This window comes from Hyphobacterium sp. (assembly GCF_965229905.1).
In the GTDB taxonomy this organism is placed as follows: domain Bacteria; phylum Pseudomonadota; class Alphaproteobacteria; order Caulobacterales; family Maricaulaceae; genus Hyphobacterium.
Window position 1 is genome coordinate 2,470,076 of sequence record NZ_OZ245930.1, and the last position, 54,975, is coordinate 2,525,050.

Consider the following 54,975-nt stretch of genomic DNA (forward strand, 5'->3'; position numbering starts at 1 on the left):
ATCGGGCAAGGTGGTGCTGAAGCTGGCGTTACAGCGGCTCGCGCGGTTTTACGGCCTGCCGGCTTAGGCGGCGATCCCGGCTTCGGTGCGGATGCGGGCGATCATTGCGTTGAGCCCGTTTGAACGCTGTGGCGAGAGATGCTCCGACAATCCGATCCGCGACAGGACTTCGCGCGCATCGATATCGCCGATCTCGTCAGGATGACGTCCGGAAAAGAGGCGGACGAGGAGGGCGGCGAGGCCCTTCACGATATGGGCGTCAGAATCCGCGCGGAAGCGGAAGGTGTCGCTGCCGGATTCGTCAATGACGAGCCAGACGCGGCTGGCGCAGCCCTTGACGCGATTGTCCTCGGTTTTCTCACCCTCTAGCAAGGCTGGCATTTCGCGACCGAGATCGATCAGATAGCGGTAGCGCGACTCCCAGTCGTCGAGGAATTCGAATTCCTCGACCAGAGCATCAATATCGGCTTCGGTTTCCGGCTGCATAGGCGGCAAATATAATGCCGCTGCGGCGGGAACAAGGGATCAGGAGGTTTCGGCTGCAGTCGTTTCGCGTTCGTCGAGCCAGTTTTCGACGCGTGACAGGGTCTCGTCGGTGGCAATCGAAACGAGACCACCGGCCTCGCCGGCCATGTCGCAGAGTGCGGGGAGATCGGCGCAGACCTGCTGGAGCCGTTGTCCCTGCGCGATCACCTGGCTGATCTCGTCCGGTGTTTCCATCCCGTCGCTGGAGACCAGGCCGACAGGCGCAAAGGCCGCCACTACGGCGATCCAGAATGCAGCGCGGAATAGAAATCCAATCGGCACGGCCACTCGTCTCCTTCGATGCACAGTTCTCCCAGTGCAAGAAAGAGGCTAGCCAAAGCCTCGCCGGTTTTCCAATAATTCCCGATTTGATGACCAATAAAGCCAAAAACGGATCCGACGAATTCTAATAAATAAAATGCCGGGATGTTTTTTTACTGTGTGTTTACCCTGTTCCGGATCGGGACTGCCAGCCCGCGACCGGTCAGTCCCGCCGCGCCTGCGCCGCTTCGAGACACTGTGAAACGTCCAGCAGGGCGTGTTGGGCGATGCAGAAAGAGTCCTCGTATTCGAAATGGGCGGCGGCCACGCACTGCGCGAGATTGACCCGTGCCCATTCGATACAGCGCTGGGCGAGCGGGTCGGCCAGCAGGGTCTGCAGCGAATCTTCGGTAAAGCGGTTGTCGTCGCCGATCGCCCGCAGCGCGGCGATTGACAGGATGCGGCCGACGCGCACGCGGTCGGGCTCGTAAGGCACGTCGGGATCCAGACTTAGATTGGGGGTCGAGGGCGGCAGGCTCGGCATCGGGCGCGATGCGAACATGCTGGACGCCGAGCCGATATCCGTTTCGCTGACGAACTGGGTAGAGAACAGGTCGGTGGCCAGAGGCGCCGCGATGCTGTCCGCATCGCGCAGAGCGGCGAGGCGGTTCTGGCGGTCGCGCGCCACAGCGTTGGCCCAGCGCTCGCTTTGCAAATCATAGGCGGCGAGGCGGAATTGCTGGCCGATCTCGGCGATTTCTGCGGAGTCTTCCTCGATTGCATCGATCACCGAGTCGCTGGCCTGGTCGGCATAGCGGAAAGCGCCGGCATAGGCCGGATCGTTGGCGAGAGCGGCCACCGCGGCATCGCGGCCGTAATAGTCGGCGACATCGCGCACATCGTCGAGGAATTGCGGATGCTGTTCGGCGATCAGCGAGGAATAGGCCAGCCAGGCACGGACCAGACGTTCTCGGGCGAGATAGACGGCAAGCTCGTCCATCGATTGGTCGAGCACGGCCCCGGACGTGATTTCGCGCTGGCGGATCTCGCCGAGCGTGCGGTGAAATCCGGCATATTGGCTGGCGGATCGCAGGACAATATCGTCTTCGTTTGTGCGCGCGGGGGTCTCGGCGGCGTCGAGCCGCAAGACCGGCTGATCCTGGGGCGTTGTGGCGGGCCCGCTATCTTGGGTGGCGGCCAAAAGGGCGAGCGCTGACAACACGGCGTTAAACACGATCTAATTCTCCTTTGCCCCGCAGGCGGCGAATGCCGTATTCTGACCCGACTGACACGAGAGCGCCAGCCGCCAGTTCAACTTCTTTCATCGGGCTTGACGAATGGTTGCGTTAACGAAATCGCGGCGCGGATTAACTTCTTGTTAAACGGTGGCGGAAAGGCTCGTGATGTGGCTCCTTGCCGAGTCGCCCCTCATGGAGACGAGCGCGGATCATGCGGCTGATCAAGAGCATTCTCGACCAAGGCGGACGGATCACGCATCTGGCGTGGGTCGGCACTCTCGCGGCCGTATCCCCCCTCGTGATCACAGCATCGCCGGCGGGATCTGTCCTGACCGCCACAGCGCTCGGAGCGGCGGCCTTGCCTGGAATCGCCGGCGTGATCTTTGCGCACCGGAAGACGTCAGCGTTCGGCACGCTTGTCCTGACATTGCTCTGGGTGTCGCTGGCGGCATCGGCGGCTGTGGCCAGTGGCGGCATGGCCGGACCGGGTGCGATGATCTTTCTGCTGCCGGTTGCGGCGATGGCCTCTTTCGCCAACCGGCGTGGCGTCATTGAAAGCGCTGCCTTGTCCGGCATGACGGCAGTGCTGATCGGCGGGCTTCAACTGGCCGGATTGCTGCCGGTTTCGACCGCGGCGATTGGCGTTCTGGCGCCGGGTTTTGTCGCCTGCCTGGCGGTGTATTCCCTCGGATTTTTGTTCCCGGCGATCCGGTTGCTGCGGCGGCGCGCCATCCTGAACGCGGTGGCACACCGGCATAACCAGCGCAGCCGGGCGTTCCGGCGGGCACCGGTCGCGCTGATTGCCGACAAGCGCGGCGACATTGTCGCGGCTTCGGATGTCACCCACAGAATGATGCCCGGGCTGCCGAAGGACATTGCCGGATTGCCGCTAACCGACCTTGCCTACGATATGGCTGACAAGACGGCTTTTGCCGGGGCTGGCGAGCGCCTCGTGACCTTGCGCATCAGAGGGGCCGACGGCGTTCCGGAAACCGTGGCAATATTCCGCTCGGCATCCGGGGTTACCGCGATCATGCCGCAAAATCGCGGCATGGCCGCGGACATGGAGCTGGATCTGCGCCGTGAACGCGATAACGCGATCGCGGAAAACCAGGCCAAGTCCGAATTCCTGGCCTCGGTCAGCCATGAAATCCGGACCCCGCTGAACGCAATTATCGGTTTTTCAGACGCGATGAAGTCGCGCCTGTTCGGGCCGATCCCGGCGAAATATGCCGAATACGCCGATCTGATCCATGAGAGCGGGCGGCATCTGCTTGAGCTGATCGGCGATGTGCTCGACCTTTCGAAGATCGAGGCCGACAGCTATTCGCTGGTCAAGGAAGACTTCAATGCCGCAGACGTGATCGATCTGTGCGTGCGCATGCTGTCGCAGCGGGCCGTTGATGCGGGCATCGAGATCGAAACGGATATGCCGGCTGATCTGCCGGTGTATGCCGACCGGCGTGCCTTCCGGCAGATCCTGCTGAATCTCCTATCAAATGCCGTGAAGTTCACACCGGCGGGCGGTGCGGTGGTCGTCCTCGCCAAGGCCGAAAACGGACAGTTGACCGTTGCGGTGGGCGACAGCGGTCCAGGCATTGCGGCGGACGAGCTGGATCGGCTCGGCGAGCGCTATCAGCAGGCGTCTACCGCCCATACCTCCGCAGAGCGCGGGTCGGGCCTCGGCCTGTCGCTGGTCAAGGCGCTGGCGCAAATGCATGGCGGTGAGATGGCGATCGACAGCGCGCTGGGCGAAGGGACCACGGTCTCGGTCAGTCTGCCGGTGGTGGCGGAACGCGAAGACGCCCCGGCTGACATGCAGCCGCTGGAAGTGCATACGCGCATCCAGCGCGCGCAGACGGCAGGCGAAACCCTGATCTCATCGGCCGGCTGACAGGTCCCGCGACGAGCGGATAAAGGCCAAAGCCGCGGCGAAATCGCCGACACCGAGATAAGCCTCGAATACCGGTTCGCCTAGCGCGCTGAACGCCTCAATGCGGATGGCTTCGCGGGGATCGAGCGCGGTCAGCGCTTCAAGTGTTTGATCTGTAAAACGGAACAGTTCCGCTTCGCCGGAGCGGTGCCGGGAAGCCGGCAGATGCCGGGCGACTGCGTCCGGCGGGGGCACGAAATTTGTCCAGCCCGGAAGGCCTTCCGGGCTCAGCAAGCCGCCCAAGGTCGAATCGTGGAGGCCGGGCATTTCCGCCGGATCGCGCATGATCAGCGCCAGCGACGCGATATCCGCATTGGCCGGTGTCGCGACGGTCAGCGCGGCGTCGCCGTCCAGCTGGTAAAGACCGGCCTGGACCGGCGGTGTGCTCGACACAATACTGGTGATCAGCCAGCTGTCATAGGCATACGGGCGGGAGGCTTGCCAGGGCGAGGGCGCGCCGGTGAAGGTTTGAGCGCGCTCAAGTTGCCAGGCGGCAAAAGCGGACCGGATATCCGCCGCGAGCGCACTGACGCCTTCATCGTCGCACGGTCGATTTCCGGCATTCCGCGTGACGCGGTCATAGCTGTGGTCGATCTCATGCGGCGTGTAGCCTTCACGCAGAAGATCGCCGCGGACCTGAAGATAGGCACCGTCCAGTGCCATCCTTTCACTGCCGGAAAAGAGCGCGCAGCGGTCGTCCAGCGCGCGGGCCAATGCCCTTTGCGCAAATGAGTCGCGAGCGGTCTGCGCGTCGGCGCCTGCGCTCATGAGCGCAAGGCTTGCCAGTAGAAGGCGCATGCTTTCCTCCGGTTGTTAGGCCGGAAGCTAGCGCCAACCCCTTGATTTGTCGTTTACGCGGCGGCTGCGCCAGACACCGCGCAGAACAAACAACATGGTCAGCAAGAAGAGAAAGAAGGCGACCTCGCGCATGCTGAAATCCGGCAGGCCGAGCCGCTGCGCCACGGTGGGCGTGCCTTCGACGCTGTAGTCATACCCGGTCACGCCATCTTCATCCCAAAGCGCGGCCCGTCCGGTCAGGGCTCCCCAGTGTGCGGAGCGCGAAAGTATTTCAGAGGCGCGATTGAAGCTCGACGCCTGTGGTGCCGTAAATCCGGCAATCCAGCGGCTGGGATTGGACGGGTCGGTGAATACGGTTGCAACCCCGGCCGGATGGCTGTCGCCATGAGCATAGGCCGCTGACGACAGGCGGAGGCCGCTACGGTGGCCGGCCTGTGTCGCGGCCTCCCGCAAGGCGGTGCGAAACTCGACCGGCGCTCCCAACAGCAAGTTCCGATCGGAAAGGGCGCCGGCGCCGATAAAGACGACGTGCCGGTTTTCGGGTGCCGCATTGCTGTCATCGCCATACCAGGCATAGATCCAGGCGGTCTGATGGGCGATTGCCGTGCGCGCCATGATCGACAGCGCGCCGAGGCGTTGTTCGCCATCCCCTTCGGTGATCACGATCGCGGTCTGAGCGCCGCGCCCGTCGCCGAACGGGGCGCGCGCCTCGGCAAATTCCCGAAGTGTGGTTCCGCGCGGTGCCAAGCGCGTATTTTCGCGTCCGATAGCAGCGGCAGACAGGGCATCGGCGACGGAAAAGCGCGTGTCCGCCTGGCGAAGAGAGCGGCTGGCAAACAGCCGGGCCGCGGTTTCAAGATCCTGCTGGTGTCGGCCGGCCAGGATAATTTCGGGCACGTCAGTATGGGCGAAACGTATTTCGGCGCCGCCATTGTCTGGACCGATATCGTAACGGATCCGCAGGTCGGCGGCTTCGGCGGTTGCGACAAAGGCCGGCACGCGCCCCATGCGAAGGGCTGTGCCCTGGGCAACGATCGCTTCGACCGTTACATCGCGGCCGATATCCTCGATATGAATATCTCCCGGTGGCGGAATGTCGGCGGCCAGCGCCGCTTCGACGTCTGACAGCGAGCCCAGCGCACCGTCGATCCGATAAGCGAGGCGCAGCCGGGAGTGCGCTGCATCAAGGCGCCAGCCCGTGGTCTCGTCATCTTCCAGGGCGAGGGTGATAATGTTAGTGCCCGGCGACAAGACATGCGGTGGCAATTCGATTTCGGCCGTCATCGCGGCCGGGCTCGGAGCGATACGGACGGCACGGCTGTCATTGACCACCACGATCAGTCCGGGTGCGTCATCGCCCAACGGCTCCAGGCCAAGGAATAGCCGGCCATCAAGCGGGCTGGCCTGGGGTGAAATGGCGAACTGCACCCTGCCGTCACCCGATTCAGGATCAATGATCAGATCGGTGACAGAATGGGACAGATTCGTAAGCGGTGTTTCGATCGTGGACGTTTCTTCGGAGCTTTGCGCAGACGCGCTTGCGGCCATCAGGCCAGCGATAGCCCAAAGAATACAACGCACAACACGATCTGACATGATACGCTCCCCACCCATTTACATATTATTAAGCAATTGACCGGCCATCAATGAAAATGAGTCAAATTAAGGCAGAAATCTGGGTGCAGGCGCTGCTAAGACGCGCACAGGTTGAAGGTGTCATGGGCGGCGTGCTGACACGTGGCGACCCTGATGCCGGCGCGGTATTGTTGCGCGTGGCGCGTCTCGACGGCACGGCGGAACTCTATGCGCCGGCGCGCGATCTGGACGGCAACCGCATCTGGATGCGTCCGCTGGGAAACGAGGCGGTGCCGGAAGCCGATATCGACGATTATTGCCGCCGCCGGCTTAACGATGATCCGGATCTCTGGGTGGTCGAGCTCGAAGACCGGCGGGGCCGGCATTTTCTGACGGAACCCGTCGAATAGGCAGTGCAGGCTTGCATCTGTGGGCTGTCCCCGTTACCTCCGCGCGGGTTCAGCAACGATCCAGACATAGATGAGCACTTCGAACACCAATGGCGAATGGTCCAAGCGCCGGACCTACGCGATTATCTCCCATCCGGACGCCGGTAAGACGACGCTGACGGAAAACCTGCTTTATGCAGCAGGCTCGATCCGCCTGGCTGGCCAGGTGCGGGCGCGAGGTGAGAACCGCCGCACACGCTCGGACTGGATGAAGATCGAACAGGACCGTGGCATTTCCGTCTCGGCCTCGGTCATGACCTATGAGCACAAGGGACTGACGTTCAACCTGCTCGACACGCCGGGCCACGAAGACTTCTCGGAAGACACCTATCGTACGCTGACAGCCGCCGACAGTGCGATCATGGTGCTGGATGCGGCCCGTGGCGTGGAGCCGCGGACGCTGAAACTGGTCGAGGTCTGCCGGTTGCGGGATATTCCGATCCTGACCTTTATCAACAAGCTCGACCGGGAGGCGCTGGCCCCCGAAGCTCTGCTTGATGACATTCAGGACAAGCTGGCGCTCGATACGGCGCCGATGCAGTGGCCGGCCGCTTCCGGTCAACGCTTCGGCGGGGTGATGGACCTGGCGCGTGACCAGTTCATTCCCTTCCGCCCGGAAGAGGGCGAGATGGCGTCAGGGGCGCCGGTCCCGGCGGGGGACGTAGAAAGCCTGCTGTCCGACGATGTCTATGCGGAGCTGTCCGAAGGCGTCGACATGGCCCGCGAGCTGTGTCCGCCCTTCAATCAGCGATCCTATGAGGAAGGGCATCTGACACCGGTCTATTTCGGATCCGCGCTGCGCCGTTTCGGCATTGTCGAACTGCTCGACGCGCTGGCCGAAATGGCGCCAGGACCGCAGGTCGAGAAAGCCGTGGTCAAGAAAACCGAGCGCGAGGTCGCGCCGGACGACAAGGAAGTCTCGGGCTTCGTGTTCAAGGTGCAGGCGAACATGGATCCGAACCACCGCGACCGCGTGGCCTTTGTCCGCCTGACATCGGGGCGGTTCAAGCGCGGTATGAAGCTGAAAACCGACAAGGGCCGGTCACTGACCGTGTCCTCGCCGATCATGTTCTTTGCGCAGGACCGGGAGATTGCTGACGAGGCTTTCGCGGGCGATGTCATCGGCATTCCCAATCATGGCTTGCTGCGGGTCGGCGACAGTCTTAGCGAGAGCGGGGAAGTACTGTTCGCCGGCATTCCGAACTTTGCGCCGGAAATCCTGCGGCGCGCGCGCCTCGCCGATCCGCTGAAGGCAAAACACCTCAAGAAAGCGCTGGAATCCCTGGCCGAAGAAGGCGTCACGCAGCTGTTCCGCCCGATCATTGGCGGCGACTTCATCGTTGGCGCGGTGGGACAGCTGCAGATCGAGGTGATGGCCGAACGCGTGTCGGCGGAATACGGAATCGACGTGACGTTCGAGGCGGCGCCTTACGAGACCGCGCGCTGGCTCTCGGGACCGGATGCCGAGATCGAGAAGTTCGGCGACCGCCATAAAAGCGCCATGGCCGAAGACATTGACGGTGACCCGGTTTTTCTTGCGAAATCGGCCTGGGAGGTCGGTTATTCCGAGGAGAAGTGGCCGGACATCGCATTCCTGCGGGCGAAGGAACGAAACCGATGAGTGCGAACGACACCACGCTGGTTGAGCAAAGCGCAGAGGCGGCGAACGAGTTCTGGACGCTGGTCATCGACGTCTGGAATACGAGCTTTCTCGGCGCTTCTGTGGGGCAGGGGCTTCTGGCGATCCTGGCCATCCTTGGCGGTCTGCTGTTGCGCGGGCTGGTGGCGACATGGCTCGTTGCGCTCTTGCGGCGGCTGGTGCGGCGGACCCAGACAGAGCTTGACGATGCGGTCGTCGATGCGCTGGCCGGGCCGTTCCAACTGGTACCGGTCGTCCTCGGCGTGTTCGTCGCGACCCTGATCCTCGGCTATGGCGGTGCCGAGACCATTGGGGCGCGGATTACCCAGTCTTTGATAGCCATCTCGTTGTTCTGGGCGCTGCATAACGCGGTCACGCCCGTCGCCAACGGGCTCGACGTGATCACGTCATCGCTGACGCCGGTCATGATCGACTGGATGACGAAGGCGATGCGCATCCTGTTCATCATTATCGGTGCCGCGGCGGTTCTAGAAATCTGGTCGATCCCGGTCGGCCCGATTGTCGCCGGCCTCGGCCTGTTCGGCGTCGCGGTGGGCCTGGGTGCGCAGGATCTGTTCAAAAATCTGATTGCCGGGGTTCTGATCCTGACTGAGCGGCGTTTCCTGCCGGGCGATTGGGTGATGGTCGACGGCGTCGTCGAGGGCACGGTCGAGAAGATTAATTTCCGCTCGACGGTCGTGCGGCGGTTCGACAAGGGGCCGGTCTATGTGCCGAACGCGAAATTGTCGGACAATGCCGTCACCAATTTCTCGCGCATGACGCATCGCCGCATCAGCTGGGTGATCGGGGTGGAATACAAGACGACCACCGAACAGCTTGCCTATATCCGCGACAAGACGCTGGATTATGTGCTCAACCATCCGGAATTCGCCAAGCCGCCGGAAGTGACGACCTTCATGCGGGTCGATTCCTTCGGGCCGTCCTCGATCGACTTCAAGCTCTATGCCTTCACCGTCACCACCAACTGGACGGAGTGGCTGCGGATCAAGGAAGCCCTGGCGTTCGAGCTCAAGAAGATCGTGGAAGAGGCCGGGACCGGCTTCGCCTTCCCGTCGCAGACCCTCTACATGGATGACGGGTCCGAGGTCTTTCTGCCGCCGGAATTGCAGGCCGAGCAGGCGCAGCGCGCGACTGCCGATGACGGCAAGGGCGACGGTTAGGCGGCTTCGGCTTTCTTGCGCAGGAGCATGAAGCGCATCGCGCGCTGGGCTTCGCGTTCCGAAAGTTCATCGAAGATGCGGCCGTATTCGCGGGCATCGCGCAGGGCATCGCCGTTTCCGGCGTTGCGCAAAACGGCGAGCGTCACGAACAGCGAACGGTCCAGCCCGCCGGCGCGGCATACCAGGCAGAGCGGGTCGATGCTCGGGCTTTCGAGCGCCTGTTTGGCGGTGGCGAGATCAATATCGGTCAGGACGGCAAGGCCGGCTGCGCAGCGCAGGATGTGACCTTCACGCAGCAGTTTGACGACCAGGGCTCCGTCCAGCTGGCGGCGCAACTTCATGCCGTTGATGAAGCGCCGCGCTTCGTCAACATCCTTGTCGCCGGACAGGCGCGCTTCGAGGCGGGCGTGAGAGGCGTCGATCGCTTGTTGAAGCTCGTTAGGATCAATGCCGTCAAACTTCTCGAGGATGCGGTCGCGAAGGCGGGTTTCAACAACGGCCATCAAATCATTGAGCAGGTCGGTCGGCATTTCCCGCCGATCGACCAGCGGGGCATGCAGATCCGGATTCACCTCCGCGCGTTCGGTGATCGTTTCGAACGCTTCGCGTGAAATCTGCGCGCCGCGATTGCGGACCAGCGAGACCACGACATTGTCGTCGCCGCGGCGCACGATGGTGTCGGACACCGCTTCGGGTACGGCCTCGCGGCGGGTGATGGCTTCGAGATGCGAGCCGCTGCTTTCCTGGGCGATGGCGAGGAGGTCTTCGTCGGTAAGGGCGGCGGATTTCTGCAGGATCGGCGCCGCCACATCGATCACGTCGCGCGCCAATTGCAGGACCAGGCCATGCGGGGCTTCCGGTGCGTCGGCGAAGCGGGCGGCCAGCTCTTCGCGGGCGTCTTGAGCGGTGTCGGCCGCCAAGCGCGAGAGGACGGCGTCATACTCGGAATGAGCCGCAGACCGGATCGCCGGTGTTGCGTCGAAAAAGTGATGGGTCACCTCGCGCAACAATTGACGCCGCCGGTCGCTGGATTTTTCCTTCGCAAGATCAACCAGTTTATGGAGGTTCGTTTCGACTGTCATGAAGCCCGCCGCGCGTTTTGCCAGCACCATTTATCCGGGAATCCGTAAAGAAACGGTGGCGGCAATTGGTAAATACCGACGTATCATGCGGCGTTGCGTTGCGAAGCTCGCGGCGATAATCAGACGGCAATCTGAAGGGGCTTCGCATCATGACACAACAGGCAAACCAGGGCTGGCGCGACCGGCTGGTCCGCATGGTGGAATCGCCGGTCTTCGTGAATTTCATCACCGGCCTGATCCTGGTGAATGCCGTGACGCTGGGGCTGGAGACCTATCCGGTCGAAACGCCGTGGCTGGCGACGGCCCTTCCGCTGGTCGACAGCATCATCGTCGGTATTTTCGTCGTTGAGCTAACGCTGAAGCTTGTGGCTTACGGTCCGCGCTTCTTCCGCAGTGGCTGGAACTGGTTCGACTTCATCATCGTGTCGATTTCGCTGATCCCGAATGCCGGACCGTTCTCGGTACTCCGCGCCATGCGGATCTTGCGGGTGTTCCGCCTGTTCTCGGTGATGCCGGACATGCGCAAAGTCGTCGAGGCGCTGATGAAGGCGATCCCTGGCATGGGCGCGATTCTCGCTGTGCTGGCGCTGATGTTCTACGTCTCGGCGGTGATGGCGACCAAGCTGTTCGGCGAGAGCGAGCCGATGTTCGCCACGCTGGGCGGGTCGGCCTTCACCCTGTTCCAGGTGATGACGCTGGAAGGCTGGGCGATGGATGTGGCGCGGCCGACCATGGAGCAATATCCGTTTGCCTGGCTGTTCTTCCTGGTCTTTATCGTTCTCACCAGTTTTGCGGTGCTCAACATGTTCATCGCGGTGATCGTCGACAGCCTGCAGTCGAAGCATTTCGACGAAGAGGAAGAACGCGCGATCAAGAGCGAAGCCGAGGCGGCCGCCGACCGTGACATGCTGCATTCCGAACTGGCCGAGATCCGGGCAGAGCTGAAAGCGCTGCGTTCGGAATTGTCCTCGCGCTAGGGGACGCGCTCGGCCTCGGCTTCGAACGCATTGGTCAGGTCCGAATAAAACGCTGCCAGTCTTTCCTCATGGGCGGATCGTTCACGCGGCGCCGGCGCCGCCAGCAGGCGAGCCGGCAGATCGGCATGGGCGGCCGTCATGAAGTCGCGCCAGATGCGCGCCGGCAGGCCGCCGCCGGTGACGTTTCGGGTCGGCGTGTCGTCGTCATTGCCGACCCAGACGCCAGCAACGTAATCGGCAGTGTACCCGATGAACCAGGCATCCCGGAAGGACTGGCTGGTGCCGGTCTTGCCCGCGGACGGACGGTCGGCAAGGCGCGCATTGGTGCCGGTACCGTTGAGCACGATGTCCTGCATCATCGTCGACAGCGTCAGCACATCGGCCTCTTCGACCGTGCGCTCGGCGGCCGCGGGATCGGCTTCCCACAAGGTTTCGCCGCGTGAGTTCGATATGCGCAAAAGGAAGACTGGCTGCCTTCGCATGCCGCTATTGGCGATGGTGGCGTAGGCGGTGGTCATTTCCAGCAGGGTGACTTCGACCGCGCCCAGGGCCAGCGCCGGCAGGGGCGGCAGTTCGGTTTGAATTCCCAGGCGTTGTGCCATGTCGACCAGTGCTTCCGGGCCGACCTCGTCGCCAATCTGGGCGGCGACGGTGTTGATCGAGCGGCGCAAGGCTTCGCGCATGGACACGCGGCCGCGATAATCGCCGCCGAAATTGCGCGGCTGCCAGCCTTCGAGATCGATGGGCTCGTCATAATAGACGCTGAACGGAGAGGCGCCGCGCTCAAGTGCTGCGAGAAAGACAATGGGCTTGAAGGCGGAACCTGGCTGGCGGCGGGCCTGCGCTGCCCGGTTGAACTGGCTGGCGAGATAGTCGCGGCCGCCGATCATGGCGCGCACCTGGCCGTCGGGCGAAAGCGCCACGAGCGCCGCTTCGCCGGCATTTTCGGTTTCGCTCTCGGCCTGCATGCGTGCGGTGAGCGCATCGTGCGCGATCTCCTGCAGATCGGAATCGATGGCGACCTGGATGATGGCGTCCGAGGGCAGCTCGCCGAGCCGATCCTGGGCTTCCGATACCGCCAGATCGAAGACATGACCGAAGACCACCGGATCGCGCAGTTCGTCGGGCTGGCGCTGTATGGGATTGGCCGGATCGGCCTGCGCGGCTGCGCGCTCCTCTCTCGTGATGAAGCCGGATAGCAGCATCGCATCAAGCACGATGGCGGCGCGTTGCTGGGCTGCCGCCAGATTGCTGGTCGGATCGAGCCGGCTGGGCGCTTTTGGCAGGGCGGCCAGCATCGCGGCTTCGGCCAGTGTCAGCTCGGCGGCCGTGGTGTCGAAATAGCGCCGGGCGGCGGCTTCGATTCCGTAAGCCCCGGCACCGAAATAGATGCGGTTGAGATAAAGCTGAAGGATCTCGTCCTTGGTCAACTCGCGCTCGAGCTGAATGGCGAGGCGCATTTCCTGGATCTTGCGGCGCAGCGAGCGTTCCGGTGTCAGCACCAGATTCTTCACCAGCTGCATGGTGATGGTCGAACCGCCTTGGACCGTCGTGCCGGCGCGCAAGTTCGCGAAAACGGCCCGCAAGGCACCCCAGACATCGACACCTGAATGCTCGTAATATCGCCGGTCTTCAATAGCGATGAAGGCCTGAGCGACATGGTCCGGCAGATCGCCGATGCGTACCGGCGCGCCGTAGAGCGGACCTCGGACATCGATGACGTCGCCGTCGCGGTCAAGAAGCGTGATTGAGCTTTCGCGGCGGACATCCCAGAGGATTTCCAGGTTTTCCGGCAGGTCGGGAATGTCGGAGAACGCCCAGCGCCAGAATGCGCCGGTCACGGCCCCGCCACCGATGACCAGAATCGAGAACACGATGGTCACGGTCCAGGCAATGCGCTCCCGGCGGCGCCGGTTTTCGGCTAGAAGGTCGGCTCTGAATGGCGTCATGTGGCGTCCGGGCCGGGTTTGGCCAGAAAAAGATGGCGAGTATCAGGCGATAATGTCTAGCGACCCGTTCTGGAAAGTGAAATCACTGCAAGAGATGACGCGCAGCGAATGGGAGTCGCTGTGCGATGGTTGCGGCAAGTGTTGTCTGGTCCAGCTCGAGGATGAGGCGGGCGACCGCTTCCTGACCTCCCTGGCCTGCCGGCTATACGACAGTGCCAGCGGACGATGCCGGGATTACGCCAATCGGGCCGCGCGGGTTCCGGACTGCGTGGTGTTGACGCCGGATAATATCGGCCGGCTGGCCTGGATGCCGAAAACCTGCGCCTACCGGCTGATCCATGAAGGCCAGGATTTGCCGGACTGGCATCCGCTGGTGACCGGCGATTCGCAAAGCACATTCAAGGCGGGAATGTCGGTGCGCGGCCAGGTTTCGAGCGAATTGCTGGTTGACGACGACGATTTCGAAGACTTCATCCGCGACTGGCCGGGCGAAAGCGGGGACAAATAGCCGCTTATCCGCGCCGGCTATCAAAAATCACGGCGGTTTTTCCAAGGGCTGCAGGAAACTTCCGGCAAACAATCCAGAGTGCGCGGTGACCGGGCTATAAACCGGCATGGTCGAAAAACTGGCGAAGCGGCGGCGCGACCGGGTCGACTGGGAGGCCTATGCCCGCCAGTACGAGGCCGGCATGACCGCGGCCGAGATTGCGCGGCATGCCGGGTATACCGAACGCTGGATCCGGAACCGGATGCACCTGTGCCGGCAGGATAGTCCAGCCGTTCGTGCGCGGCATCACGCCGAGGCGGTCCGCCGCGAACTGGTCCGGGCCGAACACGTTTTACTGGAGGGGAACATCGATGCCGCGATCAAGCAGATGCGGGCGCTCGACATGCTGATGCGGCTCGAAAAGGACCTGACCCGGACGATCGCACCTGACACGGATACGGCGGAGACAGAAGAGATTGACAGCGCGCACGCCGAACTCGAGCGCCGCTTTGCAAGCCTGCGCCGAGCCCACGGATTACCGCCGGTTTCTCGCCAGGGCGAAGGCGACGAAATCGATCCTCGATGAATGGGCGTTCTGGGCGCAGACCGGACAGGTGCCGCCGGAAGATGAGTGGTCCATCTGGCTGTTCCTCGGCGGACGCGGGGCCGGCAAAACCCGCGCCGGGGCGGAATGGATCAGGGCGCAAATCGCCGGCGGTTGCCGCCGGGTCGCGCTGATAGCGCCGACACTCAATGATGCCCGCGAGGTGATGATCAACGGGCCGTCCGGCCTGCGCAACATCGGAAAAGAAGCGGAACGGCCGGTCTATGAGAGTTCGCGGCGCCGGCTGGTCTGGCCGAACGGGGCGGAAGGCTTTGCCTTTTCAGCCGAGGATCCGGACAGCCTGCGTGGCCCGCAGTTTTTTGCCGCCTGGGGTGACGAGTTCGCGGCGTGGAGTCATCCGCAAGCGACGCTCGATACGCTGCTGATGGGCTTGCGCCTGGGCGACAAGCCGAGGCTGGCGCTGACCACCACGCCGCGGCCCATCCCGGCTGTGAAGTCATTGGTGAAACGCCCCGGCGTTGTGGTGACGCATGCCGGCACGATCGAGAACCGCGCCAATCTGGCTGTGACGTTCCTGCCGGCGATGCAGGCTGCTTACGGCGGCTCCCTACTGGGGCGACAGGAGTTGGACGGCCTGCTGATCGACGATCCGCAAGGTGCGCTGTGGACACGAAAAGACATTGAAAACGCCTGCTGCCCCGGACCCGTCGACCCGCAACGCATTGTCGTGGCGGTCGATCCTCCCGCGACCGGCCATGACCGTTCGGATGAATGCGGGATCGTGGTGGCAGGCGCGTCGGGCGAAGGCAGCGATCGAACAGCCACCATCCTGGCCGATCGCTCCTTCGGCCCGGCCAAGCCTTCGGCCTGGGCGGAGGCCGTCGCGGCGGCCTTCGAAGGCTTCGAGGCCGACTGCATCGTCGCCGAGTGTAATCAGGGTGGCGACATGGTCGCTGCTGTCCTGCGCGCGGCCCGGCCGGGCCTGCCGGTCAAGCTGGTGCGGGCGAGCCGCGGCAAGCGGGCGCGCGCCGAACCGGTCGCGGCGCTCTATGCCGCCGGACGGGTCCGCCATGCCGGGCGCTTTGCGGCGCTGGAAGACCAGATGTGCGCTTTCGGATCGCCGGAGGCCGGATCGCAGAGCCCGGACCGCGTCGATGCGCTGGTCTGGGCGATCACCGAATTGCTGATGACGCCGCGCGGCGCTCCGCGTTTGCGGCCCTTGTGAGAAAGACATGCTCGATACACTCGCCCGGCGTTTCGGGCTCACCACCAAGACATCGGCCGCCAAGCCGCTAATCGCGCTGAATTTCGGCGCGCGGGCTGCTTGGCCGGTGCGCGATTACGCAGCGCTGGCGCGCGACGGGTTTGCGCGCAATCCGATCGTGCATCGCTGCGTGCGGTTGATCGCCGAGGCAGCCGCCGCGACGCCGCTCACCGTGCAAGCGGTGGGCGAACGGGCCCATCCGGTGGCACAGCTCCTGGCGCAACCCAATCCGGACCAGTCAGCACAGGAATTCCTCGAAACGCATTACGGCTTTCTGCAGATTTCTGGCAATGCCTATGCCGAGCTGGCATCGCTGGACGGGCAGCCGCGCGAATTGTTTTCGCTGAGGCCAGACAGAATGCGCGTCCTGCCCGGGCGGCGGGGCTGGCCGGATGGCTGGGAGTATTCGGCCAATGGCCGCAAAGTCACGTTCACCCGTGACCGCGCGAGCGGGCGCTCGCCCATTAGCCATTTGCGGCTCTTCCATCCGCGCGATGACCATTACGGGCTGAGCCCGCTGGAAGCGGCGGCCGCAGCGGTTGATGTGCATAATGCCGGGGCGGCCTGGGCCAAGGCATTGCTGGACAATGCGGCGCGGCCGTCTGGCGCGCTGATCTTCAATGCCGGGGAAGGGTCGAACCTCACCGAGGACCAGTTCGACCGGCTGAAAGCCGAGCTGGGCGATGCCTATACCGGCCCCGCCAATGCCGGGCGGCCGATGCTGCTGGAAGGCGGGCTCGACTGGAAGCCGATGGCGCTGTCGCCGGCCGATATGGATTTCATCCAGGCGCGCCGGGAAGCCGCGCGCGAGATCGCCCAGGCCTTTGGCGTGCCGCCTTTGCTGCTGGGCCTTCCCGGAGATAATACGCATGCGAACTACAAGGAGGCGAATCTCGCCTTTTGGCGCCAGACCGTGCTGCCTCTGGTGCGCAAGACGGCGCGCGCGCTGACCGGCTGGCTGTCGCCCTGGTATGAGATGCCGTTCGAGATCGTGGCCGATGTCTCGGCGCTGCCGGCGTTGGCCGGTGAACGGGCCGCCGACTGGGCGCGGGTCAGCGGCGCTGACTTCCTGACCGACAATGAAAAGCGCCGCCTGCTCGGCCTGCCGGAGACGTCATGACCGGCTGGCGGCTGGAGCGCTCGGTGACGCTGGGCGTGGTGTTTGCGCTGGTCATGCAGACGGGCGGGGCGCTGATCTGGGCCGGTGCGGCCAGCGAACGCCTCAACCGGCTGGAAGCGGACGCTGCGGCTTTCGAAACCGCCAGCGAACGCCTGGCACGGCTGGAAGTGCAGATCCAGCAGGCGCGCGATGCGCTGAACCGGATCGAGCGCCGGCTTGATGAGCGGAATTAAGGACCATCCACATGACGAAAACGGCGCCGCTGCAAATTGACGGCTATGCGAGCCTGTTCGGCGTGGCGGATCTGAATCGGGATGTCGTCCGGCCCGGCGCCTTTTCGCGGGGCTTGAGGCAGCGCGGCGCGAAACATGTCCGCATGCTGTTCCAGCACGATGCCGGGGAACCGGTCGGTGTTTGGGAGACGATCCGCGAGGATGATCGCGGCCTGTTCGTCTCCGGCCGGGTGCTGAACGCCGGCCCGCGTGGCCGGGCGACGGCCGAACTGATCCGCCAGGGCGCGGTCGACGGGTTGTCGATCGGATTTCGAACCGCCCGGTCGGCGCCGCGGCCCGCGGGCGGGCGCGAACTTATCGAACTCGATCTCTGGGAAGTCTCCATCGTGACCTTCCCGATGTTGCCGCAAGCGCGCCTGCGCATCGCGGCGCCTGCGGCACGGGCCGCTTAGTCATCGTCAAACAAGAGGACCCACATGACGAAGGAAACCAAGATGGCGGCGCCGTCAGCGGAAACGCGTGCGGCGCTGGGTGAGGTGCTGTGCGCCTTCGAGGCGTTCAAGGATGCCAATGACCGCCGGCTCGACGAGATCGAGGCGAAGACTGCCGCCGATCCGCTGCTCGAAGAAAAGCTGGCGCGCATCGACAATGCGCTGACGACGGCGCAGGCCCGGCTCGACCGGCTGGCGCTGGATGCCGCTCGGCCCGGGCTCGAAGCGAAACAGCGGGGCGAGACCGACGCGGCCTGGGAGGGTTATCTGCGCACCGGCGAGGCCGCGCGCCTGATCGAGGGCAAGTCGCTGTCGGCGGGGTCGAATGCCGATGGCGGCTATGTCGCGCCGGCCGAGACCGAAGCGCTGATCGACCGTTTGCTGACCGGCGCGTCGCCGATCCGCGCCATTGCCAGCGTGAAACAGACCACGGCGCACACGTTCAAAAAGCCGATCAGCCTCGGCGGGGCGGCGACCGGCTGGGTGTCGGAGACCGCGGCGCGGCCTGAGACTGGCAGTCCGACGCTCGATCTCCTGGATTTTCCGACAGCCGAGCTTTACGCCATGCCGGCGGCGACGACGCAGCTTCTCGACGATGCACTGGTCGATATCGACCAATGGCTGGCCGAAGAGGTGCAGGACGTGTTCGCGGCGCAGGAAGGCGACGCCTTCGTCAATGGCAGCGGTACGGACCGGCCGAAGGGCTTCCTCGCCTATACCAAGACGGCGAACGCCTCGGCGGTGTGGGGCGAGATCGGCTATGTCGCGACCGGTGTGGACGGCGATTTCGCGGCGAGCGATCCGGTCGATGATCTCATTGACCTCGTCTATGCGCCCAAGCCCGGCTATCGCAGCAATGCGCGCTTCGTGATGAACCGGCAGACGGTCTCGACCGTGCGCAAGTTCAAGGACGCAAACGGCGATTATATCTGGCAGCCGGCACTGTCGTCGGGCGGGCCGGCGACGCTGCTCGGCTATCCGGTGACGGAGGCCGAGGAGATGCCGGATATCGGCTCGGATGCCTTCGCCATTGCCTTCGGCGATTTCCGCCGCAGTTATCTGGTGGTCGATCGCCAGGGCGTGCAGGTGCTGCGCGATCCCTATTCGGCCAAGCCCTACGTCTTGTTCTACACGACCAAGCGTGTCGGCGGCGGGGTGCAGGATTTCAACGCCATCAAGCTGATGAAGTTCGGCTTGTCGTAAGGGAGTTGACAAGGCGGCGGGCGATCCCCGCCGCCGCATTCTTTTCGGGAGATATCTCAATGACTCTCCAACTCGTCACGCCGCCGGCGGTCGAGCCCGTTGCGCTGGCCGATGCAAAGGCCTTCGCGCGCGTCGCGACCGATCATGAAGACGCCTTGATCGCGCAGCTCGTTGCCGCGGCGCGACAGCGCGTCGAGGCCGAGACCGGGCGGGCGCTGATCGCGCGGACCTATCGCGAGACGCTCGACCGCTGGGATCTGCCCGGCCGGCGGGCGGCGGGCGGAATGCAATTCCGGCTCGTGATGCCGCCGCTCGTCGCTGTTTCGTCGGTGACGCTGTTCGATGCCGAGGATACCGGCACGCTCTGGCCGGCAGAAGAGTATTTCGTCGATACCGCTGCCGATCCGGGCCGGATCGCCGTGCGCTCCGGTGCGTTCCCGATACCAGGGCGGCGCATGGCCGGGATCGAGATCGTGTTCGACGCCGGGTATGGCGCTGCGCCAGAAGACGTCCCTGAAACGTTGCGCGAAGCCGTTCTACGGCTGGCGGCCGATGCCTATCTCAACCGCGAAGGTGGGGCGGAGCGGCCCTTGCCGATGGCCGTACAGGGACTCCTCGCCCCCTATAAACGGGTGCGGCTGTGAGCGCCGAAGCCGCCTTCCAGGATGCGGTGCTGGCGCGGCTTGCGGCTGATGTAGACGTGCAGGCCGTGCTCGGCGATCCGGCGCGGGTCTTTGATGCGGCGCCCAATGGCGCGGCCTATCCTTATCTCGCCGCGGGGCGGGCGGTCAGCGAGCCGCGCGATGCGCTCGACGCGGATCTTATCGAGCACCGGCTGACGCTGCACCTCTGGACCCGCGATACCGGGCGGCGCGAGACGAAAGTCATGCTCGGCATCATCCGCGCGGTGGTGCACGAGGCGGACATGACGCTGGACGGAGGCTACGAGCTGGTGTCCTGCCGCGCTGTCTATGCCGATGTTTTCGGTGCCCAGGATAATCGGCTTGCCCACGGCGTCCTGCGCATCCGGGCGCTCATCCAGACCATTTGACGGAGAGATTTCATGACCGCTCAACGCGGAAAAGACCTGCTGCTCAAGATCGGTGATGGCGGTTCGCCGGAGGCCTTTACCAGCGTCGCCGGGCTGCGCGCGCGGACGATCACGCTGAATGCCCGCACAATCGATGCGACGACATCTGATAGTCCGGAAGGCTGGCGCGAGCTGATCGCCGGGGCAGGGGTGAAATCCTGCTCGGTGACGGGCGCCGGCCTATTTGTCGATACCGCTGCGGACGAAACGGTCCGCCAGGCCTTCTTCAATCAGGCCATGCCGAACTGGCAATTGGTCATTCCCGATTTCGGGACGATCGAGGGGCCCTTCCAGATTGCTGCGTTGGAATATGCCGGCCGGCATGATGGCGAGGCGAGCTATTCCCTGTCGCTGGCTTCTGCGGGCGCTCTGATCTTCACGGCGGCCTAGATGAATCCCGCACGCGGCGAGGTGGCGCTGAGCATTGATGGCGCGCCGCGTACGCTTTGCCTGACGCTGGGGGCGCTGGCGGATATCGAGGCGGCGCTGGGCTGTGACGGTTTCACGGCACTGGCCGTGCGGCTCAAGGCATTGTCGGCGGCCGATCTGCTTCTGGTCGTGCAGGCGCTGTTGACCGGCGGGGAGGGCGTCTCGCTGGATCTGTCGACGGCACGCATCGATCCTGCCGAGGCGGCGCGCGCTGTTGCCGAATGTTTCGAGCGAGCGCTGTGAGCGGCATTCCGTTCGAAGGCTGGTTGCGCCTCGCCGTTTTACGCTTTGGTCTGGCGCCCGCCGATTTCTGGCGTCTGTCGCTGAAGGAATGGGCTTGGCTGGCGGCCCCGGACTCACCTCCCGCCCTGTCGCGTTCCGATCTTGATCGGCTCCTGTCTCTCCATCCGGACATCTCCCATGACACCTGACGATTTTGAGCGCCTGTCCGAAGAGGTCGAGCGCGCCGGCGATGCGTTGACGCGGCTGGCCGACGGCCCGGCCCGCGAAGCCGCCGACACAATGCGCGACGCGTTCGAACGGGCTGGTCAAAGCATTGAATCCGCTCTTACGCGCGCCGCGCGGACGGGCGAATTGTCATTCTCCGCCATGGCCGATGCGATCCTGCGCGATCTCTCGCGGGTCGCCACCGAACGCTTCGTCACCGGGCCGATCGACCAGTTGATGAGCGGCCTGACGGCGCAATTGCCCTTCTTCGGGGCGCGCGCAGAAGGCGGGCCGGTGCAGCCGGGCGGGTCATATCTCGTGGGTGAACGCGGTCCGGAGGTCTTCACGCCCGGCGCAGCGGGCCAGATCTCGGCTGCCGCACCCATTCAGGTGACGGTGAATCTGAACGGCCCGGTCTCCGGCGAAACGGTGCGCCGGTCTGAAACCCAGATCGCCACGGCGCTGGCGCGAGCGGTGCGCAAGGGCGCGGCGCGATTATGACCACGGCCTTTCATGACGTCCGTTTTCCGTTCGCCCTCGCACTGGGTGCCAGCGGCGGGCCGATGCGGCGGACCGAGATCGTCTCGCTGGTTTCGGGCCATGAGGAACGCAATTCGCCCTGGGCGCATTCAAGGCGCCGGTGGAATGCTGCGCCAGGGATCAAATCCCGGGGCGATCTGGAAACGCTGATCGCCTTCTTCGAGGCGCGTCACGGTCAACTCCACGGTTTCCGGTTCCGCGATCCCGTGGATCATGCCAGCGGCTCGCCGGTCAGCGAAACCGATCAGCCGCTGGGCACCGGCGATGGCGCCACCGCCGGCTTTCAACTGATTAAACGATATGCAGATGGGGCGGGATCTTATGACCGGCCGATCCGCAAGCCGGTGGCGGGCAGCGTGATGATTGCAGAGGACGGAAGCTCTTTGACCGAGAGCGTGGATTTCAGCGTCGATGCCGCGACGGGCGAGGTCGGTTTCACCACGCCACCGGCAGCGGGGTCAATCCTGACCGCGGGCTTCGAATTCGATGTGCCGGTGCGGTTCGATACGGACCGGTTGGCTATCTCCCTCGATGCCATTGAGGCCGGCGAGGTCGCCGACCTGCCGATCGTCGAGATCAAAGCCTAGCCATGCTTGCCATTCCAACGGCCTTGCAGGACCGGCTTGATGCCGGGATCACGACACTGGCCTGGTGCTGGCGTGTGATGCGCCGCGACGGTACGGTTTTCGGTTTCACCGATCATGACCGATCGCTGGCATTCGATGGCCTTACATTCCGTCCGGACAGCGGCTTTACGGGTAGCGACCTTGATGCGCGGCTGGGTGGCGAAGCGGCAGCGAGCGAGATTGCCGGCCTGTTTGCCGACGATGCGATCAGTAACGGCGAACTCGCGGCGGGACTGTGGGACGGGGCCAAGGTGGAGGTCTTCCGGGTCGATTGGCGCGATGTCTCGATGCGCGTGCAGACTTGGACCGGGGAGCTCGGGTCCGTCACGCATGATGGCTCGGCTTTCCGCGCGGATCTGAACGGATCCTCGCGCCGTCTGGAGCGCGCCATCGGACGGATCTACTCACGGCATTGCGACGCGGAATTCGGCGATGCCCGGTGCGGACTGGACGCCAACCAATCCGCCTATAAGGGCGCCGGCACGGTTTCCGCTATTCTTCCCAACGGGATATCCGCGACCGGCCTGTCCGGCTTCGCGGATACCTGGTTCGAAGCGGGTTTTCTGATCTGGACCAGCGGTGCGGCGGCCGGCGTACGCCAGCGTGTTTCTTGGCACCGGCTCAATGGGGCGGAGGCCCACATCGGCGTCGCCGAGAACGGCGCGGTCGAAATCGGCCAGACTTTCGACATTGTCGCCGGCTGCGACAAGCAACATGCGACCTGCCGCGACAAGTTCGCGAACATCATCAATTTTCGCGGGTTCGCGCTGATGCCGGGCAATGATGTTCTGATCGCCGGGCCCGCCAGCGAACCGGTCCGCGATGGCGGATCGAGAGGCCTGGCGTGACCCGCAGCAAAACCATCATTGCAGAAGCTAGGGCTTGGATTGGCACGCCCTATCGTCAAGGCGCCAGCGTGTGCGGCGTCGGTTGTGACTGTATCGGGCTTGTCCGGGGCATCTGGCGCGCCTGTTGTGGGCCCGAACCGTCCCGCTTGCCCGCATACAAGGTGCCGCCGGACTGCTCTTTATTGACAGATACACTCGCGACCTATTGCGAAAAGCGCGATGTCGCCGAGCCGCGATGCGGCGACATTCTTGTGTTTCGCTGGACGGCCGCCAGCCCGCCGGCGCACTGCGCCATTCTGACGGATCCCGGCACCATGGTGCATTGCCATGCGTCCCGTGCGGTTACGGAAACCCGATTCACGCGCTGGTGGCAGCGTCGTCTCGCCGCCGTTTTTGCTTTCCCGGAGGTCAGCGCGTCATGGGACAGCTAATACTGGGTACAATCGGTTCGGTTGCCGGCCAGGCGCTTTTGCCGAACGGTCTCTCGTTGTTCGGAGCGCAACTGACCGGCGGCGCTATCGGCGGGTTTGCCGGAAGCGCGCTGGGTGGATCTTTTGACCGTGCGCTTTTGTCCCAAAGAACAATCGAGGGGCCACGGCTCGACAACCTTCAGATACAGACGTCGACCGAGGGTGCCGCCATACCTATCGTCTACGGCCGCGGACGGCTTGCCGGCCAAGTGATCTGGGCATCGCGATTTCGCGAACACCATGATTCAGAGGGTGGCGGGAAAGGCGGGCCGCGCGTTTCGCGCTACAGCTATTCCGTCAGCCTCGCGGTCGGCATTTGCGAAGGCGATATCAGCGGAATCGGCCGGATTTGGGCCAATGGCGAACTGCTCGATCAGAGCGCGCTTTCGTTCCGGCTCTACCGAGGTACCGAAGACCAGAGCCCCGACCCGCTGATCGAAGCGGTCGAGGGCGCAGCCGATGCTCCGGCGTTCCGCGGGCTTTCTTATGTCGTTTTCGAGGATCTGCCGCTGGAGGCTTTCGGCAATCGGGTGCCGCAATTTGCCTTCGAGGTATTCCGAAGCCCATGGGGAATTGACGGCGAAGCGGGGCTGGAAAACGCCATACGGGCTGTCGATCTGATTCCGGCTTCCGGAGAATTCGCCTACGCGACGACGCCCGTTCTCGAAGATGTCGGACCGGGCCGTCAGAACTGGATAAATCTCAACAATGGGCGCGGGCAGCCCGATTTCATGGCGGCGATCGACGATCTCGAAGCGCAGTTGCCCAATTGCCGTTCCGTATTGATCGTATCGGCCTGGTTCGGCACGGATCTCCGCTGCGATGCCTGCGATATCCGTCCGGGTGTCGAAACGCGCGAGCGCATCACCCGGCCACTGATCTGGTCGGTCGCCGGTGAGGATCGCACGACGGCCCATCTCGTTTCTACGATCGATGATCGGCCAGCCTATGGCGGTACGCCGGACGACGCCTCATTGATCGCCGCCATTCAGGAGCTGAAGGCGCGGGGCTTCAACGTCTCGCTTTATCCGTTCATCCTGATGGATGTGGCGGCGGGGAATGCGCTTCCGGACCCCTATGGTGAAGCCGAGCAGGCCGTCTATCCCTGGCGTGGCCGGATTACCTGCTTTCCTGCGCCCGGAGAGCCGGGATCGCCGGACCAGACCTCCGCGGCAGTAGCGGCGGTCGAGGCTTTCTTCGGGACAGCCGCGGCAGCGGATTTTTCCGTCAGCAATGGTCAGGTCAGCTACTCCGGTCCGCCAGAATGGCGGTTCCGACGCTTCATCCTGCATCATGCCGCGCTGGCACAAGCTGCAGGCGGCGTGGACGGATTCCTGATCGGATCGGAAATGCGCGGGCTGACGACGATCCGCGGCGCAAGCGACAGTTTCCCGGCAGTGACGCGATTGTGCGATCTCGCCGGCGAAGCGCGGCAATTGCTCGGAAGCGGTACGCGGATTTCCTATGCATCTGATTGGTCGGAGTATTTCGGGTTCCAGCCAAGCGATGGCAGCGGCGATGTGTTCTTCCACCTCGATCCTCTGTGGTCACATTCTACGGTCGATGCAGTCGCAATCGACTGGTATGCGCCGCTGTCGGACTGGCGTGAGGGCGAGCATCTGGATGCCTTGCTGGCTTCCGGCCCGCACGACCTCGCTTATCTGTCGGCCAATGTCGAAGGCGGCGAAGGCTATGACTGGTATTATGCATCGGACGCCGACCGCGATGCCCAGCTTCGCACGCCGATCACCGACGGGGCTTATGGCAAGCCCTGGGTTTTCCGTTACAAGGATTTGAGCCAGTGGTGGCGCGAGCCGCATTTCGACCGCAAGGCCGGCGTTGAGCTCGGCGCGCCGACCGGCTGGGTGCCAGAGTCGAAGCCGATCTGGCTGACGGAGCTGGGGTGTCCGGCGGTGGACAAGGGGGCGAACCAGCCCAACGTCTTCGTGGATCCCAAGAGCGCGGAAAGCCGTCTGCCCTATCATTCGACCGGTGCCCGCGATGATTTGATTCAGCGGCGCTATATCGAAGCGCTGATCGGCTACTGGTCCATACCGGACCGCCCTGTCTCGACTGTCTATGGCGGGCCGATGATCGATCCGGCCGACATTCATATATGGACATGGGACGCCCGGCCTTTCCCCGATTTTCCGGTGCGCCGCGATGTGTGGTCGGACGGGGAAAACTGGCGATTGGGACATTGGCTGAACGGCCGCACCGGGCTGTCACCTCTGGCATTGATCGTTCGCGAGATTGGCTTGCGCGCCGGAACCCACATCAATGTCGACGACCTCGGCGGCCTGGTTTCCGGCTTCGTTGTCGACCGGCCCATGCCGGCGCGGCGCGCCATCGAGCCACTCACCGCCGCCTACGGATTTGCGCTCGCTGACCGCTCCAATGGCGTGGTGGCCATAAGCGATTCAGCGTTTACCCCAACCCCGGTGCAGGAGGTTGAACTTGCGCTTCCGGAAACCGGTAGCGCGATCTCGACGCGCCGTCCGGAAACCGCGCTGTTGCCGCGCGATGTCCGTTTGCAGTTCCGGCTGGATGCGCCGGATTATCGTGTGTCGACGGTCTATGCGCGGCATGCCACGAATGACCTCCAGGCGGTTTTCGACGTCACGCTCCCCCTGCTGGCCGATGAGGCGCAGGCGCGGGTGTGGTCGGCCTTGCAGCTCGACCGCGCCATCGCCGATTCCGAGGCGGTCCAGTTTTCGCTGCCACCGTCGAAGCTTTCGCTTGAGTCCGGTGACTCTATCCGCCTGAACGACCGGAACCTGACAGTGCGTTCGGCGACGGGACAGGCGGTTCGAGAGGTCGAAACCGGGCCGGTTGCCGGTGCCGGGCCGAGCCGGTTTGGCGCGACGCCGCAGATCGCTGGACCTGTGGTGCGGCCCTATCCGCAACCTTTGCTGCTTATTCTGGATATTCCCCTCGTGCCAAGCGAAACCGCCGAGCGGAGCGGCGTTCTGTTGGCGGCGAACGCAGATCCTTGGCCGCGCCAGGTCACACTTCATGCGGGGACCTCGGAGACCGATTTGACGCCGCGTTTGTCCATTGACAGCCCCTCGCGGACCGGACGCGTGGTCGCTGCTCATGGCCGGCTTTGGGATGGGCGTTGGAATCGGTCGGCCGAGCTTACCGTGCAACTCGATCGGGGTGAGCTCGTGACACGGTCGCCGAGCGAGGTTTTGGCCGGCGGGAACCGGATGGCTCTGGCCACCGCGAGCGGCTGGAGTTGGTTCGAATTCGAAACCGCGGACCTGGTCGCGCCGCAGACCTATCGCCTGCGGTCTTTATTGGCGGCCAGGGACATGGATCTCGATGCCTTGGCGAATGCGCCGGTGGTTGCGCTCGACGACAGCCTCGCATCGCTTTCCCTGCCACCGGGTGAGCGCGATCTGCCGATCGCCTATGCGGCGCTGGCCCTGGGCCTACAGCCTGATCCAGCCCTACATGACATGGTGTGGCATACCTATCGCGGAGCAGATTTGGCGCCGCTTCCGGTGGCGCATCTAAAGGCCGACCGGCGGGCGGAGGGCTTCCGCTTGCACTGGATTCGCCGCACCCGATTAGGCGCGGATGACTGGGTGTCGCGCGATGTGCCGCTGGCGGAAGAGGGCGAGCGGTATGCGATTTCGCTCGTCTATCAAGGCGCGATCGTTCATGCGGTCGAAACGTCCCTGCCGGAATTCTTATTGGACTCAGACTTGATCGCGTCGGCAATCGGACCTTCGCCCGTGGCATTCGAGGTCCGGGTACAGCAAATCTCGGCCCGCTACGGTGCCGGCGCGGCGACCGAGATCGGGCTCGCGGCCTAGCCGACTTGCTTTGCCGGGAGGTTTCCGGCAGCAGTTGGGCGATGAGCGATCCCTACCGCATTCTCGGTGTCTCCAAGTCGGCGTCGGCGGACGAGATCCGTCAGGCCTACCGCAAGCTGGCGAAAACCTATCACCCTGACGCCAATCCGGGTGATGCGGCCGCCGAAGAAAAGTTCAAGCAGATCAGCGCCGCGTTCAAACTGCTTTCGGACAAGGAATTGCGCGCGCGCTACGACCGCGGTGAAATTGACGCGCGCGGCGAAGAGGTGGCACCGCATCATCATTTCCGGTCCGCCCGGCAAGGGCAGAAGGGCGAGTTCACCGACATTTTCTCCGATCTGTTCAGCGATTTCGGCGCGCGGCCGCGCGCCGCGCGGGGCGCCGATATTCAGGCGCGTCTGGACATCGACTTCAAACTCGCCGCGACCGGCGGATCGCATCGCCTCAACCTGTCTGACGGGCGCCGTATCGACGTCAAGATTCCGGCCGGTGTGGAAGACGGTAAGATGTTGCGCCTGACCGGGCAGGGACAAAAGGGCCAGAGCGGCGGGCCTGACGGCGATCTTCTGATCATGCTGTCGATAAAGCCGCATCGCTGGCTGCGGCGCGAGGGCGACACCGTTCATCTCGATCTGCCCGTGTCGATCCAAGAGGCGGTATTCGGCGCCAAGGTCCGCGTGCCGACGCTGCACGGCGATGTCGATGTCAAAATCCCACCCAACTCGACGTCCGGCACCCTATTGCGCCTGAAGGGCCGCGGTGTGCGCCGGCCCGGCAAGACAGCCGGCGATCAGATCGTGCGGCTGATGGTGGACGTCCCGGCGAATGATGATCTGGCCGACCGGCTCCGGACCTGGAGCCCGCCGGCGGGCTACAACCCTCGCAAAAACCTCGTTATTTAGGCGATCTCTCAAAAGCGATACCAAATTCCTTCGTGTCCGCCCAATCTTTGCTAAACTGCCGTAGAGGTCGTGGGCGACGAACGATTGAGAGGTTCGCGATGGCTTTTCGTGTGGTTTTGGCCGCAATGCTAATTGTTGTCTTCGGGTGCTTCGAAGGGAATGCTCAGGTTTTTGATCGACTCAACTCCTTAGTCGGGCGCAACAGCAACGAGTGCGCAGATCAAGGCGCGGCGAGCCTTCAACGCGACTGGCATTGGCATTTCCCCCGTGAGACTCCTCACCTGCGTAATGGAAATCGCAGGCTGCGTTGCGAAAACGGTGATCGTGGATTCCTGTACACACGCGATGACATTCCCGGCCAATATTTCGTAACCGATCGCCGGTATCGGCGCCAAAGCCCCATCACAAGTAACATGTGTGCCGCCATAGCATCTTATTGCTTGCGCGATTTGGCGGCGCTCGATGTCACCTTTTTTCACACCGTGATTCCGCCTCTTGCGATTAACGAGACTGTAGCGGAGACGGTTGGGATCTTAAATGCATCCGTTCCTGATGCGGCCCGGCCATCGCCGCGACTTGGCGTTTTTTACGTCACCTCTGTCAGTGATGACCACCGCTTCAGCATCCAGGTAAACACCTCTGATCATTCAACGCCGCAAAGCCTACCTTTCGAATTACGCACTGTGGGAAATACAGCCACGTTGCTTTTCGATTTATCCGGGCAATCCAATGCAGAAATCGTTCTCCGGGTTCGCGACCGCCGGGCCGAAAACGAGTTGGAAGTAGCGCGATTTAACTTATCTTCTCTAGAAAGATGATGCCTAGCAGCGCCCGGCGAGGATTGATCTGCTCTAGTATCGCGTCACCGGCGACAATACCAATCCCAGATCCTCGCGCCGCTGGCGTTGTGGCATTGAGAACATCTTTCTGCCTTCCAAAAACATTTGATATCGTCCGGACATTGCCGAATTTGCGGACGTGTGCGTAGGCAACCATGATCCGCCGGCGCGAATATCGCCTGATATCTCTATGCGCATCTCGCCGTCTGTATCCACGGTGCCGTATAGATCGAAACTGCCGCTGGGATCACGAAGTGAAAACAACAGGGATCCATCCGGCAATCGTTCCAGACCTGACACCCAGCCAAGCGCGCGTACGATATCTGGCAATGGTTGAGCGTCTGCCGGAAACCTGAAAAAAAATTCATTGTCATCTCGCCAAAGCCGATACTCGGCAGAGGGGAGGGTCAGAAGTGCTCGTAAGTGTTCGCCGGCTGCGCCAGTTTGATCGATGTGCAAATCTGTTTGATCCAGACGCCAAACACCCTGAAAGAGCATTTCGAATTGTGCGAACGTAAGATCGACCTGTCGAAGGTATCCATTCTCTGCAGCTTCATCGTAAATCTGGGCGGGCGTGTGCCAGGGAGCCCAGCTGACGTCTAGATCTATGTCAGCCCCGCGCTGATACGCGATATGGATCAGTGCTATACAATCGAGCCCATCATCGAATTGATCGTAATCTAGTCCCTCATAGCCAAACAGCCGTGTTGTCGCCCATTGTGTGTGGTTATCGTCGTAGGGAACACGATGCAGGGCCGCGCTAAGCGCTTCCTCTACAATCTGCCATCGACGCGGATCTTCATTCGCCAATCCGGGCCAAGCGATCGCGCCGCCGGTGTTCGCTTCCCAGATTACTGCGTCCTCTATTCGCGGCTGTGAACGGCGTACAAGATAACCGGTAAACTGTTCAACAAACGATCTGACCATGACGCCGCCTGATGGCATTGAGTCGATCACCAAATAGCTATCGATCAAGCCCCAGTCTTGAGAGCGGATTAAAGCTCTATCCAAAACCGCTGCGTAGTCCTCTTGCAGATGGTCGGGGAGATCTCGCCAGCGGCCGATATAGATGCCGGCATGCCCCGGACCTAGTCGGCTCTCTGTCAAATTACCGATTACAATATCGCCTGGGTAGATTCCCAGTTCTGGCGATTGAGCGAGCAGACGGCTATCTGACGGCGCAAGGCGTGTTTCGAGTTGCTGCAGCCAGTCATCAAAGTTCTCGTCATAAGACGAGACTGTAGGTGGTTTACTAAGACCTCTCGCAGTTGCGGCAGTACTAGGTAAAACTGCCAGGCTGATTATAATTAGAAGTGCGAATATACGTATCATGGCGTCGTCTTCGCTTTTCGATTTCCGGGTACTCATTTAATATAATATTGGCAGCCATACAAACTGGCTCCATTAAGGGGGCGGTATCATCGAAGCGGGCTCCGGACCTGGAGCCCGCCGGCGGGCTACAACCCTCGCAAAAACCTTCAAGTTTGATTATCTATTCATTCAGCGCGCGTTCAGTGACTCAAAGGCAGATTGCCCGGCATGAACAGACGACATGTGATCACCGCCGGCATCGCTGCCGCCCTTCTCGCCCTCGCTGGCGAGAGTGCGCTTGTGCCGGCCGCCAACGCGCAAAGCCTGCAGGACCGATTGTCCTCGGGACAGGCGCGCGATGCTCGCGATTCGGGCGATGTTCTGCCGGCGCTGCGGGTGATTTCCATCGTGCGCAGCCGGTATCCGGGCGCCGAAGTGCTGGATGCCGAACTCATGCGGGGCGCGTCGCCGCAATACATCATCAAGATCCTGACCCGGGAAGGCCGCCGCATCGACGTTGTCGTGGACGCCCGCACCGGACGGATTCTGCAGGAAAGATAGGAGCCAGCCGATGCGTGTGCTGATCGTCGAAGATGATCCCGATCTGAACCGCCAGCTCGAGCGGGCATTGGCCGATGCCGGCTACGCCGTCGACGCGGCTTCCGACGGCGAAGATGGTCATTTCCTGGGGGATACCGAGCCGTATGATGCCGTTGTCCTGGATCTCGGCCTGCCGCAAATCGACGGCGTGACGGTTCTGGAACGCTGGCGGTCTGACGGGCGCGATTTCCCGGTGCTTATCCTGACGGCGCGCGACCGCTGGAGCGAAAAAGTTGCGGGCTTCGATGCGGGTGCGGACGACTATCTGACCAAGCCCTTCCACACCGAGGAATTGCTGGCGCGGCTGCGGGCGCTGACCCGGCGGGCCGCCGGTCATGCGTCGTCCAGCATCGATTGCGGCCAACTGTCGGTCGACACGCGCGGTGCGCGGGTGTTCATCGACGGCGCGCCGGTGAAACTGACCTCGCACGAGTTCCGGCTGATCAGCTATATGGCACATCATCAGGACCGCGTGATTTCGAGATCGGAATTGGTCGAACATATCTACGATCAGGATTTTGATCGTGATTCCAACACGATCGAAGTATTTATCGGGCGTTTGCGCAAGAAGATCGGCTCGGACCGGATCGAGACCGTCCGGGGCCTTGGCTACCGCCTGATCGATCCTGACTCCAAGGCCGCGTGACCCCGCACCGGCGCTCTCTCGTCCGGCGGCTCGTCGCAACATCGGCGATCTGGATCCTGATAGCGCTGGTCGCCGTCGCGCTGGCGCTGACGACCCTGTTCCGGCAGTCGGTCTTGCGGGCCCTCGATGACCGGTTGACCGCCGTTGTCGCCAACATTGTTGCCACTTCCGAGCCTGCGGCCGACGGCGCGGTGCTGCCGTCGCGGCCGCCGCCCGATCCGCGCTATGAGCGGATTTTTTCCGGACGGTACTGGCAGATCAACCGCCTCGACGGCGAAAGCGTCGGGCCGGTTGCCGGAAATTCCCGTTCGGTCTGGGATGAGCCCATTCCGGTGCGGCCCCGCGTCGAGCGCCGGCTGATGAATAATTTCGGCCAACCGATCACCTACAATGCTCACGGGCCGGACCGCCAACCTCTAAGGGTGGTTGGTCAAGCCATCGAATTGCCGGGCGAGGGCGGGCGCATCCTGGTGCTGGCGGCCGAAGACCGGCGGCCGGCCGATGCGGAAGTGCAGCGCTTTGCGTTCATATCCATCGGCATTTTCCTGGTGTTCGGCATTGTCTTGGCTGCAGGCGTGATCCTACAGGTGCGTATCGGTCTTAGCCCGGTTTTCAGGATGCGGGACGCCGTGGCGGACGTTCGCGAAGGGCGGAGCCAGCGCGTCGAGGGGGACTATCCCGTCGAGCTGCAGCCGCTCGGTGACGAGCTCAACTCGCTGCTCAATCATTCGCGCGAGGTTGTTGAACGGGCCCGCACACATGTCGGCAATCTGGCGCATGCGCTGAAAACGCCGATTGCGGTGTTGATGAATGAAACCTCTGGCGATGACAGCGAGTCCGCGCGACTGGTCCGCCGGCAAACGGAAACCATGTCGCGCCAGGTCGATCACCATCTGCGGCGCGCCCGGGCTGCGGCTCATGCCAAGGCGATCGGCGCGCAGTGCTCGGTGGGCGATGTCGTCGACGACATCACCCGGACATTGGGCAAAATCTATGCAAGGCAGACCAAAACCATCACCGCCGAAGGGCATAAGGGCCTGTTGTTCCGTGGCGAGCGCCAGGATCTCGAGGAAATGGTGGGCAATCTCGCCGACAATGCCTGCAAATGGGCAGCGCGCGAGGTGCGGATTTGCAGCGGCACCGAAACCGATCGAACCTTTTTCATTCTGGTCGAGGACGACGGGCCGGGCATGTCGCGGGATCAGCGCGAGCAAGCCCTGCAGCGCGGCGTACGGCTTGACGAAGAGGTGTCGGGAACCGGTCTCGGGCTATCGATCGTGGTAGATCTGGCCCGCGTTTACGGCGGTGAGCTCGAGCTCGGCCATTCCAAGATGGGCGGGCTGGCGGCCAAGTTGATTTTGCCCGGCCGGATTTGATAAAGCACGGTTAACCCTGTTTCCGTAATTATTCAGGCTGCACAGCAGGTTGTGGCCATGTCATCGCTCTCGGAAAAGCAGCTCGAAAGCCTGTCGATATTGTGGACGGCGATCTCGCCGGACATGCGCGGTCAATTGAGAAGAGCGGCCGGCTCGATCGGCAAGTTGGCGGATATTTTCGCGCAACTTGATGCAGAGACCGGCGTGCCGTCACATGACACGGTTTTATTCCGTATATTCTCGGACGTGACCGGCACTGCCGGGCAACCTCCTACCCATGCGCGATTCTCATCCGAACAATTACAGGCTATTAGCCAACTCTCGGCGCCGGACTCCGCGAACTCGCCGGATTCGTCGGACGTGGATGCCATGCAGGCCTGGCGGACAGGAATCGCGGCGTCCATTAAAGCGGCGGTCGAGCGCGCCCAAAGCGACAAATCGGTGCTGCGTCAGCTGAAGAACGACTTTGGCGACGACTATGAGGCGCTGCTCGCCGACGCGTGTACCTTGCTTGAGAATGACCGGATACTGTATGACGCGCTCAAGCCTTTCCCGGACGCAATCCAGGATTTGCCGGCCGATCTCGTTGTTGCAGCGCGCGACGCTCATGAACATGTCAGCAATGAAGCGCCGGACGCGAGTCTCTGGCTTTTGAAAATCTTGACCGCGCGGTTGGAGAAAACCGCCCAGATTTTCCGTGTGGTGGAGAAGATTGGCCGCCGCTCGGACGACGCGCTCGTCTCGAAAACGGACCTCGCGGATATCGGCGATCTCGTGCTCGCGAACGCCGCCTTCTATGCCGACCAGTTGGCCGACGCACCGCAATCGCTCCAGGAAGCGCGCGCGGCAGGGAATGCGGTCGCGGAATACGTGAAGATTTCTGTCGGCATGACCCGCGAATTCGGTATTCGCAAGGATGGGCATTGGGGCAAATCCCTGTTTCGCATTCGAGCGCGGGCGTCGTCTTGCCTCGAACACTTTTTCAGTCAATTCGAGAAATCTTTTCCGCGCGCTCTGCCCTATCCTGAAAAGGGCCGGCGGGGGGTGACGCGCGCCGGCCGCATTCCCGCTGCGGAAATTGTTCAGCAAGCGGAGGCCGGCCTCTGCTTGCTCGCTGCAACCGGACACTGGGCGACACAAGCGGCCATCGCCAGCGCGCAAAAACAGGCGGCCGATCTCGTCAGGAACGAGTTGGACAAATGTGCCAGCGGATTGCTGGAAGTCCTGCGCAATACGGACGACGAGGACAGTGACCAAGTCTTGGAGGCAATTGCTCTGGTCGTGCGCTATATGCGCGCTTTCGCGGACGACGAAAATGCCAGCCTGATCCAGCGGCGCAGTGCCGCAGTCCGGTCCAGCGCCGCCTGAACTGCTTGCAGAAAACCACTGCTATGCCTATCCCGCTGGCATGGACGGTCCGAAGGATAAGTCAACGATTGCCCTGGAAGCCCGGACAAGGGCGGCCGACAAGCTGTATTCGCCAAGCGCGGCACGGAATGCGGCACCAATCCGTGATGTCCTGGCGCCGCTTTTGGGCGACGGCGCGCGGGTGCTTGAAATCGGCAGTGGCACGGGAGAGCATGCCGAGGCGGTTTGCCTCGCCCGGCCGGATGTGACCTGGATTCCCAGTGATCCCGATGCCGCGTCCAGGGCTAGTTCGACCGCCCGTTCTCTCGAGATTCCGGGGATGGAGCCGGCGCTCGCCATCGATGTTTCAGTGCCGCAGTGGACCGAACATCTCGATTTTGTCGATGCCGTGGTTTGCAGCAATGTCATTCACATCGCGCCTTGGTCTGTTGCCGAAGGACTTGCCGCGGGCGCTGAAGCGCTGATCTCAGGAGATGGCTTGCTGTTTCTTTATGGCCCGTTCCTGTTTGGCGAGGCCAGCGCACCGTCAAATCTTGCGTTTGATGAAGATCTAAGGACGAGAAACCCGCAATGGGGTGTGCGCCCGCTTGACGCGGTGACGAAATTGATGGCGCGGCATAGGTTCGCGCTCCACGAGAAAATCGAAATGCCGGCAAATAATCTGTCCCTTGTCTTCCGACCGGAGCCGCAATGATAGCGCTCGCCGTTTTCGTTGCGATCGCGGGTTTTGCCCTGGCGACTTTTGTCGTCTGGCCGGCGGCTCGTGTAACGCCGCGCTGGCTGGCGCCCGCGCTGACGGCTGGCATCGTTTTGATCGCAGGGGTGGCCTACCTTGTGAACGGCCAGCCCGGCCAGCCCGGTTCTCCTTACGGTGAGGCTGCGCGGGAAAGACTTGCCGCCGATCCCTCTACGCTGAATGCGGAAGCCCGGGAAGAGCGCTGGCGTGATCTGATCCGCCAGGATGCGAGCAATGCCGAAGCCTGGGCCCAACTCGGCCGCGGGCTCGCCCGGCGAGAGCGGGAGCTGGAGGCGATCAACGCCTTTCAGCGCTCGCTTCGCCTCGAGCTCGATGCGCAAACGCTGTCGGATCTCGGGCAGACCTTCATCAATCTGAATGAGGGTGAGGTGACCAGCGAAGCGGTGGCGGCGTTTGAAGAGGCCCGGACGCTGGACCCGGATTTGCCGGAGCCCGGATTCTTCCTCGGCCTGGCGGCGTTTCAGGAAGGCCGGGTCGATGCAGCGGAAGCGATCTGGCTCGACCTGATCGCACGGCTCGATGAGCGAAGCCCTTATCGGATCCTGATTGCGCAACAGGCCTTTCAACTCCTCTCCCAACCGCAGGTCGATTCTGCGGCGGTCGCGTCGGCGGCCGAGGATGAAGCCTTTGACCCGGCCTTACGCATCGCGGAAATGGTGTCGCGGCTGGAAACGCGCGTCGAAGGCGGTGAGGCCGGTTTCGCCGACCGGCTCCGCCTGATCCGCGTTTACGGCCTTTTACAGCGCGAAGACGAGGCCCGCGCCGCATTGCTGGACGCCCGCCGCGCTTTCCTCGGCAATGAAGGCGCGATGGTGATACTCGACATACTGATGGCAGCGTTGGCGATTGAAGAGGACGACACGGAATGAGGGCGCGCACGCAAAGAGGAATCATGGTCGGCGTTGCGGCCATCGTTTTGACCGGCGCCGTGGCGTTGGCGCTGATCGCGCTTCGTGATGCTATCGTTTTGTTTTACAGCCCCAGCGAGGTTGCCGAATCCCAACCGGCGATCGGCGAACGCATCCGGATTGGCGGTCTGGTGGAAACCGGCAGCGTGGAACTGCCGGATGCAGGCGGGGCCCGTTTTGTCGTCACCGACGGCGCCGCCACGATCCGCGTGACATATTCAGGATCGCTTCCCGACCTGTTCCGCGAGGGACAGGGCGTTGTCGCTGAAGGTGCTTTTGTTGAAGCCGGCCTCTTTGAGGCGAGCACGGTGCTGGCCAAGCATGACGAGACTTACATGCCGCCCGAGGTCGCCGAGGCACTTCGCGACAGCGGCGTCTGGCAGGGTGAGACCGGCGAATGATCGCTGAACTCGGCCATTTTTTGATTGCGCTAGCCTTGGCCCTGTCGTTGTTGCAGGCCTTGGCGGGCTGGCATGCAGCGGCGAAGACCTCGCAGATCGCAGGTGCCATCGCGGCGCGGGCCTCCTACGGCGCTCTGGCCAGCGCGGTGATCGCGTTCGGGCTGCTGATCCTCCTGTTTCTGCAGTCGGATTTCTCGGTCGCTTACGTGGCGAACCATTCGCATGTCGACAAACCGTTGTTCTACAAGATTGCGGCGGCTTGGGGCGGGCATGAAGGCTCGATGCTGCTCTGGTGTGTGATGCTGATCGGCATTGGTGCCGCGCTCGCCCGGTTTGCGCTGGCAAAAGATATGCAGCTGCGGCTGCGTTCGGTATCGGTCCAGGCCGTCCTGCAAATCCTCTTTCTCGGATTTCTCGTTTTTGCATCAAACCCGTTCGAGCGGCTCGCAGACGTTCCGCTGCGAGGCGCAGAGCTCAATCCGATCCTGCAAGACCCGGCACTCGCTGTACATCCACCCACGCTTTACATCGGCTATGTCGGCCTGTCCGCAGCGTTCTCGCTTGCGGCCGCCGGCCTGATTGAGGGCCGCGGCGGGCGCGCCATTGCAGCGGCGCTGCGGCCTTGGTCTCTCGTCGCCTGGACGGCATTGACAGCCGGTATCGCTCTTGGGTCGTGGTGGGCCTATTACGAGCTGGGTTGGGGCGGCTGGTGGTTCTGGGATCCGGTTGAGAATGCGAGTTTCATGCCCTGGCTGATCGCCGCAGCCTTGATCCACTCCGCCATCGCCACCGAGCGCACGGGAAGTTACGCCGGCTGGACGGCATTCCTGGCGATCATGGCCTTTTCGATGTCGACCCTGGGCGCGTTTCTTGTCCGATCCGGCGTCCTGACGTCGGTGCATGCTTTTGCGCTCGATCCCGAGCGCGGGCTCTGGATTCTCGCCATCATGACCGTGCTCGCAGGCGGCGGGCTGACGCTGTTTGCATTGAGATCGCATCTGTTGGGCGAGGGCGACGGATTTGCGCTCTCCAGCCGCGAAGCCTTCATAGGGATCAACAATCTGCTGCTGACTGTCGTCACGGGCATTGTCCTGATCGGGACGGTCTATCCGCTGATCGCCGCCGCATTTGGAGCGACCGGCGTGTCGATTGGTGCAGCATATTATAATTTCGTGGCAACGAAATTCCTGGCGGCCCTGCTGATATTCCTGCCGCTGGCGCCCTTCCTGCCATGGCGGAAGGCCGGGCTGACGCGCAAGCTGGCGGTGCGGGCCAGCTTCTGGATTCTGCCCGGCATTCTGGGCGGTGCCTGGGCGATCTGGCTGGGCGGATCGCCGGTGGCGATCGCGGCAGCGGCTCTGGCGGGCTGGACGCTGGCGGGACTCGCTGCGGATGTCTGGCACCATCGCTCGCTGGTTTCCGCGGCAGCAAGGCTGGGTCTGACCGGCCGTGTGCTGGCGCATGCCGGTATCGCCGTCATTGCGCTAGGAGCGGTCGCGGATTCGACCGGTGACCCCGAAACCAGCGCGGCGCTTGCTCCGGGAGAAAGCATCGAAGTCGCGGGCTATACCCTGCGGCTGGACCGGGTGACACGCGCCGACGGGCCGAACTATTTGGCGGACGAAGCCCAAATCCATCTAGAGCCGGAAGGCGTCATGCGGCCGCAAAGGCGCTTCTATACAGCTGCGGAAACGACGACCCGCGAGGTGGCGCTGCACAGCCGGTTGTCCGGTGACCTCTACGTGTCTCTCGGCGAGCCGCGGACGCGTGAAACCGGCGAAATTGCGTATGAAATCCGCGTGTCCTTCAATCCCTTGGTATGGCTGCTCGGCCTCGGAGCGACGCTGATTGTCATCGGCGGCAGCCTTGCCGCCATTGCGCGATGGATGAGCCGGCGGCGCGGGGAGGTGCCGGCATGATGAAGGCTCTGCTTATCAGCCTGCTGGTGCAATCTGCGACGATGACCCCGCAGCAGGAACGTGTGGCCGCGGAGCTGATGCGCGAAATCCGCTGCGTGGTCTGCGATGGCCAATCGATCGCCGATTCCGATGCCGCTTTGGCCCAGGACATGCGCCTGTTCGTGCGCACGCAAATCGCGGCGGGTGCCGAACCGGATTCCGTCCGGATCGCACTGTCGCAACGCTATGGCGATGATGTTCTGATGCGGCCGCGCTTCACGGCCGCCACGGCGCCGCTCTATCTCGCACCGCTTATCCTGCTGCTGATCGGGGGCCTGCTGATCGGCATGGCTTCACGCAAACGCTGACACAAGCGTGAGCCCGGTTTGACTTGCGGTGGCGCGCTGATGCGACCACAAGCCTGCAAGGGACCGAGGAGATCACCATGCCACAATCGAAGAGAGTCGAGTTCAAGGGCGCACAAGGCGACACGCTGGCAGCGAAACTGGAACTACCGGGCGGTACGCCGCGCGCCTATGCGCTATTCGCCCACTGCTTTTCCTGTTCGAAGGACATTCACGCCGCATCGCGGATTGCGCGGCGGTTGGCGCGGCATGGAATCGCGGTGCTGCGGTTTGATTTCACGGGCCTCGGCCAGTCCGAGGGTGATTTCGCCAACACGAATTTTTCTTCGAATATCGACGATCTCGTCAAAGCGGCGGAGCACCTTTCGGAGGCTTATGAACCGCCGTCGCTCCTGATCGGCCACAGTCTGGGCGGTGCCGCGGTGGTCGCAGCTGCCAGCCGGATAAAGTCGACCAAGGCGGTGGTGACCATCGGAGCGCCGGCGGACGCCGATCATGTTGCGCTGCAGTTCGAGGACTCCGTGCCGGAAATCGAAGCCAATGGGGAGGCCACGGTTTCGCTGGCCGGCCGTCCGTTCAAGATCAAGAAGCAGTTTCTGGATGACATTAGCGGCCGATCGCTGGAGGACGCGGCGTCGCAGCTGAAATCTCCAATCCTGATCTGTCATGCGCCATTGGATAATACCGTCGGCATCGACAATGCGACACGCCTGTTCGTGGCAGCAAAACACCCCAAGAGTTTTATCAGCCTGGATGGTGCCGATCATTTGCTGACGCGCGAGACGGATTCATTGTTCGTCGCCGACATTGTTTCGGCGTGGGCGGCGCGTTATGCAGCGCCCGATCCCTTGCCGGCACCGCCAAAACCGGTCAAGGACGGCGTGGTCGTCCAGGAGACGCGGCTGGGCAAGTTTCAGAACTGGGTCGTCAATCAGGATATTGCAACGCTGGCCGACGAGCCGGCCAGCGTCGGCGGCGACGATTCCGGTATGACACCCTACGGCTATGTGGCGGCCGGGCTCGCAGCCTGCACATCGATGACGTTACGCATGTATGCCGATCACAAAAAGCTTTCTCTCGATAGGGTGACGGTTGCGGTTCGCCATAACAAGAACCATGTCGAGGATTGTGAAAGCTGTGAGGCCGGAAAGCCCGCCAAGATCGACGTGTTTGAAAAAGACATCCGGTTGGAAGGCGAACTGACGCCTGATGAACGTGAGCGATTGCTGGAGATTGCAGGCCGCTGCCCGGTCCACCGCACGCTGCACGAGGAAGTCAGGATCAATTCGCAGCTGGTCGACTAGTCCCGGCCAACTACCATTGGTAATGTTTTCGTAAGAATGTGGCCATCGTCTGGATATCCATCCCGCCCCACATTCCGTATCCAAGTGTGACACACCGCTAGAGGACAGAGTATCGATGATTTCAAGAGTACGCTGGGTTTCCGCTTCCATTATGGCTGCAACATCGCTGGTGATCGCCAGTCCGGCCGTGATTGCACAGGAAGAGGCCGCGCCGCGTTATGCGGGCGCCGTTCCCGCTGGCGTCCCCTGGTCGCTCGCGGACCTGATCGAAGATGTCAGCCCGTCCGTGGTTTCGATTAATGCCCGCATCGTGGCGCCGGTCCCCAATGGGAATGCCGGGCCGCAATTCGACGGGATGCCTCCGCAATTGCGTGAATGGTTCGAGCGTCAATTCCCGAACCAGCCGCAGCCCTTCGGCCCACCTCGCGAGGGCCGGTCGCTGGGATCCGGCTTCTTCATCTCGTCCGACGGTCACATCGTGACCAACAACCACGTCGTCGAGAATGCGCGCGAAGTCACCGTCACGCTGGCCAATGGCGAGGAACTTCCTGCCGAGATCATCGGGACCGATCCGCTGACCGATATCGCCTTGCTGCAAGTCGATGCCGATAACGCGGAATTCGAATTCGTGACGCTTGATCGCGATCCCAGCATCCGCGTCGGCGATTTCGTGATCGCAGTCGGTAATCCGTTCGGCCTCGGCGGCACCGCGACATTCGGCATGGTTTCGGCCACCGGCCGTGAATTGCCGACCAATGTCTACAATAACTTCCTGCAGATCGATGCGCCGATCAATCGCGGCAATTCGGGTGGGCCGACTTTCAGCCTTGATGGCGACGTGATCGGTGTGAACTCGCAGATCTTTTCGCCGTCGGGCGGGAATGTCGGCATCGGCTTTGCCATTCCGTCAGATGTGGCCGCCAACATTATCGACCAGCTGCTCGAGGATGGGCGGGTGACGCGCGGTTGGCTTGGCGTGCAGATCCAGAATGTGACCGACGATATTGCCGAAAGCCTCGGCCTCGAAGCGTCGCGGGGTGCAATCGTGTCGTCCATCGTCGCCGGCGGCCCGGCAGACCGCGCCGGCTTCCAGCGCCGCGACATTATCACGGCTGTTAATGGTGACGAGATTTCGACCTCGGCCGAACTGACCCGCCGTGTCGGCAATTTCGGTGCCGGCGACGAGGTCCGCTTCAGCGTGATCCGCGACGAGGACGAAATCGTGATCCGGGCGCGTCTCGGCGACCGGCCCGGCGAGGACGATCTCGATGATATGCGCAATGTGGATGAGCCGGAGACAGCAGAAGCAAGCTTCTTTGGCATGGATATCCGTCCGGCCAGCGAGGTCGCTGCAGATCGCCTGGGCCTGACAAGCGGTGGCGCTGCCGCCGGCCTAGTCGTGGTCGATCTCGAGCCCGGAAGCGAAGCCGCGCAAAAGGGCCTGCGTCCTGGTGACGTGATCCTCGAGGCCGGAGGCGAAACCATGGAATCGGTCGCGAGCTTTGTCGAAGCGATCGAGACCGCCCGGAGTGACGGCCGGAGCGCGATTTTGCTTCTCGTCCAGGGCGCAGCCGGACAGCGCTACGTCGCGCTTCAACTGGAACGCGCCTAGGCGCTGGAAAACGGAAAGGCGGAGGATATGCGTATTCTCATCATCGAAGACGATCGCGAAGCCGCGAACTACATCCGCAAGGGGCTCAAGGAATCGGGCCATGTGGTCGATCACGCCGCCGATGGCGAGGAAGGTCTCGAAATGGGTCGTACCGCGGAATACGACATTCTCGTCGTCGACCGCATGTTGCCGAAACTGGACGGCCTTTCCGTGATCGAAACGCTTCGGGATGAGGGCATATCCTCGCCGGTTCTGATTCTCTCCGCGCTGGGCGAAGTCGATCACCGCGTCGAAGGCCTGAAAGCCGGCGGCGATGACTATCTCGTCAAACCCTATGCCTTCGCCGAATTGCTGGCGCGGGTCGAAGCCCTGGCCCGCCGCCGCGATCCGGAAACCGTCCGGACGAAGCTGGTGGTCGGCGATCTCGAAATGGACCTGCTCGCCCGAAAAGTTTCGCGCGGCGGCGAGGAAATCCTGTTACAACCGCGCGAATTCCGCCTGCTGGAATTTCTGATGAAGCATTCCGGTCAGGTTGTGACCCGGACGATGCTGCTCGAAAAGGTGTGGGACTATCATTTCGATCCCCAAACCAATGTCATTGATGTGCACATCTCGCGCTTGCGCTCGAAGATCGACAAGCCGTTTGACGATGCGCTTCTGCACACCGTTCGCGGGGCGGGTTACCGGCTCCAGGCTTAAGCCGGAGCACGCGGAAGTATGACGCGGCGGCTGCCGTCCTTCGTCAGAACGACAGCTTTCCGCCTGACCTTGCTGTCGGCGGCGCTGTTCGCGCTGTCGAGCTTTTTGATCCTGGCCTTCGTTTATGCTGCGTCGGCCGGCGCGGCGCTGCGGCGGACGGACGCCGTTATCAATGACGAGCTGGCCGCCGTCGAGCGACGGTTCCAAGAGTCCGGCATCCAAGGCGTCAATCGTTACATCCTGCAACGCACGGTCGGCGGCAGCGATGTTCTCTATCTGCTCATCAACCCGAACGGCCGGCTGTTATCGGGCAATCTCAACGGCATGCCCGATGCGCCGATCCTTGATGAAGGCTGGCTTGATTTCGTCTACGGTCGTTCGCCGGTGGACGGCGAAGAATCGGAGCGGGACAGCCGCCGGGCGCGCGCCCGGGCGGTGCCCATAGGCGACGGATATACCGTCTTCATCGGCATTGATATCGAAGACGAAGACCGTCTGATTGGCCGCATGTTGCGTGCCATCCTGGCGGCGTCGGCCCTGGTTATCGCGCTCGGCATTATTTCGGGGGTCGTCGTAAGCCGCCGATTCTCGCGGCGCCTCGATGCGGTCAACATGGTGGCGCGCACGGTCATGCGCGGTGAATTGACCCGCCGCGCGCCGCGGAACGGTTCCGGCGACGAGCTTGACGAGCTGTCCGCGAATTTCAATTCAATGCTCGACCGGCTGGAAGAATTGATGCACCGCATGCGCAATGTCGGCGACTCCATCGCGCACGATTTGCGGTCTCCTCTGACCCGGATGCGCAATCGGATGGAGGATGCTTTGCGGGCTGATGGCGATCGCAAAAGCCGGCAGGCCGCGCTGGAGCAGGCACTCAACGATTCCGACGAATTACTGGGTGTTTTCAATGCGATATTGAGCATATCGCGAATTGAGGCCGGAGAGCGCCGCGACAGTTTCGAGACCTTCGATCCGGCACCGCTGGTTTCGGACATGGGTGAGCTCTACGAGCCGGTCTGCGAAGACTCCGGTCATGATTTTGGCGTTCAGGTGGACGACGGCCTTGTGATCCGTGGCGATCCCAACCTGGTGTCCCAAGCGATGGCCAACATGCTCGATAATGCGGCGAAGTATACGCCGGCCGGTGGCGCCATTCAGCTTCGGCTGCGGCAATGCCGTGACGGGCGGGTCGAAATCTCGGTCACCGATACCGGCCCGGGCATCCCCGAGGCTGACCGGTTGCGCGTGACGCAGAGATTCGTGCGGCTGGAGGAATCGCGAAATCAGCCCGGCTCCGGTCTGGGGCTGAGCCTCGTCAAGGCGATTGCAGATGTTCACAACGCCGAACTCATTCTCGATGATGGCGCGGGCAGCCATGACGGAGACGGTACCGGATTGCGGATCGCATTGGTTTTCCCTTTTGCCGACAAGACGGCTTGAATTCGGCCGCGAAGCGGTGACGCTTGGGCCATGGCCACGCTCTTTCAACGGCGCACGATCGATATCCCTTCCTTCGAAACCGGCCCCCGCGCCGGCAGCTATCCGGATGGGCTGGACGATGGCGATCGCGCGTTCCTTGATCGCGCATTCGCTGCGGCGCCCTATCTGGGCCGCCTGTCCAAATCGCGCGCGGATCTTTTGGAAGCGCTCGCGACAAAGCCGCTGGACGAAGTGCTCGACGCACAATGCACCGCGGCGATCAGGGCCGGTGGCGACGCGCCCGATGAAGCTTCTCTCGGACAGGTCTTACGTCGTCTGAAGGATGATGCGCATTTGACGCTGGCTCTGGCCGAACTGTCCGGCGCGCTCGATGTGATGCAGGCGGCTGCAGCGCTTTCCCGCTTTGCCGATTGCTGCGTCCGCGCGGCCCTGCATGGGCTGGTGCGCCTCGGCAGCGCCGAAGGGAAATTTGCCGATTGTCCCAGTCCGGACGATCCCATTTCCGGCTTGTTTGTTCTCGCGCTAGGGAAGCTGGGCGCCGGCGAATTGAATTTCTCGAGCGATATCGACCTTGTTGTGTTTTACGACCCAGATCGTCTGCAAGGCGCCGTGGCGGATGAGCCGGGCAAGCGCCTGCCGCGACTGATCAGATCGCTCTCGCGGCTGCTGAATGAAGTGACGTCCGACGGTTATGTGTTCCGGATCGATCTGCGCCTGCGGCCGGATCCGTCTGCCACGCCGCCCGCGCTCTCCGTATCGGCCGCGATGAATTACTATGAGTCATTGGGCCAGAACTGGGAGCGCGCGGCTTACATAAAAGCCCGATATTGTGCGGGCGATGGAAACGCCGCTGCGGATTTTCTGGCGGCGATGCGGCCCTTTGTGTGGCGGCGCACGCTGGATTACGCAGCGGTCGAGGATATCCATTCCCTGGCGCGGCAGATCCAGGCCGTCGGGGACCGCGCGCGTATCCGCGCTGCCGGACATGATCTGAAGCTCGGCCGTGGCGGGATCCGCGAGATCGAGTTTTACGCGCAGATTCCGCAGCTTGTGATGGGCGGCCGGATGCGCGAATTGCGGATCAGGTCACCTTTTCTTGCGCTATCGGAGCTGGCCAAGGGCGGCGTCATCGATCCCGATGCCGCGAGTCAGCTCGCGGCCGATTATGTGTTTCTGCGTCGGGTCGAACATCGCATTCAGATGTTGTCGGACGAGCAGACGCAGACGCTGCCCGAAGACGGCGCGCGCCGCCTCGCGGTCGCCCGGCTTGCGGGCTTTTCCGATGTGGCGGCATTGGATGGGGAGCTCGGCACAGTGTTGCAGCGCGTTCATAGCGCTTTCTCGCGGCAGTTTGCGACAGAAACCAGCCTGGCGGACGAATGCGGAAGTCTGGTGTTCACAGGTGTCGAACCGACACGCGAGACGCTGCAGACGCTCGAGTCGCTGGGATTCCAGTTTCCGGACGCTGCCTGGGCTCGAATGAATTCGTGGCTGGCCGGGAAGGCACGGGCCCTGCGTACAACGCGGGCGCGGCAAGTGCTGACGCGTATCGCGCCACAATTGCTGCGGGCGATGTCAGAGACCGGCGAACCGGATTCGGCCTTCACCCGGTTTGCGGCCTTCATCGAAGGCCTGCCGATGGGCGTGCAACCGCTCTCCATGCTTGAAAACGAGCCGGAGCTCGCGCGCGAACTCGTGACCATCATCGGTCTCGCACCGCAAATGGCGACTACGCTGGCACAACGTCCCGCGGTCATTGATGTGATGCTGGAAGCGCGTTTTTCCCGCCCGCTGATTGACGATCCGGATGATGATGTCGCCGAACGCATGCGGTTCCAGATGTCCGAAGCCGCCAATCCGGAAGATGCGATGAACCGCGGCCGTCGCCTTGTCCGCGAGGAGCGGTTCCGGATCGGATCCCAGCTTCTGGTGGGACGGGCCAACGCTGCAGCTGCCGGGGCGGCGTTTGCGCGTCTGGCGGACATCTCGATCTGCGCCATGGCCGATGTCGCGATGGATCAGCTCAATGAACGGTTCGGACCGGCACCGGGCCATTATGCGATACTCGGGCTAGGCAAGCTGGGCAGCCGCGAACTGGCGGCAGACTCCGACCTCGATTTGATGATCATTTACGATCCGGCTGAAGGCGCAGCAGACGAAGCACCGCGTTTCTTCACGCGCTTTGCCCAGCGATTTGTCAGCGCGCTGTCTTCCCCCACCGAAGAGGGGAGCATGTATGAAGCCGACATGCAGTTGCGCCCGTCCGGAAAGGCCGGTCCGGTCGCTGTGCGCCTGTCGAGTTTCGGGGATTATTATCGCGACAGTGCCTGGACCTGGGAAAGAATGGCCCTGACGCGTGCGCGGATCGTCGCGGGAGAGGGCGATCTTGGCGAGAAAATCAATGCGCATATCGCGACTGCGCTCGCGCAGCCCGCGACGGCGGAGCAGATTGTTGCCGACGTACTGGATATGCGCCGCCGGCTTGAGCGCGACCGTCCGGCCAAAGGCGGATGGGATCTGAAACGACGGCCCGGCGGCATTCTCGATATCGAGTTCATTGCGCAAGCGAGCCAGTTGCTGCTGGCGCAAACAGGCCGGTTCACCGCGCAGCTCAACACGGCCGACCAGCTTGAAGCTGCGCAAGCGGCCGGATTGTTGTCGCGAGAGGAGACCGAACTGCTGCAGGCGGCTGCGGCGCTGTGGCTGGGTCTCTCACAGATTATCCGCACCGCCCACGGTGCGGGGTTCGATCCTGGTTCGGCGTCGCAAGGGTTCGCGACGCGATTGTCGCAGCTTGCCGGCCAATCATCCCTGTCATCCCTTTCGCGGCAGATCGAGGACAAGGCCGGACGCGCCAGACGATTGTTTGAAACCTGTCTGGGTCATCTGCGCGAGGAGACGACGGAATTGACGCCGCGGTTCGTTGAATGGGGTGCAAGACCCAATTCTGGAGATTAGAAAATGAAATCCTCCCTCATGCTTGCCGGTTTGGCCGGCTCTCTCGTGTTCGCAGCCGCCGCCGAAGCGCAGCATCGCGGTCATCAGGGACGCGGCGACAATGGTCCGGCGCGCGCCATGATGATGTTGCGGGCGGCCGACGCGAATGCCGATAACCACATCACGCGGACGGAAGTCGAAACGCTTCAGGCCGAAATGTTCGAATGGATGGACCGCAATGGCGACGGCTATCTGTCCAGCGACGACCGGTCGCCGGTTCACCAGCGCCTCGCCGCACTTCGCGAAGCCGAAGGCGGAGAGCTCCACGAGCGACGCCGCGGGCGCCATGGCGCTCATCGCCAAGACCGCGATGCAGACGGCGATGGCAGGATCTCCCGCGCGGAGTTTCTCGGGGGTGAGAACCGGGGCTTTGAACGGCTTGATGCGAACAATGACGACGTGATCACGCCCGATGAACTCGAGGCGGCGGTCGAGACCGCACGCGAACGCCGGGAAGGCCGGCGTTTCTGGTGGCGGGACTAGAACTCGCCGATTAGGGTCGGGGGTGAAAGGATGACGATCGGGCATGCCTTCGAGTTCGCTTTCCGGAGCCGGACCGGATCAGTCTCCGGGTGAGGCCGATGCGGCGCTGATGCGCCGCATCGCGTCCGGAGACCGGGACGCGGCCCGCGAGTTGATGGACCGCGCCCTGCCGCTCATGCTGGCGATTGGACGGCGCATGCTCCGCGACCCGGTGGAGGCAGAGGATGTCGCGCAAGACGCTTTCATCCGGGCGTGGAATGCGGCGGGCCGCTGGCAGGCCGGCGATGCACGGGTCGAGAGTTGGATGGGCCGGATCGCGACCAATCTTTGTCTCGACCGGCTGCGCAAAAAGCGGGAGCTGGCGATGGATACGCCGCCGGATACTGATGATGGCCGCGTGGCAGCAGACGACGGGCTCATTGCCACGCAAGCCCGTCAGAGGGTCATCTCAGCGGTCGCCGCCTTGCCGGCGCGGCAACGCGCGGCGCTGGAGATGTGTCACTTCCAGGGCTTTTCGAATATCGAGGCGGCCGAGAAATTGGACATCAGTGTCGACGCCCTGGAATCGCTTTTGGCGCGTGGGCGGCGGAAACTCAAAGTTCTATTATCGCCGCAGCGGGAAGAACTCGTCGCGAGCCTGGCGCGGGAATCGACCCAGGCATCGGAGGTGTTGTGATGGATATGAATCGGTTTGCAGATCTCGCCGATGCCTATGGCGGCGAAATCGACCGTTGGCCGGAAGACGAGCGTGCTGCCGCGCGGCTTTTGCTCGCCGAATCCGGCGATGCACGGGCCATGCTGGCCGACGCGCAACAATTGGACGGCCTCCTGTCGGATTCCGGTGAGGTCGCTCCGAGCGAGCTTCTTGTCCGGAGAATTTTGAAATCGGCGCCCGCGCGGCCATTCGAGGCGGACTGGCGGCGACCCGCGGTTGCAGCGGCGGCCGCGCTGATTATCGGCGTTATCGGCGGGTTCACCAGCGGGCTCGTGTTGCCCGTCGGTGAAGAGCCTTACTATGGGGCTGAATATGCCGACGCGTTCGACGGTCTGGCCGAGGACTGGGCTGCTTGGGACTGGGGTGACGCATGAACCGGGCTCTTCCCTGGATTGTTGCGCTGTTGATCTCGCTGACCGCGAACGGCGTCATGACGGGTATCGTCCTGCATCGGGTGGTTGGGAGCCCGCATGTTTCCGATGTCGTACCGCATGGCGGTGAACGCCTGCATCCCGGTCCGCCGGAACCGGGGCGTGCCGGCGGGTTCAATGTGCGCGCTTTTCTTCGAAGCCTTCCGGAGGCACAGCGGGCCCAGGCCCGCCAACGATTTGCCGCCGAACGCGAGCGGTTCCGCGACCTGATGGTCGACGTCCGGGATGCACAACGAAATGCAGAAGCGGCGATGCTCGCCGATCCCTATGATCCCGAAGCTGCGGCGGGTGCGCTGGATACCTTGCGGTCCCGACGTTTTGCGATCGAGGCGGCGATGGAAGACATCATTCTTGAACTGGTCGCCGATCTGCCGCCAGAACAGCGTATGGCAGCGCTGGCGGCCGGGCGCCGCCCGCCGGGCGGAATGCGGCATCGTCCGCCGCCACCTCGCGACCGTTTCTGATCAGGCCGCGTCACTTGCAACGCGGCGGCGTTCGGGCTCAAGGTCTTCCGCCTGGACGTTTTCGTCGCCGCCGTTGAAGGGGATGGTCAAGGTTACGGTGGTGCCCTTGCCGAGCTCGCTTTCGATTGCAATCTGGCCGCCATGCATCTCGACCAGCGATTTCGACAGCGCCAGGCCCAGCCCGGTGCCCTGATGGCTTTTGGAGTGCTGGCTTTCGATCTGCTCGAACGGGCGGCCCAGCCGTGGCAAATCTTCTTTCGGAATGCCGATGCCGGTATCGCGTACCTGCAACGCCACCCGATCGTCGATGGCGAAGCTGCGGATGCTGACCCGGCCTTCCTCGGGCGTAAATTTCACGGCGTTTGACAACAGATTCAGGATGACCTGTTTGAGCGCCCGCGGATCGGCGTTGAGGTCGGCAAGGTTGTCGTCGAGATCCGACACCAAGCGGATCGACTTTTCTTCCGCCCGCGCTTTGACCAGCCGCAGGCTTTGCTCGGCGATATCGGCCAGGCTGACCGGCTCTTTTTGCAGCTTCATCTTGCCGGCCTCGATTTTCGACATGTCGAGAATATCGTTGATCAGCGACAGGAGGTGTTGTCCCGAAGTGTGAATGTCTTTGACGTAATCGACATAGCGATTGTCGCCGAGTGGCCCGAACATCTCGCGCAACATGATCTCGGAGAAGCCGTTCACTGCGTTCAACGGCGTACGCAGCTCGTGACTCATATTGGCCAGGAATTCGCTCTTGGAGCGGTTGGCTTCTTCGGCGCGGATCTTCTCTTTCTCGTATTTGTTGGCCAGCTCGGCGATTCGTTGCTGATTGCGCCGGACATCCTCAACCGTATTGCGGAGGCGCTGTTCGGATTCCTTGAGCGCCTTTTCCTGGTTCTTGAGGTCCGTGATGTCGGCGCCGACGCTGACCAGGCCACCATCGCTGGTGCTGCGTTCGGAATAGTGCAGCCAACGCCCGTCCTTCAGCTCCATCTCGAACGCCTCGCCGGAGCCGGTGCCCTCCTGGACTTTGCGGATGGCGCGTGCGGCGCCGGTCTCAACCTCGGCATAGGTCATGCCGGGCTTGAGTGCGGTCTCGGTAAAATGGAAGAAATCGCGGAACTTGCGGTTCCACATGACGAGGCACCGGCGACGGTCCCAAAGCACGAAGGATTCCGACATGGATTCCAGGGCGGCCCGCAGCCGGTTTTCCGCGGCGGCAACCCGCGCCTGGGCGCCTTTCCGCTCGGTGATGTCGATCGCCACACCGACCAGCCGGTCCGTCAAACCGTCCTGGATGTCGCCCCACGGCCGGCCTCGCAGGTGAAGCCAGACCGGTACACCGCTGGCCTGCACTTCGACATCGACATCGCCGGCCCGGACGGAACCGCGCACTGCGGCGGAAATCCGTTCGCGGTCGCGCTGACTGAAAAGGGACAGAAATTCTGCTCCCGACAGCATCTGAGCATCGTCGCGGCCGAGAATGCGGGCGAAGGAATCGGTGAGGTAAACGGTGTCCTTTTTGCGATCCCAGTCCCACACCCCGCAGCGCGCGCCCTCAATGGCGAGCCGAAACCGCTTTTCGCTATCGCCCAAGGCTATGCGGGCCGATTTCAGGCTGCTCATCTGGGTTGATAAAGCCGCCGACAATCCGATGGCGAAAATCACCGGTGCAACAAACAGCAGGCCGTAGAGGATGCGGGTCCGCATCCAGGCGCCCTGATTTATATTAGGCGTGCCGATAACCACAACATTCAAGCCCTCGAAGGGTGTCGGGGCCGCGGCGATCACCATTTCCTGCTCACCGATCCGCACGCCGGTCATCGCTTCGCCCGACGCCGCCAACTGGCGGACGGTCTGAGGCGGCAAGCCGAAACGGGTGGTCAGGGATTCGGAGAACAATCCGCCTGTCCGCGGCGGTTGCATGGCCAGCGGGCGGGCGTCCGCATCGACAAGGATTGCGACATATTCCGCGCCATAAGTGGGCAATAGCGCGTCGGGCGAGAGCTGCAACAAAACAGCTCCGACCTCACCCGTCTGCATGGCGATCGGCACGGCCATGACAATCCGCGGCGGTCCTTCCGGAGACGTCGGCCAGGTTGCCAGTCCGTTGGGCGAACTCAACGCTGTCCGCGCCAGAGGCTCCAGAGCGGGCGGCATATCGGCGCCGGGCGCAAGATATTCGATCGCCTCGACCGCCGTCAGCGCCCGTATGGGCGCGAGCCTCTGGTCCAGAACTTCCGGCAATTCTTCCGCGGGCAGCGCGTCGATGTCGGACAAGGCCACATTGAGCGCCGTGACCGCCTCCTGAAGGGTGCGGGTTGCCGCTTCCGACAGGAAGACCGCCTCCCGCGAGTGCGTCGTCTGCGCTTCCAGTCGGCCGGAGACGCTTTCCTGATAGAGTTTGAAGCCAATGACGCCGCCGAACATGGCCGTGAACAGGATCACCGCGAGTACGATCCAAACCACGCCGCGGGCATCCCCCGCCGACGCCGCGCGTTTGAGCTCGGCGTCCTGTCTCGACTCCGGCCTTTTCGGGCGGGACGAGGGATTGGAGGGATAGGACGGCGAACGAATCATTCCTCCCAGATTAGAGAGGTTCCGCAGGGCCTGTCGACCTGAATTGACGAGAAGTTTTAAGCGACGTTGGGCTGCGCCTGATCATCCGAGCGGCGTTCCGGACCTTTGTACTTGTCCGGATCGTGACGACGCCTGTCCGGTCCGAAAAAGATGCTGGTCCGAACGAAAGGGCGGGCACGGTCGACGACCGCGCGGATCTTTCGGAACAAGTCTGTGGCGGTCACCGGCTTCGCGCAAAACTCTGTCGCTCCCTGATCGCGCGCCTGCATGACACGCGATTTTTCACTGTATGCGGACAGCATGATGATCGGAATGTAGGGGTTCTCCATACGCTGTTCGTCACGCATGTACTTGATCAGTTCCAGCCCGTCCATGCCGTCCATCTGGTAGTCGAGAATGGCTATATCGATGGTTTCATGGCGCAGGGTTTCAAGAGCATCCGGGCCGGACACGGCATCGTAGATTTTGACAACGCCGAAGCCGTTGAGAATCGTGCGGACGATTTTCAACATGTGGACATTGTCATCGACCACGAGGAAGGAGAGCTTGCTCAGGTCCGCCGGCATCTGTCATCCTCACGTTAAAACCAAAGCTCAAATAAGCCCGAAAGCGTTAGGGCCCGGTTAAGCGGCGCGGGACGTCCCGGCCGGGCTTTCCGATGGCCGCGAGCGGATTTTTTTGACAGTGGACTTGGCGAAAGCCACCATTTTCCTCACGTCTTCGGGCAGGTCCTCGGCCCGCTCCACTTGCTTCGCCAATGTCTCCGCGAGCTTCATCAAGGACGGTGCGGCGGCGATCAATCGCGCCTGAAACTCGACAGTTTGCGGATCGCGGTCATATTCGGCGCCCGGGACCCGCCAGCCGCCCCAGTCCTGCTGGTCCGTGACAACAACCGGAAACGTTCCCGGGAAGGGGTGATGGGCGCATTCATCCGGCGACTGCCATTTGTTTTTCGCCCGCATTAACCGCCAGCTGCCGATCTCGACATCGTCCTTCTGCTCCTCGCAGAGCTCGTCAGCGGTGAAGTCGCGCCCGAGGCCGCAATCGTATGAAATCCGGACCGGCTCCTCGACGCCTTTAACCCAGTGCGGTTTGACCTGTTCGATCAGCGCCCAGGTTCCGACAGGGCGCACAAAGACTCGTTGATGCTTGTGAAAGTCGGCCTTCGCCATGAGGGACTCTCCCTTTTGCTGTGTGTTCCATAGCAAGGGGGGCTTAGAGCCTGGTTAAGCGAATTTACCGGTTTGTTGTTATCGGTTTGAAGCGCTATGTGAGCCGCGATGAATAACCGCAAAGACCCCGATCGCCGCTTTTGCGTGGCGCCCATGATGGATTGGACCGACCGGCATTGCCGGGCATTCCATCGTGTGCTGACGCGGCATGCGCTGCTTTTTACCGAGATGGCAACGAGCGCGGCGATTGTTCATGGCGATGTCGAACGATTGATCGGTTTCAGCGAGGCCGAACAGCCGGTGGCACTGCAACTGGGCGGATCGGAGCCGGCCGAGCTGGCGCGCGCCGCAAAGATCGGTGCCGAACTGGGCTATTGCGAGATCAATTTGAATGCCGGTTGCCCGTCCGACCGGGTGCAATCGGGCCGTTTCGGCGCTTGTTTGATGCGCGAGCCGGAACTTGTCGCCGACTGCCTGCAAGCCATGCAAGAGGCGGTCGAAATTCCGGTCACGCTGAAATGCCGCATCGGTGTCGATGATCAGGATCCGCAGATTGCCCTTCCGGCGATGCTCGCGGCGGTCCAAAAGCGCGGCATCCGGACAGTCATTATCCATGCGCGAAAGGCATGGCTGAAGGGGTTGAGCCCCAAAGAAAACCGGACGGTACCGCCGCTCAACTACCCGCTGGTCCGGCAGATGAAGACCGACTTTCCGGAAATGGAACTGATCCTAAACGGCGGGCTGGAAACGCTGGAACAGGGGATTGCCGAACAAGGACAGCTCGACGGTTTGATGTTCGGTCGCGCCGCTTATCATACCCCGTGGATGCTGGCGTCAGTCGACAGTCTTTTCTTTTCCGGGTCTGACCCGGCTTCAAGCCCGGAGGACGCGATCGCGGCTTATCGCCCCTATATCGCGCAGCAATTGGCCAAGGGTGTGCGGCTACATTCGGTCACCCGGCACATGCTGGGATTGTTCCACGGGCGGCGCGGCGCGCGGCAATGGCGCCGAATCCTGTCGGAACATGCCGTCAAGGATGGAGCTGGTCTCGACGTGCTGGATGCCGCACTGGCCGCGACTCGCCCCGAAACGATCGACGCATGACCGCGGAACTGGCGGGGCTGGCCATCGCGCTCGTCGCGACGGGGCTGTTTGCAGGGCTGATCGCCGGCCTGTTCGGCATCGGCGGCGGCGTCGTGATGGTTCCGGCGTTTTATTTTGTGCTCGGCGTGCTCGGTTATGACGATGCGGTCCGCATGCACATGGCGGTCGGCACGTCACTGGCGGTGATCGTCGCGACATCGCTTCGCTCGGTGGCGGCACATGCTAAGCATGGCGCTGTCGATTTCGCGATCCTGCGACGCTGGACCCCCTGGATCGTCGCCGGTGCGCTGGTCGGCGGTTTTGTGGCCGACCTCATCCCCGGTCGCGGGCTGACGGGCCTGTTCGGCGTCGTGGCGCTGTTATTGTCGCTTCAGTTTTTCTTCGGCCGGCCCGATTGGCGGCTGGCCGAGACCATGCCGGGCGGCGCGTTGCGTGCCGGCCTCGGATCGCTGATCGGCCTGTTGTCCTCGCTGCTTGGAATCGGTGGCGGCGTATTTGGCGTCACGCTGATGACCTTGTGCGGCAAATCGATCCGCCAGGCAGTGGCGACGGCTGCAGGTTTCGGGGTCGCGATCGGCGTGCCGGGGGCGTTGGGGTTCATCGTTTGGGGTTGGGACGAGCCGGGCCGCACACCGACCGCGCTGGGCTATGTCGACGGGCTCGGCTTTCTGATTCTCGCTGCATCGGCCTTCTTTGTGGCGCCGCTTGGCGCAAAGCTCGCGCACACACTGCCGGAACGCCTGTTGCGGCGCTTGTTTGCGCTCGGTCTTGTCCTGACCGCTGTCAGCCTGTTGCGGGAGGCTTGGGCGGGTTAGTTTTAGCGTCCCGGTAGGTTTTTTCGCGTTCGGGCAGGGCTTTCGCGATGGCCGCCCGGTCCTCGTCCGAATAGCGTGTCCAGTGCGCCAATTCCTCGAGCGAGCGGAAACAGCCGACGCATAGCCCCGCCTTGGGATCGACGAAGCAGACTTTGACGCAGGGGCTCCAGATACTCATGGCCTCTTCTCTAATGTGTTGTTGCGTGTGCGCAAGCATTGCCCCCGGGCGGGACAGGCGATTAGGGTGCCGCGCCACCGCGTCGGGGGATTTATGGAAGATTTCGGCCTGCAGTTCCGCAGCTTTTTTGGCCTGTTTGCATTTATCGGCATCGCCTGGCTGCTCGGCCCGCGACGCCGCTTGCCGGTGATTCTGATCGGCGGAGCGCTGGTCCTGCAGTTTCTGATCGCTGTGGCGTTGTATTCCTTCTCGCCGACCCGCGCCTTTTTGCAATCGCTGACCGGCTTGGTTGAGGCCCTGCAGGCGGCAACCACAGAAGGCGCGAGTTTCGTGTTTGGCTATATCGGTGGCGGCACCCCGCCCTTTGTCGTTGAC

General features: G+C 62.9%; 58 protein-coding genes (2 of these 58 only partly in view). 46 read left to right on the forward strand and 12 right to left on the reverse strand.

Annotated features, from left to right (window positions below):
• Positions 1-67, forward strand: the 3' portion of a protein-coding gene (locus ACO08C_RS12330; RefSeq protein ID WP_421785983.1) for a DUF6456 domain-containing protein. The gene continues 671 nt to the left of window position 1, outside the view; the window shows 67 of its 738 coding nt (coding positions 672-738); its start codon lies beyond the left edge, outside the window; the stop codon is at positions 65-67.
• Here ACO08C_RS12330 and ACO08C_RS12335 read toward each other — a convergent pair.
• The 3 genes from ACO08C_RS12335 to ACO08C_RS12345 form a co-directional block, all read right to left on the reverse strand.
• The gene (locus ACO08C_RS12335; protein ID WP_421785985.1) at positions 64-486 is read right to left on the reverse strand and encodes a SufE family protein; all 423 of its coding nucleotides are present in this window, start codon (positions 484-486) and stop codon (positions 64-66) included. The genes ACO08C_RS12330 and ACO08C_RS12335 overlap by 4 nt on opposite strands.
• 39 nt (positions 487-525) lie before the next feature.
• Positions 526-807, reverse strand: a complete 282-nt coding sequence (locus tag ACO08C_RS12340) for a hypothetical protein (RefSeq protein ID WP_421785986.1) — start codon at positions 805-807, stop codon at positions 526-528.
• Positions 808-1,009: 202 nt separating this feature from the next.
• On the reverse strand, positions 1,010-2,020 hold the full coding sequence (locus tag ACO08C_RS12345) for a hypothetical protein (protein ID WP_421785988.1): 1,011 nt from the start codon (positions 2,018-2,020) through the stop codon (positions 1,010-1,012).
• A gap of 215 nt (positions 2,021-2,235) precedes the next feature.
• On the opposite strand from ACO08C_RS12345, the gene ACO08C_RS12350 reads away from it, so the two are divergent.
• Complete coding sequence (locus ACO08C_RS12350; RefSeq protein WP_421785990.1) at positions 2,236-3,918, forward strand: sensor histidine kinase; 1,683 nt, start codon at positions 2,236-2,238, stop codon at positions 3,916-3,918.
• Here the strand turns inward: ACO08C_RS12350 and ACO08C_RS12355 are convergent.
• The gene (locus ACO08C_RS12355) at positions 3,904-4,755 is read right to left on the reverse strand and encodes a hypothetical protein (protein WP_421785991.1); all 852 of its coding nucleotides are present in this window, start codon (positions 4,753-4,755) and stop codon (positions 3,904-3,906) included. The genes ACO08C_RS12350 and ACO08C_RS12355 overlap by 15 nt on opposite strands.
• A gap of 27 nt (positions 4,756-4,782) precedes the next feature.
• Complete coding sequence (locus tag ACO08C_RS12360) at positions 4,783-6,351, reverse strand: hypothetical protein (protein ID WP_421785992.1); 1,569 nt, start codon at positions 6,349-6,351, stop codon at positions 4,783-4,785.
• 56 nt (positions 6,352-6,407) lie between these two features.
• On the opposite strand from ACO08C_RS12360, the gene ACO08C_RS12365 reads away from it, so the two are divergent.
• From ACO08C_RS12365 to ACO08C_RS12375, 3 genes are all read left to right on the forward strand, one after another.
• Positions 6,408-6,740, forward strand: coding sequence for a DUF1491 family protein (locus ACO08C_RS12365; protein ID WP_421785994.1), 333 nt, complete (start codon positions 6,408-6,410; stop codon positions 6,738-6,740).
• Between the two features lie 70 nt (positions 6,741-6,810).
• Positions 6,811-8,400: a peptide chain release factor 3 gene (locus tag ACO08C_RS12370; RefSeq protein WP_421785996.1), complete on the forward strand. Its 1,590-nt coding sequence runs from the start codon at positions 6,811-6,813 to the stop codon at positions 8,398-8,400.
• Positions 8,397-9,599, forward strand: coding sequence for a mechanosensitive ion channel family protein (locus ACO08C_RS12375; protein WP_421785998.1), 1,203 nt, complete (start codon positions 8,397-8,399; stop codon positions 9,597-9,599). The genes ACO08C_RS12370 and ACO08C_RS12375 overlap by 4 nt, the downstream gene beginning before the upstream one ends.
• Here ACO08C_RS12375 and ACO08C_RS12380 read toward each other — a convergent pair.
• Positions 9,596-10,681: a DUF2336 domain-containing protein gene (locus ACO08C_RS12380; protein ID WP_421785999.1), complete on the reverse strand. Its 1,086-nt coding sequence runs from the start codon at positions 10,679-10,681 to the stop codon at positions 9,596-9,598. The genes ACO08C_RS12375 and ACO08C_RS12380 overlap by 4 nt on opposite strands.
• Before the next feature lie 149 nt (positions 10,682-10,830).
• On the opposite strand from ACO08C_RS12380, the gene ACO08C_RS12385 reads away from it, so the two are divergent.
• Entirely contained in the window at positions 10,831-11,658 is an 828-nt protein-coding gene (locus ACO08C_RS12385) for an ion transporter (protein WP_421786000.1), read from the forward strand.
• Here ACO08C_RS12385 and ACO08C_RS12390 read toward each other — a convergent pair.
• Positions 11,655-13,607 (reverse strand): transglycosylase domain-containing protein, encoded by a 1,953-nt coding sequence (locus ACO08C_RS12390; protein ID WP_421786002.1) that lies wholly within the window; start codon positions 13,605-13,607, stop codon positions 11,655-11,657. The genes ACO08C_RS12385 and ACO08C_RS12390 overlap by 4 nt on opposite strands.
• A gap of 52 nt (positions 13,608-13,659) precedes the next feature.
• Here ACO08C_RS12390 and ACO08C_RS12395 point away from each other — a divergent pair, with 52 nt between their 5' ends.
• The 19 genes from ACO08C_RS12395 (at position 13,660) to ACO08C_RS12485 (ending at position 28,961) form a co-directional block, all read left to right on the forward strand.
• Entirely contained in the window at positions 13,660-14,115 is a 456-nt protein-coding gene (locus ACO08C_RS12395) for a YcgN family cysteine cluster protein (protein WP_421786003.1), read from the forward strand.
• A gap of 106 nt (positions 14,116-14,221) precedes the next feature.
• Positions 14,222-14,680: a hypothetical protein gene (locus ACO08C_RS12400; RefSeq protein WP_421786005.1), complete on the forward strand. Its 459-nt coding sequence runs from the start codon at positions 14,222-14,224 to the stop codon at positions 14,678-14,680.
• Positions 14,670-15,884: a DNA-packaging protein gene (locus ACO08C_RS12405; protein ID WP_421788719.1), complete on the forward strand. Its 1,215-nt coding sequence runs from the start codon at positions 14,670-14,672 to the stop codon at positions 15,882-15,884. The genes ACO08C_RS12400 and ACO08C_RS12405 overlap by 11 nt, the downstream gene beginning before the upstream one ends.
• Before the next feature lie 7 nt (positions 15,885-15,891).
• On the forward strand, positions 15,892-17,043 hold the full coding sequence (locus ACO08C_RS12410; RefSeq protein WP_421786006.1) for a phage portal protein: 1,152 nt from the start codon (positions 15,892-15,894) through the stop codon (positions 17,041-17,043).
• Positions 17,040-17,276, forward strand: a complete 237-nt coding sequence (locus ACO08C_RS12415; protein WP_421786008.1) for a hypothetical protein — start codon at positions 17,040-17,042, stop codon at positions 17,274-17,276. Before ACO08C_RS12410 ends, ACO08C_RS12415 begins: the two co-directional genes overlap by 4 nt.
• An 11-nt stretch (positions 17,277-17,287) precedes the next feature.
• Positions 17,288-17,728, forward strand: coding sequence for an HK97 family phage prohead protease (locus ACO08C_RS12420; RefSeq protein ID WP_421786010.1), 441 nt, complete (start codon positions 17,288-17,290; stop codon positions 17,726-17,728).
• Positions 17,729-17,752: 24 nt separating this feature from the next.
• On the forward strand, positions 17,753-18,970 hold the full coding sequence (locus ACO08C_RS12425) for a phage major capsid protein (protein WP_421786012.1): 1,218 nt from the start codon (positions 17,753-17,755) through the stop codon (positions 18,968-18,970).
• A gap of 59 nt (positions 18,971-19,029) precedes the next feature.
• Positions 19,030-19,614 (forward strand): head-tail connector protein, encoded by a 585-nt coding sequence (locus tag ACO08C_RS12430; protein WP_421786013.1) that lies wholly within the window; start codon positions 19,030-19,032, stop codon positions 19,612-19,614.
• Positions 19,611-20,021 carry a DUF3168 domain-containing protein gene (locus ACO08C_RS12435; protein ID WP_421786015.1) on the forward strand — a complete coding sequence of 137 codons (411 nt, stop codon included), beginning with the start codon at positions 19,611-19,613 and terminating at the stop codon, positions 20,019-20,021. The genes ACO08C_RS12430 and ACO08C_RS12435 overlap by 4 nt, the downstream gene beginning before the upstream one ends.
• A gap of 12 nt (positions 20,022-20,033) precedes the next feature.
• On the forward strand, positions 20,034-20,450 hold the full coding sequence (locus ACO08C_RS12440; RefSeq protein WP_421786017.1) for a phage major tail protein, TP901-1 family: 417 nt from the start codon (positions 20,034-20,036) through the stop codon (positions 20,448-20,450).
• On the forward strand, positions 20,451-20,732 hold the full coding sequence (locus ACO08C_RS12445; RefSeq protein ID WP_421786018.1) for a GTA-gp10 family protein: 282 nt from the start codon (positions 20,451-20,453) through the stop codon (positions 20,730-20,732).
• Positions 20,729-20,920: a phage tail assembly chaperone gene (locus ACO08C_RS12450; protein WP_421786020.1), complete on the forward strand. Its 192-nt coding sequence runs from the start codon at positions 20,729-20,731 to the stop codon at positions 20,918-20,920. Before ACO08C_RS12445 ends, ACO08C_RS12450 begins: the two co-directional genes overlap by 4 nt.
• Positions 20,910-21,437 carry a phage tail tape measure C-terminal domain-containing protein gene (locus ACO08C_RS12455; protein WP_421786021.1) on the forward strand — a complete coding sequence of 176 codons (528 nt, stop codon included), beginning with the start codon at positions 20,910-20,912 and terminating at the stop codon, positions 21,435-21,437. The genes ACO08C_RS12450 and ACO08C_RS12455 overlap by 11 nt, the downstream gene beginning before the upstream one ends.
• Positions 21,434-22,063, forward strand: a complete 630-nt coding sequence (locus ACO08C_RS12460) for a phage distal tail protein, Rcc01695 family (RefSeq protein WP_421786022.1) — start codon at positions 21,434-21,436, stop codon at positions 22,061-22,063. The genes ACO08C_RS12455 and ACO08C_RS12460 overlap by 4 nt, the downstream gene beginning before the upstream one ends.
• Before the next feature lie 2 nt (positions 22,064-22,065).
• Positions 22,066-22,950, forward strand: a complete 885-nt coding sequence (locus ACO08C_RS12465; protein WP_421786023.1) for a DUF2163 domain-containing protein — start codon at positions 22,066-22,068, stop codon at positions 22,948-22,950.
• 68 nt (positions 22,951-23,018) lie between these two features.
• A complete protein-coding gene (locus tag ACO08C_RS12470; protein ID WP_421788721.1) occupies positions 23,019-23,381 on the forward strand; it encodes an NlpC/P60 family protein in 363 nt (120 codons plus the stop codon).
• Entirely contained in the window at positions 23,369-27,241 is a 3,873-nt protein-coding gene (locus tag ACO08C_RS12475) for a baseplate multidomain protein megatron (RefSeq protein ID WP_421786024.1), read from the forward strand. Before ACO08C_RS12470 ends, ACO08C_RS12475 begins: the two co-directional genes overlap by 13 nt.
• Before the next feature lie 41 nt (positions 27,242-27,282).
• Positions 27,283-28,143, forward strand: a complete 861-nt coding sequence (locus tag ACO08C_RS12480; RefSeq protein ID WP_421786025.1) for a DnaJ C-terminal domain-containing protein — start codon at positions 27,283-27,285, stop codon at positions 28,141-28,143.
• A gap of 98 nt (positions 28,144-28,241) precedes the next feature.
• Complete coding sequence (locus ACO08C_RS12485; RefSeq protein ID WP_421786026.1) at positions 28,242-28,961, forward strand: hypothetical protein; 720 nt, start codon at positions 28,242-28,244, stop codon at positions 28,959-28,961.
• Between the two features lie 33 nt (positions 28,962-28,994).
• On the opposite strand, the gene ACO08C_RS12490 is transcribed toward ACO08C_RS12485, so the two are convergent.
• Complete coding sequence (locus ACO08C_RS12490) at positions 28,995-30,314, reverse strand: hypothetical protein (protein ID WP_421786027.1); 1,320 nt, start codon at positions 30,312-30,314, stop codon at positions 28,995-28,997.
• A gap of 207 nt (positions 30,315-30,521) precedes the next feature.
• Here ACO08C_RS12490 and ACO08C_RS12495 point away from each other — a divergent pair, with 207 nt between their 5' ends.
• From ACO08C_RS12495 to ACO08C_RS12580, 18 genes are all read left to right on the forward strand, one after another.
• Positions 30,522-30,854: a PepSY domain-containing protein gene (locus ACO08C_RS12495; RefSeq protein WP_421786028.1), complete on the forward strand. Its 333-nt coding sequence runs from the start codon at positions 30,522-30,524 to the stop codon at positions 30,852-30,854.
• Positions 30,855-30,864: 10 nt separating this feature from the next.
• Positions 30,865-31,539, forward strand: coding sequence for a response regulator transcription factor (locus ACO08C_RS12500; RefSeq protein ID WP_421786029.1), 675 nt, complete (start codon positions 30,865-30,867; stop codon positions 31,537-31,539).
• Positions 31,536-32,915 (forward strand): ATP-binding protein, encoded by a 1,380-nt coding sequence (locus ACO08C_RS12505; RefSeq protein WP_421786031.1) that lies wholly within the window; start codon positions 31,536-31,538, stop codon positions 32,913-32,915. The genes ACO08C_RS12500 and ACO08C_RS12505 overlap by 4 nt, the downstream gene beginning before the upstream one ends.
• 57 nt (positions 32,916-32,972) lie before the next feature.
• Positions 32,973-34,283 (forward strand): hypothetical protein, encoded by a 1,311-nt coding sequence (locus ACO08C_RS12510; protein WP_421786033.1) that lies wholly within the window; start codon positions 32,973-32,975, stop codon positions 34,281-34,283.
• A 40-nt stretch (positions 34,284-34,323) separates the two neighbouring features.
• Positions 34,324-34,977: a DUF938 domain-containing protein gene (locus tag ACO08C_RS12515; protein WP_421786035.1), complete on the forward strand. Its 654-nt coding sequence runs from the start codon at positions 34,324-34,326 to the stop codon at positions 34,975-34,977.
• The gene (locus ACO08C_RS12520; protein ID WP_421786037.1) at positions 34,974-35,909 is read left to right on the forward strand and encodes a tetratricopeptide repeat protein; all 936 of its coding nucleotides are present in this window, start codon (positions 34,974-34,976) and stop codon (positions 35,907-35,909) included. The genes ACO08C_RS12515 and ACO08C_RS12520 overlap by 4 nt, the downstream gene beginning before the upstream one ends.
• A 23-nt stretch (positions 35,910-35,932) precedes the next feature.
• The gene (gene ccmE, locus ACO08C_RS12525) at positions 35,933-36,349 is read left to right on the forward strand and encodes a cytochrome c maturation protein CcmE (RefSeq protein WP_421786039.1); all 417 of its coding nucleotides are present in this window, start codon (positions 35,933-35,935) and stop codon (positions 36,347-36,349) included.
• Entirely contained in the window at positions 36,346-38,268 is a 1,923-nt protein-coding gene (locus tag ACO08C_RS12530) for a heme lyase CcmF/NrfE family subunit (RefSeq protein WP_421786040.1), read from the forward strand. The genes ccmE and ACO08C_RS12530 overlap by 4 nt, the downstream gene beginning before the upstream one ends.
• Positions 38,265-38,615, forward strand: a complete 351-nt coding sequence (locus ACO08C_RS12535; protein ID WP_421786042.1) for a cytochrome c-type biogenesis protein — start codon at positions 38,265-38,267, stop codon at positions 38,613-38,615. Before ACO08C_RS12530 ends, ACO08C_RS12535 begins: the two co-directional genes overlap by 4 nt.
• A 77-nt stretch (positions 38,616-38,692) precedes the next feature.
• Positions 38,693-39,916, forward strand: coding sequence for an alpha/beta fold hydrolase (locus ACO08C_RS12540; protein ID WP_421786044.1), 1,224 nt, complete (start codon positions 38,693-38,695; stop codon positions 39,914-39,916).
• A 151-nt stretch (positions 39,917-40,067) separates the two neighbouring features.
• A complete protein-coding gene (locus tag ACO08C_RS12545) occupies positions 40,068-41,528 on the forward strand; it encodes a Do family serine endopeptidase (RefSeq protein ID WP_421786045.1) in 1,461 nt (486 codons plus the stop codon).
• Positions 41,529-41,555: 27 nt separating this feature from the next.
• Complete coding sequence (locus ACO08C_RS12550; protein ID WP_421786046.1) at positions 41,556-42,227, forward strand: winged helix-turn-helix domain-containing protein; 672 nt, start codon at positions 41,556-41,558, stop codon at positions 42,225-42,227.
• A gap of 18 nt (positions 42,228-42,245) precedes the next feature.
• Positions 42,246-43,667, forward strand: a complete 1,422-nt coding sequence (locus tag ACO08C_RS12555; RefSeq protein ID WP_421786048.1) for an ATP-binding protein — start codon at positions 42,246-42,248, stop codon at positions 43,665-43,667.
• A gap of 30 nt (positions 43,668-43,697) precedes the next feature.
• The gene (locus ACO08C_RS12560; protein ID WP_421786050.1) at positions 43,698-46,625 is read left to right on the forward strand and encodes a bifunctional [glutamine synthetase] adenylyltransferase/[glutamine synthetase]-adenylyl-L-tyrosine phosphorylase; all 2,928 of its coding nucleotides are present in this window, start codon (positions 43,698-43,700) and stop codon (positions 46,623-46,625) included.
• Between the two features lie 3 nt (positions 46,626-46,628).
• On the forward strand, positions 46,629-47,147 hold the full coding sequence (locus ACO08C_RS12565; RefSeq protein WP_421786052.1) for a hypothetical protein: 519 nt from the start codon (positions 46,629-46,631) through the stop codon (positions 47,145-47,147).
• A gap of 43 nt (positions 47,148-47,190) precedes the next feature.
• Positions 47,191-47,823, forward strand: coding sequence for an RNA polymerase sigma factor (locus tag ACO08C_RS12570; RefSeq protein ID WP_421786054.1), 633 nt, complete (start codon positions 47,191-47,193; stop codon positions 47,821-47,823).
• A 5-nt stretch (positions 47,824-47,828) separates the two neighbouring features.
• Positions 47,829-48,236, forward strand: a complete 408-nt coding sequence (locus ACO08C_RS12575; RefSeq protein WP_421786055.1) for a hypothetical protein — start codon at positions 47,829-47,831, stop codon at positions 48,234-48,236.
• Complete coding sequence (locus ACO08C_RS12580; RefSeq protein ID WP_421786057.1) at positions 48,233-48,757, forward strand: periplasmic heavy metal sensor; 525 nt, start codon at positions 48,233-48,235, stop codon at positions 48,755-48,757. The genes ACO08C_RS12575 and ACO08C_RS12580 overlap by 4 nt, the downstream gene beginning before the upstream one ends.
• On the opposite strand, the gene ACO08C_RS12585 is transcribed toward ACO08C_RS12580, so the two are convergent.
• The 3 genes from ACO08C_RS12585 to ACO08C_RS12595 are packed head-to-tail and all read right to left on the reverse strand — an operon-like array spanning position 48,758 to position 52,503.
• Positions 48,758-51,331 carry a PAS domain-containing sensor histidine kinase gene (locus tag ACO08C_RS12585; RefSeq protein ID WP_421786059.1) on the reverse strand — a complete coding sequence of 858 codons (2,574 nt, stop codon included), beginning with the start codon at positions 51,329-51,331 and terminating at the stop codon, positions 48,758-48,760. It lies immediately after the preceding gene.
• Positions 51,332-51,387: 56 nt separating this feature from the next.
• Entirely contained in the window at positions 51,388-51,897 is a 510-nt protein-coding gene (locus ACO08C_RS12590) for a response regulator (RefSeq protein WP_421786060.1), read from the reverse strand.
• A 57-nt stretch (positions 51,898-51,954) separates the two neighbouring features.
• Complete coding sequence (locus ACO08C_RS12595) at positions 51,955-52,503, reverse strand: hypothetical protein (RefSeq protein ID WP_421786061.1); 549 nt, start codon at positions 52,501-52,503, stop codon at positions 51,955-51,957.
• 108 nt (positions 52,504-52,611) lie between these two features.
• On the opposite strand from ACO08C_RS12595, the gene dusA reads away from it, so the two are divergent.
• Together dusA and ACO08C_RS12605 are read left to right on the forward strand one after the other, a co-directional pair.
• Positions 52,612-53,607, forward strand: coding sequence for a tRNA dihydrouridine(20/20a) synthase DusA (dusA, locus tag ACO08C_RS12600; RefSeq protein WP_421786062.1), 996 nt, complete (start codon positions 52,612-52,614; stop codon positions 53,605-53,607).
• Positions 53,604-54,422 carry a sulfite exporter TauE/SafE family protein gene (locus ACO08C_RS12605; RefSeq protein ID WP_421786063.1) on the forward strand — a complete coding sequence of 273 codons (819 nt, stop codon included), beginning with the start codon at positions 53,604-53,606 and terminating at the stop codon, positions 54,420-54,422. Before dusA ends, ACO08C_RS12605 begins: the two co-directional genes overlap by 4 nt.
• Here the strand turns inward: ACO08C_RS12605 and ACO08C_RS12610 are convergent.
• The gene (locus tag ACO08C_RS12610) at positions 54,391-54,600 is read right to left on the reverse strand and encodes a DUF1289 domain-containing protein (RefSeq protein WP_421786065.1); all 210 of its coding nucleotides are present in this window, start codon (positions 54,598-54,600) and stop codon (positions 54,391-54,393) included. The two genes, ACO08C_RS12605 and ACO08C_RS12610, sit on opposite strands and share 32 nt — an antisense overlap.
• Before the next feature lie 93 nt (positions 54,601-54,693).
• Between ACO08C_RS12610 and ACO08C_RS12615 the strand changes: the two genes are divergently transcribed.
• Positions 54,694-54,975: the start of a NupC/NupG family nucleoside CNT transporter gene (locus ACO08C_RS12615; protein WP_421788722.1), read on the forward strand. 999 nt of this gene lie beyond the right edge of the window; only the first 282 of its 1,281 coding nucleotides appear in the window; it begins with the start codon at positions 54,694-54,696; its stop codon lies beyond the right edge, outside the window.

Excerpts from the sequence above, each read along its gene's own strand:
- ACO08C_RS12390 (WP_421786002.1), bottom strand. The coding sequence starts at position 13,607 with ATGACGCCATTCAGAGCCGACCTTCTAGCCGAAAACCGGCGCCGCCGG.
- ACO08C_RS12335 (WP_421785985.1), bottom strand. The coding sequence starts at position 486 with ATGCAGCCGGAAACCGAAGCCGATATTGATGCTCTGGTCGAGGAATTC.
- ACO08C_RS12400 (WP_421786005.1), top strand. The coding sequence starts at position 14,222 with ATGGTCGAAAAACTGGCGAAGCGGCGGCGCGACCGGGTCGACTGGGAG.
- ACO08C_RS12480 (WP_421786025.1), top strand. The coding sequence starts at position 27,283 with ATGAGCGATCCCTACCGCATTCTCGGTGTCTCCAAGTCGGCGTCGGCG.
- ACO08C_RS12365 (WP_421785994.1), top strand. The coding sequence starts at position 6,408 with ATGAGTCAAATTAAGGCAGAAATCTGGGTGCAGGCGCTGCTAAGACGC.
- dusA (WP_421786062.1), top strand. The coding sequence starts at position 52,612 with ATGAATAACCGCAAAGACCCCGATCGCCGCTTTTGCGTGGCGCCCATG.
- ACO08C_RS12590 (WP_421786060.1), bottom strand. The coding sequence starts at position 51,897 with ATGCCGGCGGACCTGAGCAAGCTCTCCTTCCTCGTGGTCGATGACAAT.
- ACO08C_RS12520 (WP_421786037.1), top strand. The coding sequence starts at position 34,974 with ATGATAGCGCTCGCCGTTTTCGTTGCGATCGCGGGTTTTGCCCTGGCG.
- ACO08C_RS12490 (WP_421786027.1), bottom strand. The coding sequence starts at position 30,314 with ATGATACGTATATTCGCACTTCTAATTATAATCAGCCTGGCAGTTTTA.
- ACO08C_RS12475 (WP_421786024.1), top strand. The coding sequence starts at position 23,369 with ATGGGACAGCTAATACTGGGTACAATCGGTTCGGTTGCCGGCCAGGCG.
- ACO08C_RS12425 (WP_421786012.1), top strand. The coding sequence starts at position 17,753 with ATGACGAAGGAAACCAAGATGGCGGCGCCGTCAGCGGAAACGCGTGCG.
- ACO08C_RS12550 (WP_421786046.1), top strand. The coding sequence starts at position 41,556 with ATGCGTATTCTCATCATCGAAGACGATCGCGAAGCCGCGAACTACATC.
- ACO08C_RS12565 (WP_421786052.1), top strand. The coding sequence starts at position 46,629 with ATGAAATCCTCCCTCATGCTTGCCGGTTTGGCCGGCTCTCTCGTGTTC.
- ACO08C_RS12555 (WP_421786048.1), top strand. The coding sequence starts at position 42,246 with ATGACGCGGCGGCTGCCGTCCTTCGTCAGAACGACAGCTTTCCGCCTG.
- ACO08C_RS12375 (WP_421785998.1), top strand. The coding sequence starts at position 8,397 with ATGAGTGCGAACGACACCACGCTGGTTGAGCAAAGCGCAGAGGCGGCG.
- ACO08C_RS12395 (WP_421786003.1), top strand. The coding sequence starts at position 13,660 with ATGTCTAGCGACCCGTTCTGGAAAGTGAAATCACTGCAAGAGATGACG.
- ACO08C_RS12585 (WP_421786059.1), bottom strand. The coding sequence starts at position 51,331 with ATGATTCGTTCGCCGTCCTATCCCTCCAATCCCTCGTCCCGCCCGAAA.
- ACO08C_RS12350 (WP_421785990.1), top strand. The coding sequence starts at position 2,236 with ATGCGGCTGATCAAGAGCATTCTCGACCAAGGCGGACGGATCACGCAT.
- ACO08C_RS12580 (WP_421786057.1), top strand. The coding sequence starts at position 48,233 with ATGAACCGGGCTCTTCCCTGGATTGTTGCGCTGTTGATCTCGCTGACC.
- ACO08C_RS12605 (WP_421786063.1), top strand. The coding sequence starts at position 53,604 with ATGACCGCGGAACTGGCGGGGCTGGCCATCGCGCTCGTCGCGACGGGG.
- ACO08C_RS12355 (WP_421785991.1), bottom strand. The coding sequence starts at position 4,755 with ATGCGCCTTCTACTGGCAAGCCTTGCGCTCATGAGCGCAGGCGCCGAC.
- ACO08C_RS12460 (WP_421786022.1), top strand. The coding sequence starts at position 21,434 with ATGACCACGGCCTTTCATGACGTCCGTTTTCCGTTCGCCCTCGCACTG.
- ACO08C_RS12370 (WP_421785996.1), top strand. The coding sequence starts at position 6,811 with ATGAGCACTTCGAACACCAATGGCGAATGGTCCAAGCGCCGGACCTAC.
- ACO08C_RS12485 (WP_421786026.1), top strand. The coding sequence starts at position 28,242 with ATGGCTTTTCGTGTGGTTTTGGCCGCAATGCTAATTGTTGTCTTCGGG.
- ACO08C_RS12360 (WP_421785992.1), bottom strand. The coding sequence starts at position 6,351 with ATGTCAGATCGTGTTGTGCGTTGTATTCTTTGGGCTATCGCTGGCCTG.
- ACO08C_RS12380 (WP_421785999.1), bottom strand. The coding sequence starts at position 10,681 with ATGACAGTCGAAACGAACCTCCATAAACTGGTTGATCTTGCGAAGGAA.
- ACO08C_RS12495 (WP_421786028.1), top strand. The coding sequence starts at position 30,522 with ATGAACAGACGACATGTGATCACCGCCGGCATCGCTGCCGCCCTTCTC.
- ACO08C_RS12560 (WP_421786050.1), top strand. The coding sequence starts at position 43,698 with ATGGCCACGCTCTTTCAACGGCGCACGATCGATATCCCTTCCTTCGAA.
- ACO08C_RS12530 (WP_421786040.1), top strand. The coding sequence starts at position 36,346 with ATGATCGCTGAACTCGGCCATTTTTTGATTGCGCTAGCCTTGGCCCTG.
- ACO08C_RS12545 (WP_421786045.1), top strand. The coding sequence starts at position 40,068 with ATGGCTGCAACATCGCTGGTGATCGCCAGTCCGGCCGTGATTGCACAG.
- ACO08C_RS12535 (WP_421786042.1), top strand. The coding sequence starts at position 38,265 with ATGATGAAGGCTCTGCTTATCAGCCTGCTGGTGCAATCTGCGACGATG.
- ACO08C_RS12575 (WP_421786055.1), top strand. The coding sequence starts at position 47,829 with ATGAATCGGTTTGCAGATCTCGCCGATGCCTATGGCGGCGAAATCGAC.
- ACO08C_RS12440 (WP_421786017.1), top strand. The coding sequence starts at position 20,034 with ATGACCGCTCAACGCGGAAAAGACCTGCTGCTCAAGATCGGTGATGGC.
- ACO08C_RS12540 (WP_421786044.1), top strand. The coding sequence starts at position 38,693 with ATGCCACAATCGAAGAGAGTCGAGTTCAAGGGCGCACAAGGCGACACG.
- ACO08C_RS12445 (WP_421786018.1), top strand. The coding sequence starts at position 20,451 with ATGAATCCCGCACGCGGCGAGGTGGCGCTGAGCATTGATGGCGCGCCG.
- ACO08C_RS12500 (WP_421786029.1), top strand. The coding sequence starts at position 30,865 with ATGCGTGTGCTGATCGTCGAAGATGATCCCGATCTGAACCGCCAGCTC.
- ACO08C_RS12415 (WP_421786008.1), top strand. The coding sequence starts at position 17,040 with ATGACCGGCTGGCGGCTGGAGCGCTCGGTGACGCTGGGCGTGGTGTTT.
- ACO08C_RS12410 (WP_421786006.1), top strand. The coding sequence starts at position 15,892 with ATGCTCGATACACTCGCCCGGCGTTTCGGGCTCACCACCAAGACATCG.
- ACO08C_RS12465 (WP_421786023.1), top strand. The coding sequence starts at position 22,066 with ATGCTTGCCATTCCAACGGCCTTGCAGGACCGGCTTGATGCCGGGATC.
- ACO08C_RS12570 (WP_421786054.1), top strand. The coding sequence starts at position 47,191 with ATGCCTTCGAGTTCGCTTTCCGGAGCCGGACCGGATCAGTCTCCGGGT.
- ACO08C_RS12510 (WP_421786033.1), top strand. The coding sequence starts at position 32,973 with ATGTCATCGCTCTCGGAAAAGCAGCTCGAAAGCCTGTCGATATTGTGG.
- ccmE (WP_421786039.1), top strand. The coding sequence starts at position 35,933 with ATGGTCGGCGTTGCGGCCATCGTTTTGACCGGCGCCGTGGCGTTGGCG.
- ACO08C_RS12515 (WP_421786035.1), top strand. The coding sequence starts at position 34,324 with ATGGACGGTCCGAAGGATAAGTCAACGATTGCCCTGGAAGCCCGGACA.
- ACO08C_RS12455 (WP_421786021.1), top strand. The coding sequence starts at position 20,910 with ATGACACCTGACGATTTTGAGCGCCTGTCCGAAGAGGTCGAGCGCGCC.
- ACO08C_RS12420 (WP_421786010.1), top strand. The coding sequence starts at position 17,288 with ATGACGAAAACGGCGCCGCTGCAAATTGACGGCTATGCGAGCCTGTTC.
- ACO08C_RS12385 (WP_421786000.1), top strand. The coding sequence starts at position 10,831 with ATGACACAACAGGCAAACCAGGGCTGGCGCGACCGGCTGGTCCGCATG.
- ACO08C_RS12610 (WP_421786065.1), bottom strand. The coding sequence starts at position 54,600 with ATGAGTATCTGGAGCCCCTGCGTCAAAGTCTGCTTCGTCGATCCCAAG.
- ACO08C_RS12430 (WP_421786013.1), top strand. The coding sequence starts at position 19,030 with ATGACTCTCCAACTCGTCACGCCGCCGGCGGTCGAGCCCGTTGCGCTG.
- ACO08C_RS12595 (WP_421786061.1), bottom strand. The coding sequence starts at position 52,503 with ATGGCGAAGGCCGACTTTCACAAGCATCAACGAGTCTTTGTGCGCCCT.